Annotated in this window: 56 protein-coding genes and 2 tRNA genes (2 of these 58 only partly in view); 25 read left to right on the top strand and 33 right to left on the bottom strand. The window is 66.4% G+C overall.

What is annotated here, in order from left to right; genetic code table 11:
- Positions 1 to 540: the 3' end of a urate hydroxylase PuuD gene (locus BM353_RS10475; protein WP_092080436.1), read on the top strand. The gene continues 687 nt to the left of window position 1, outside the view; only the last 540 of its 1,227 coding nucleotides appear in the window; the start codon falls outside the window, past its left edge; it ends in the stop codon at positions 538 to 540.
- Here BM353_RS10475 and BM353_RS10470 read toward each other — a convergent pair.
- Together BM353_RS10470 and BM353_RS10465 are read right to left on the bottom strand one after the other, a co-directional pair.
- Positions 537 to 1,289 carry an EcsC family protein gene (locus BM353_RS10470; RefSeq protein ID WP_092080433.1) on the bottom strand — a complete coding sequence of 251 codons (753 nt, stop codon included), beginning with the start codon at positions 1,287 to 1,289 and terminating at the stop codon, positions 537 to 539. The two genes, BM353_RS10475 and BM353_RS10470, sit on opposite strands and share 4 nt — an antisense overlap.
- A 62-nt stretch (positions 1,290 to 1,351) precedes the next feature.
- Complete coding sequence (locus tag BM353_RS10465) at positions 1,352 to 1,837, bottom strand: GNAT family N-acetyltransferase (RefSeq protein WP_092080430.1); 486 nt, start codon at positions 1,835 to 1,837, stop codon at positions 1,352 to 1,354.
- An 81-nt stretch (positions 1,838 to 1,918) separates the two neighbouring features.
- Here BM353_RS10465 and BM353_RS10460 point away from each other — a divergent pair, with 81 nt between their 5' ends.
- On the top strand, positions 1,919 to 2,521 hold the full coding sequence (locus BM353_RS10460; protein ID WP_092080427.1) for a flavin reductase family protein: 603 nt from the start codon (positions 1,919 to 1,921) through the stop codon (positions 2,519 to 2,521).
- Between the two features lie 65 nt (positions 2,522 to 2,586).
- Here BM353_RS10460 and aspS read toward each other — a convergent pair whose 3' ends face one another.
- From aspS to BM353_RS10445, 3 genes are read right to left on the bottom strand one after another with little or no spacing between them, the layout of a single operon-like run.
- Positions 2,587 to 4,365 (bottom strand): aspartate--tRNA ligase, encoded by a 1,779-nt coding sequence (aspS, locus tag BM353_RS10455; protein ID WP_092080425.1) that lies wholly within the window; start codon positions 4,363 to 4,365, stop codon positions 2,587 to 2,589.
- Positions 4,366 to 4,424: 59 nt separating this feature from the next.
- Positions 4,425 to 5,066 (bottom strand): aminotransferase class IV family protein, encoded by a 642-nt coding sequence (locus BM353_RS10450; protein WP_092080654.1) that lies wholly within the window; start codon positions 5,064 to 5,066, stop codon positions 4,425 to 4,427.
- Positions 5,024 to 6,133 (bottom strand): aminodeoxychorismate synthase component I, encoded by a 1,110-nt coding sequence (locus BM353_RS10445; protein ID WP_425439408.1) that lies wholly within the window; start codon positions 6,131 to 6,133, stop codon positions 5,024 to 5,026. Before BM353_RS10445 ends, BM353_RS10450 begins: the two co-directional genes overlap by 43 nt.
- A 214-nt stretch (positions 6,134 to 6,347) precedes the next feature.
- Here BM353_RS10445 and carB point away from each other — a divergent pair, with 214 nt between their 5' ends.
- Positions 6,348 to 9,698: a carbamoyl-phosphate synthase large subunit gene (gene carB / locus BM353_RS10440; protein WP_092080419.1), complete on the top strand. Its 3,351-nt coding sequence runs from the start codon at positions 6,348 to 6,350 to the stop codon at positions 9,696 to 9,698.
- 146 nt (positions 9,699 to 9,844) lie between these two features.
- Here carB and BM353_RS10435 read toward each other — a convergent pair.
- A tRNA-Leu gene (locus BM353_RS10435) sits at positions 9,845 to 9,930 on the bottom strand.
- A gap of 433 nt (positions 9,931 to 10,363) precedes the next feature.
- Here BM353_RS10435 and legP point away from each other — a divergent pair.
- From legP to BM353_RS10415, 4 genes are all read left to right on the top strand, one after another.
- Positions 10,364 to 11,401: a Dot/Icm T4SS effector Zinc-dependent metalloprotease LegP gene (legP, locus tag BM353_RS10430; protein WP_092080416.1), complete on the top strand. Its 1,038-nt coding sequence runs from the start codon at positions 10,364 to 10,366 to the stop codon at positions 11,399 to 11,401.
- Positions 11,402 to 11,437: 36 nt separating this feature from the next.
- The gene (locus tag BM353_RS10425) at positions 11,438 to 11,659 is read left to right on the top strand and encodes a hypothetical protein (protein ID WP_092080413.1); all 222 of its coding nucleotides are present in this window, start codon (positions 11,438 to 11,440) and stop codon (positions 11,657 to 11,659) included.
- Positions 11,660 to 11,680: 21 nt separating this feature from the next.
- Entirely contained in the window at positions 11,681 to 11,980 is a 300-nt protein-coding gene (locus BM353_RS10420) for a hypothetical protein (protein WP_092080410.1), read from the top strand.
- Between the two features lie 79 nt (positions 11,981 to 12,059).
- Positions 12,060 to 12,389, top strand: a complete 330-nt coding sequence (locus tag BM353_RS10415; RefSeq protein WP_245759622.1) for a protein kinase family protein — start codon at positions 12,060 to 12,062, stop codon at positions 12,387 to 12,389.
- A 20-nt stretch (positions 12,390 to 12,409) separates the two neighbouring features.
- Here the strand turns inward: BM353_RS10415 and BM353_RS10410 are convergent, their stop codons facing one another.
- Together BM353_RS10410 and BM353_RS10405 are read right to left on the bottom strand one after the other, a co-directional pair.
- Positions 12,410 to 13,762, bottom strand: coding sequence for a TRAP transporter large permease (locus tag BM353_RS10410; RefSeq protein WP_218155477.1), 1,353 nt, complete (start codon positions 13,760 to 13,762; stop codon positions 12,410 to 12,412).
- Positions 13,759 to 14,343: a TRAP transporter small permease gene (locus BM353_RS10405; RefSeq protein ID WP_143104148.1), complete on the bottom strand. Its 585-nt coding sequence runs from the start codon at positions 14,341 to 14,343 to the stop codon at positions 13,759 to 13,761. The genes BM353_RS10410 and BM353_RS10405 overlap by 4 nt, the downstream gene beginning before the upstream one ends.
- A gap of 185 nt (positions 14,344 to 14,528) precedes the next feature.
- Between BM353_RS10405 and BM353_RS10400 the strand changes: the two genes are divergently transcribed.
- Together BM353_RS10400 and BM353_RS10395 are read left to right on the top strand one after the other, a co-directional pair.
- On the top strand, positions 14,529 to 15,107 hold the full coding sequence (locus BM353_RS10400) for a YqaA family protein (protein WP_092080407.1): 579 nt from the start codon (positions 14,529 to 14,531) through the stop codon (positions 15,105 to 15,107).
- The gene (locus BM353_RS10395) at positions 15,104 to 15,568 is read left to right on the top strand and encodes a disulfide bond formation protein B (RefSeq protein ID WP_092080404.1); all 465 of its coding nucleotides are present in this window, start codon (positions 15,104 to 15,106) and stop codon (positions 15,566 to 15,568) included. Before BM353_RS10400 ends, BM353_RS10395 begins: the two co-directional genes overlap by 4 nt.
- Here the strand turns inward: BM353_RS10395 and BM353_RS10390 are convergent, their stop codons facing one another.
- Genes BM353_RS10390 through yajC form a run of 10 tightly spaced genes read right to left on the bottom strand, consistent with a single transcriptional unit; the run spans position 15,569 to position 22,381 of the window.
- Entirely contained in the window at positions 15,569 to 16,123 is a 555-nt protein-coding gene (locus BM353_RS10390; protein WP_092080402.1) for a DsbE family thiol:disulfide interchange protein, read from the bottom strand.
- Complete coding sequence (gene ccmD, locus BM353_RS10385) at positions 16,113 to 16,277, bottom strand: heme exporter protein CcmD (RefSeq protein ID WP_092080399.1); 165 nt, start codon at positions 16,275 to 16,277, stop codon at positions 16,113 to 16,115. The genes BM353_RS10390 and ccmD overlap by 11 nt, the downstream gene beginning before the upstream one ends.
- A complete protein-coding gene (locus tag BM353_RS10380) occupies positions 16,274 to 17,005 on the bottom strand; it encodes a heme ABC transporter permease (RefSeq protein WP_177220528.1) in 732 nt (243 codons plus the stop codon). The genes ccmD and BM353_RS10380 overlap by 4 nt, the downstream gene beginning before the upstream one ends.
- Before the next feature lie 17 nt (positions 17,006 to 17,022).
- The gene (gene ccmB / locus BM353_RS10375; protein ID WP_092080396.1) at positions 17,023 to 17,679 is read right to left on the bottom strand and encodes a heme exporter protein CcmB; all 657 of its coding nucleotides are present in this window, start codon (positions 17,677 to 17,679) and stop codon (positions 17,023 to 17,025) included.
- Entirely contained in the window at positions 17,676 to 18,293 is a 618-nt protein-coding gene (gene ccmA / locus BM353_RS10370; RefSeq protein WP_092080393.1) for a heme ABC exporter ATP-binding protein CcmA, read from the bottom strand. Before ccmA ends, ccmB begins: the two co-directional genes overlap by 4 nt.
- A gap of 44 nt (positions 18,294 to 18,337) precedes the next feature.
- Entirely contained in the window at positions 18,338 to 18,691 is a 354-nt protein-coding gene (locus tag BM353_RS10365) for an Mth938-like domain-containing protein (protein ID WP_092080390.1), read from the bottom strand.
- A 4-nt stretch (positions 18,692 to 18,695) separates the two neighbouring features.
- Positions 18,696 to 19,451, bottom strand: coding sequence for a sulfite exporter TauE/SafE family protein (locus BM353_RS10360; RefSeq protein WP_092080388.1), 756 nt, complete (start codon positions 19,449 to 19,451; stop codon positions 18,696 to 18,698).
- Complete coding sequence (gene secF, locus BM353_RS10355; RefSeq protein ID WP_092080385.1) at positions 19,444 to 20,412, bottom strand: protein translocase subunit SecF; 969 nt, start codon at positions 20,410 to 20,412, stop codon at positions 19,444 to 19,446. Before secF ends, BM353_RS10360 begins: the two co-directional genes overlap by 8 nt.
- A 1-nt stretch (position 20,413) precedes the next feature.
- On the bottom strand, positions 20,414 to 22,069 hold the full coding sequence (secD, locus tag BM353_RS10350) for a protein translocase subunit SecD (protein WP_092080382.1): 1,656 nt from the start codon (positions 22,067 to 22,069) through the stop codon (positions 20,414 to 20,416).
- A 21-nt stretch (positions 22,070 to 22,090) separates the two neighbouring features.
- A complete protein-coding gene (gene yajC / locus BM353_RS10345) occupies positions 22,091 to 22,381 on the bottom strand; it encodes a preprotein translocase subunit YajC (protein ID WP_092080379.1) in 291 nt (96 codons plus the stop codon).
- A gap of 266 nt (positions 22,382 to 22,647) precedes the next feature.
- On the opposite strand from yajC, the gene BM353_RS10340 reads away from it, so the two are divergent.
- The 3 genes from BM353_RS10340 to ilvN all read left to right on the top strand — a co-directional run bounded on the left by BM353_RS10340 (position 22,648) and on the right by ilvN (position 26,140).
- Entirely contained in the window at positions 22,648 to 23,421 is a 774-nt protein-coding gene (locus BM353_RS10340; RefSeq protein WP_177220527.1) for a trypsin-like serine peptidase, read from the top strand.
- Positions 23,422 to 23,713: 292 nt separating this feature from the next.
- Entirely contained in the window at positions 23,714 to 25,474 is a 1,761-nt protein-coding gene (locus tag BM353_RS10335) for an acetolactate synthase 3 large subunit (RefSeq protein ID WP_092080376.1), read from the top strand.
- 102 nt (positions 25,475 to 25,576) lie between these two features.
- Positions 25,577 to 26,140, top strand: a complete 564-nt coding sequence (gene ilvN / locus BM353_RS10330) for an acetolactate synthase small subunit (RefSeq protein WP_092080373.1) — start codon at positions 25,577 to 25,579, stop codon at positions 26,138 to 26,140.
- Between the two features lie 100 nt (positions 26,141 to 26,240).
- On the opposite strand, the gene BM353_RS10325 is transcribed toward ilvN, so the two are convergent.
- The gene (locus BM353_RS10325) at positions 26,241 to 26,573 is read right to left on the bottom strand and encodes a hypothetical protein (RefSeq protein WP_092080370.1); all 333 of its coding nucleotides are present in this window, start codon (positions 26,571 to 26,573) and stop codon (positions 26,241 to 26,243) included.
- 258 nt (positions 26,574 to 26,831) lie between these two features.
- Here BM353_RS10325 and BM353_RS10320 point away from each other — a divergent pair, with 258 nt between their 5' ends.
- On the top strand, positions 26,832 to 27,635 hold the full coding sequence (locus BM353_RS10320) for a helix-turn-helix domain-containing protein (RefSeq protein ID WP_092080636.1): 804 nt from the start codon (positions 26,832 to 26,834) through the stop codon (positions 27,633 to 27,635).
- A 96-nt stretch (positions 27,636 to 27,731) separates the two neighbouring features.
- On the opposite strand, the gene ndk is transcribed toward BM353_RS10320, so the two are convergent.
- Complete coding sequence (gene ndk / locus BM353_RS10315; RefSeq protein WP_092080368.1) at positions 27,732 to 28,154, bottom strand: nucleoside-diphosphate kinase; 423 nt, start codon at positions 28,152 to 28,154, stop codon at positions 27,732 to 27,734.
- Between the two features lie 147 nt (positions 28,155 to 28,301).
- On the opposite strand from ndk, the gene BM353_RS10310 reads away from it, so the two are divergent.
- Genes BM353_RS10310 through BM353_RS10300 form a run of 3 tightly spaced genes read left to right on the top strand, consistent with a single transcriptional unit; the run spans position 28,302 to position 31,402 of the window.
- Positions 28,302 to 30,146: an ABC-F family ATP-binding cassette domain-containing protein gene (locus BM353_RS10310; RefSeq protein ID WP_092080365.1), complete on the top strand. Its 1,845-nt coding sequence runs from the start codon at positions 28,302 to 28,304 to the stop codon at positions 30,144 to 30,146.
- Positions 30,143 to 30,763, top strand: coding sequence for a MarC family protein (locus BM353_RS10305; RefSeq protein ID WP_092080362.1), 621 nt, complete (start codon positions 30,143 to 30,145; stop codon positions 30,761 to 30,763). The genes BM353_RS10310 and BM353_RS10305 overlap by 4 nt, the downstream gene beginning before the upstream one ends.
- 60 nt (positions 30,764 to 30,823) lie before the next feature.
- On the top strand, positions 30,824 to 31,402 hold the full coding sequence (locus BM353_RS10300) for a retropepsin-like aspartic protease family protein (RefSeq protein ID WP_092080359.1): 579 nt from the start codon (positions 30,824 to 30,826) through the stop codon (positions 31,400 to 31,402).
- A gap of 185 nt (positions 31,403 to 31,587) precedes the next feature.
- Here BM353_RS10300 and BM353_RS10295 read toward each other — a convergent pair whose 3' ends face one another.
- Both BM353_RS10295 and BM353_RS10290 read right to left on the bottom strand, forming a co-directional pair.
- The gene (locus tag BM353_RS10295; RefSeq protein ID WP_092080356.1) at positions 31,588 to 32,049 is read right to left on the bottom strand and encodes a DNA polymerase III subunit chi; all 462 of its coding nucleotides are present in this window, start codon (positions 32,047 to 32,049) and stop codon (positions 31,588 to 31,590) included.
- A 5-nt stretch (positions 32,050 to 32,054) separates the two neighbouring features.
- A complete protein-coding gene (locus BM353_RS10290) occupies positions 32,055 to 33,524 on the bottom strand; it encodes a leucyl aminopeptidase (protein WP_092080353.1) in 1,470 nt (489 codons plus the stop codon).
- A gap of 150 nt (positions 33,525 to 33,674) precedes the next feature.
- On the opposite strand from BM353_RS10290, the gene lptF reads away from it, so the two are divergent.
- The 6 genes from lptF to rsmA are packed head-to-tail and all read left to right on the top strand — an operon-like array spanning position 33,675 to position 41,139.
- On the top strand, positions 33,675 to 34,826 hold the full coding sequence (gene lptF, locus BM353_RS10285; RefSeq protein WP_092080350.1) for an LPS export ABC transporter permease LptF: 1,152 nt from the start codon (positions 33,675 to 33,677) through the stop codon (positions 34,824 to 34,826).
- Positions 34,823 to 35,920: an LPS export ABC transporter permease LptG gene (gene lptG / locus BM353_RS10280; RefSeq protein WP_092080346.1), complete on the top strand. Its 1,098-nt coding sequence runs from the start codon at positions 34,823 to 34,825 to the stop codon at positions 35,918 to 35,920. Before lptF ends, lptG begins: the two co-directional genes overlap by 4 nt.
- Positions 35,917 to 38,058 carry an LPS-assembly protein LptD gene (locus BM353_RS10275; protein WP_245759621.1) on the top strand — a complete coding sequence of 714 codons (2,142 nt, stop codon included), beginning with the start codon at positions 35,917 to 35,919 and terminating at the stop codon, positions 38,056 to 38,058. Before lptG ends, BM353_RS10275 begins: the two co-directional genes overlap by 4 nt.
- Positions 38,059 to 38,078: 20 nt before the next feature.
- Entirely contained in the window at positions 38,079 to 39,320 is a 1,242-nt protein-coding gene (locus tag BM353_RS10270) for a peptidylprolyl isomerase (RefSeq protein WP_092080343.1), read from the top strand.
- Positions 39,317 to 40,300 carry a 4-hydroxythreonine-4-phosphate dehydrogenase PdxA gene (gene pdxA, locus BM353_RS10265; RefSeq protein ID WP_092080340.1) on the top strand — a complete coding sequence of 328 codons (984 nt, stop codon included), beginning with the start codon at positions 39,317 to 39,319 and terminating at the stop codon, positions 40,298 to 40,300. The genes BM353_RS10270 and pdxA overlap by 4 nt, the downstream gene beginning before the upstream one ends.
- A complete protein-coding gene (gene rsmA, locus BM353_RS10260; RefSeq protein WP_092080337.1) occupies positions 40,297 to 41,139 on the top strand; it encodes a 16S rRNA (adenine(1518)-N(6)/adenine(1519)-N(6))-dimethyltransferase RsmA in 843 nt (280 codons plus the stop codon). The genes pdxA and rsmA overlap by 4 nt, the downstream gene beginning before the upstream one ends.
- A gap of 127 nt (positions 41,140 to 41,266) precedes the next feature.
- Here rsmA and BM353_RS10255 read toward each other — a convergent pair whose 3' ends face one another.
- The 7 genes from BM353_RS10255 to BM353_RS10225 form a co-directional block, all read right to left on the bottom strand.
- The gene (locus tag BM353_RS10255) at positions 41,267 to 42,064 is read right to left on the bottom strand and encodes a PEP-CTERM sorting domain-containing protein (protein WP_092080334.1); all 798 of its coding nucleotides are present in this window, start codon (positions 42,062 to 42,064) and stop codon (positions 41,267 to 41,269) included.
- A gap of 405 nt (positions 42,065 to 42,469) precedes the next feature.
- On the bottom strand, positions 42,470 to 43,069 hold the full coding sequence (locus BM353_RS10250) for a DUF4167 domain-containing protein (protein ID WP_092080331.1): 600 nt from the start codon (positions 43,067 to 43,069) through the stop codon (positions 42,470 to 42,472).
- Between the two features lie 177 nt (positions 43,070 to 43,246).
- On the bottom strand, positions 43,247 to 44,083 hold the full coding sequence (gene prmC / locus BM353_RS10245) for a peptide chain release factor N(5)-glutamine methyltransferase (protein WP_092080328.1): 837 nt from the start codon (positions 44,081 to 44,083) through the stop codon (positions 43,247 to 43,249).
- The gene (gene prfA / locus BM353_RS10240) at positions 44,080 to 45,132 is read right to left on the bottom strand and encodes a peptide chain release factor 1 (protein WP_092080325.1); all 1,053 of its coding nucleotides are present in this window, start codon (positions 45,130 to 45,132) and stop codon (positions 44,080 to 44,082) included. Before prfA ends, prmC begins: the two co-directional genes overlap by 4 nt.
- A 46-nt stretch (positions 45,133 to 45,178) precedes the next feature.
- Complete coding sequence (locus BM353_RS10235; RefSeq protein WP_092080321.1) at positions 45,179 to 45,595, bottom strand: DUF1499 domain-containing protein; 417 nt, start codon at positions 45,593 to 45,595, stop codon at positions 45,179 to 45,181.
- Positions 45,596 to 45,719: 124 nt separating this feature from the next.
- Positions 45,720 to 47,051 carry a trigger factor gene (gene tig, locus BM353_RS10230; protein ID WP_092080318.1) on the bottom strand — a complete coding sequence of 444 codons (1,332 nt, stop codon included), beginning with the start codon at positions 47,049 to 47,051 and terminating at the stop codon, positions 45,720 to 45,722.
- A 282-nt stretch (positions 47,052 to 47,333) separates the two neighbouring features.
- Positions 47,334 to 47,912: a YceI family protein gene (locus BM353_RS10225; RefSeq protein ID WP_092080314.1), complete on the bottom strand. Its 579-nt coding sequence runs from the start codon at positions 47,910 to 47,912 to the stop codon at positions 47,334 to 47,336.
- Positions 47,913 to 48,119: 207 nt separating this feature from the next.
- Between BM353_RS10225 and BM353_RS10220 the strand changes: the two genes are divergently transcribed.
- Positions 48,120 to 48,204 (top strand) — tRNA-Leu (locus BM353_RS10220).
- A gap of 42 nt (positions 48,205 to 48,246) precedes the next feature.
- Here BM353_RS10220 and BM353_RS10215 read toward each other — a convergent pair.
- Complete coding sequence (locus tag BM353_RS10215) at positions 48,247 to 49,770, bottom strand: NAD(P)H-hydrate dehydratase (protein ID WP_092080311.1); 1,524 nt, start codon at positions 49,768 to 49,770, stop codon at positions 48,247 to 48,249.
- A 173-nt stretch (positions 49,771 to 49,943) separates the two neighbouring features.
- Between BM353_RS10215 and BM353_RS10210 the strand changes: the two genes are divergently transcribed.
- The gene (locus BM353_RS10210) at positions 49,944 to 50,282 is read left to right on the top strand and encodes a P-II family nitrogen regulator (RefSeq protein WP_092080308.1); all 339 of its coding nucleotides are present in this window, start codon (positions 49,944 to 49,946) and stop codon (positions 50,280 to 50,282) included.
- Positions 50,283 to 50,317: 35 nt separating this feature from the next.
- A complete protein-coding gene (glnA, locus tag BM353_RS10205; RefSeq protein ID WP_092080306.1) occupies positions 50,318 to 51,724 on the top strand; it encodes a type I glutamate--ammonia ligase in 1,407 nt (468 codons plus the stop codon).
- Positions 51,725 to 51,854: 130 nt separating this feature from the next.
- On the opposite strand, the gene BM353_RS10200 is transcribed toward glnA, so the two are convergent.
- The 3 genes from BM353_RS10200 to queA all read right to left on the bottom strand — a co-directional run.
- Positions 51,855 to 52,439: a DUF924 family protein gene (locus tag BM353_RS10200; protein ID WP_092080303.1), complete on the bottom strand. Its 585-nt coding sequence runs from the start codon at positions 52,437 to 52,439 to the stop codon at positions 51,855 to 51,857.
- A gap of 106 nt (positions 52,440 to 52,545) precedes the next feature.
- Positions 52,546 to 53,844: an MFS transporter gene (locus tag BM353_RS10195; RefSeq protein WP_092080300.1), complete on the bottom strand. Its 1,299-nt coding sequence runs from the start codon at positions 53,842 to 53,844 to the stop codon at positions 52,546 to 52,548.
- 133 nt (positions 53,845 to 53,977) lie between these two features.
- Positions 53,978 to 54,844: the 3' portion of a tRNA preQ1(34) S-adenosylmethionine ribosyltransferase-isomerase QueA gene (gene queA, locus BM353_RS10190; RefSeq protein ID WP_092080298.1), read on the bottom strand. It continues 183 nt past the right edge of the window; only the last 867 of its 1,050 coding nucleotides appear in the window; its start codon lies off the right edge, out of view — the gene reads right to left on this strand; its stop codon occupies positions 53,978 to 53,980.

The raw sequence follows: 54,844 nt of genomic DNA, 5'->3' as shown, positions 1-54,844 counted from the left end.
TATCTGACCCTGCCGGTCATTTTCCTGATGCTTTCGAACCACTACCCGCTGAGTTTCGCAACCGAGTACAACTGGGCCATCGCCAGCCTTGTCTTCCTGATGGGCGTCACCATCCGGCATTTCTTCAACACCAAACACGCGCGCAAGGGCGCGCCCCATTGGACCTGGGCCGTCACGCTGATGCTCTTTCTCGCGATCATGTGGCTCTCGACCGCGCCCATGCTCCGCGATGGGACGCGCGAGGAGGTCTCGGGCGCGGCCCTGCGCTTTGCCGAGGCCGACGGCTTCGCGGAGGTGCAGGACATCGTCATGGGCCGCTGCTCGATGTGCCACGCGCGCGAGCCGGTGTTCGGCAACCTGCTCTGGGCGCCCAAGGGTGTCCGGCTCGACAGCGAGGCGGCCATCGCCGGCCACGCCCGCGCGATCTACCTGCAAGCTGGCCTGAGCCACGCCATGCCGCCCGCCAACCTCAGCAATATGGAAACAGGCGAGCGCGCGCGCATCGTCGCCTGGTACGAGGCCGCGATCCGCGCAGACTAACCCGCTCTGCGCTCGACGCCGCCGCGCACCCTGTCCTGCAGCGCGAGCACAAGCTCGTCATGCGGCCGGTCATGTTCGATCGCCATGCGCCGCAGCCCGAAATGCACCCGCGCGATCTCCTGATAATAGCTCGTGAAGGTGTAATTCGTTGCCGCCCCGGCCACCGCCCCGATCACGGGGACCGATTGCGCCGCGAGCTTTTGCCCGAGCACAGCCCCAAGCCGGGGCGCAACCATCGCCACCACGCGCTGCATCGTCGCCCCCGACAGGGCCATCCGCGCGGTAAGGAACCCCATATCCGCGCCATCATCCCGCGAGAGGGGCCCGGCCGCGCCGAACACCTCAAGGCAATCGAAGCGCACGTTCTCGGCCGTAGGATCAAACCCCTGCTCGGCGGCAATGCCCTGAATGCTGCGCAGCAAGATCGCGGTCGTGACCGGCAGTTCGGCCAGCGCCGTGGGAATGCCGCCAACGCCGCCCGCCGCTCCCATCGCCGAGGTCACCGCCTTGTTGAGCCAGTCCGGCTGATCCCCCACCACCCCGCGCGACTGCTCCGCCGCGTTGAGCGCCAGCAGCAGCGCCCGCTCTGTCGCGCCGTCAAGCTGCGCCCGGAGGGGGCGCGGCAACCGGTCCAGCAGCCCCTCGGCCTGCCCGCCCAGAAGCGTCAGAAGCTGCATGCCGGGCGAATTGGCCCGCCGGTACCGCTGCGCGAGATCCGCGATCTGCCCCTCAAGAGACTGTTCTGCCATGCCATCCTCCGCCCGTGCCCCGTTCCCCACATAAGGTTTGTGCAGCGGGCCGCGGTTTCAAGTCACGACCAGCGCGTCACCGCCCCCGACACCCCGTCCCAGCCCCCGGGCACCAGCGCGATCCCGAGCACGCGATCCGGGTTCGTCGGCGGCGGCATCACCACCTCGTCGAGCCGCGAAAATCCAAACCTGGAATAATACGGCGCATCGCCCACGAGCATCACCCTCTCCCACCCGAGATCCGCCGCCTTGCCGAGGCTCTCGCGCAGCAAGAGCGCGCCAAGCCCCTCGCCCTGCCGCGTCGGGTGCACCGCGATCGGCCCCAGCAAAAGCGCCGCTCGGTCCCCGACCCGCACGGGCCAGAACCGGACCGCCCCAGCAAGGATCCCCGCCCCGTCCCGCGCCAGAAGCGACAGCTCCCGCACCGGCGCAACATCATCGCGCAACCGATAGGACGACAGCGCCTCCCGCCCCGGCGCGAAACACAAATCATAAAGCGCCTCGATCTCCCACCAATCCTCCGGCGTCTCGTTCGTCACGGTATACAACTTCGCTCGGGCTCCTTAAGCGGGTGGATTTGCCCCTAGCACGGCGCTAGGTAGCGCGCAAACAGCCCCGGAGACCCCAACATGTTCTATCGCCCCGAAGATGGCCACGGCCTGCCCCACAATCCCTTCAACGCCATCGTGACCCCGCGCCCGATCGGCTGGATCTCCACCCGAGGCGCAGACGGCGCCGACAATCTCGCGCCCTACTCCTTCTTCAACGCCGTCGCCTACACCCCGCCGCAAGTGATGTTCGCCTCCACCTCCGCCAAACCGGACCGCGACAACACCAAGGACAGCGTCGCCAACATCCGCGAGACCGGCGTCTTCTGCGTCAACGTGGTGGAAGTCGCGATGAAGGACCAGATGAACATGACCTCCGGCGCCTGGGAAAAATCGGTCGATGAATTCGCCCTCGCCCGGATCGAAAAACAGGAGTGCGAGACAATCTCCTGCGCCTGCGTGGCCCGCGCCCCCGCCGCGCTGGAATGCCGCGTGACCCAAATTGTCCCGCTCGAAGGCCAATCGAACGTCGCCGTCTTCGGCGAGGTGATCGGCGTCCACATGCGGGATGACTGTCTCAAGGACGGCATCTTCGACGTGCTGAGCTACAACCCGCTGACCCGCATGGGCTATCAGGACTACTCGGTCATCCGCGAAAAGTTTTCGCTCACCCGCCCGGGCTGAGAGGCGCCGCGCGCCCCTCTTCTTCTCTTGAAAAATACTCCGGGGTGTCTGAGGGGCAGCGCCCCTCAGTCGTCCTGAGGGATCACCCGCAGCCCAAGCTCCATCAACTGATCCGACATCGGCTCCGACGGCGCCTGCATCATCAGGTCCTCGGCCCGCTGGTTCATCGGGAACATGATGACCTCGCGGATATTGGCTTCATCGGCCAGAAGCATGACGATCCGGTCGATGCCGGCCGCGCAGCCCCCGTGCGGCGGCGCGCCGAATTTGAACGCATTGACCATGCCGCCAAACCGCTTCTCGACCTCGTCCGCCGGATAACCCGCCAGTTCGAAAGCCTTGTACATGATCTCCAGCTTGTGGTTCCGGATCGCCCCGGAAATCAGCTCATAGCCGTTGCAGGCAAGGTCATACTGATAGCCCAGCACATCGAGCGGATCGCCCTCCAGCGCCTCCATCCCGCCTTGCGGCATCGAGAACGGGTTGTGCGAAAAGTCGATCTCGCCGCTTTCGTCGTCTTTCTCGTACATCGGGAAATCGACGATCCAGGCAAAGGCGAAGCGGTCCTTCTCCGTCAGCCCCAGCTCCTCGCCGATGACCACCCGCGCGCGCCCGGCGACACCCTCGAAGACCGATGGTTTGCCGCCAAGGAAGAACGCCGCGTCGCCCACATCAAGGCCCAGCTGCTGGCGGATCGCCTCAGTGCGCTCCGGCCCGATGTTCTTGGCCAGCGGCCCCGCCGCTTCCATGCCCTCGGCCCCCGCGCGCCAGAAGATATAGCCCATCCCCGGCAGGCCCTCTTTCTGGGCAAAGGCGTTCATCCGGTCGCAGAACTTCCGGCTGCCGCCCTTGGGCGCGGGGATGGCGCGGATCTCGGTCCCGTCCTGCTCCAGCAGCTTGGCGAAGATCGCAAAGCCCGAGCCGCGGAAATGCTCCGAGACGTTCTGCATCTTGATCGGGTTGCGCAGGTCGGGCTTGTCGGTGCCGTACCACATGGCCGCATCCGCATAGCTGATGCGCGGCCAGTCGCTGTCGACCTTGGCCCCGTTGCCGAACTCTTCGAAAATCCCCTGCACAACCGGCTGGATCGTGCCAAACACGTCCTCCTGCTCGACGAAGGACATCTCCATGTCGAGCTGGTAGAAATCGGTGGGCGAGCGGTCGGCGCGCGGGTCTTCATCGCGGAAACAGGGCGCGATCTGGAAATACTTGTCGAAGCCCGAGACCATGATCAGCTGTTTGAACTGCTGCGGCGCCTGCGGCAGGGCGTAGAACTTGCCCGGATGCAGGCGCGAGGGGACGAGGAAGTCGCGCGCGCCTTCGGGGCTGGAGGCGGTGATGATCGGCGTCTGGAACTCGCGGAACCCCTTGTCCCACATGCGTTTGCGGATCGAGGCCACCACGTCCGAGCGCAGCGTCATGTTGCGCTGCATCGCCTCGCGGCGCAGGTCGAGGTAGCGATAGCGCAGGCGCGTCTCCTCGGGGTATTCCTGATCGCCAAAGACGATGAGCGGCAGCTCGTCGGCCGCGCCGAGCACTTCCATGTCGCGGATATAGACCTCAACCTCGCCGGTGGGCAGCTTGGGGTTGATCAGGCTCTCGTCGCGCGCTTTCACCGTCCCGTCGATGCGGATGCACCATTCGGAGCGGACCTTCTCGACCTCGGCAAAGACCGGGCTGTCCCCGTCGCAAAGCACCTGCGTGATGCCATAATGATCGCGCAAATCGATGAAGAGCACCCCGCCGTGATCTCGGATCCGATGGACCCAGCCGGAAAGGCGCACGGTGTCGCCCACATTCGCTTTGGTCAGGTCGGCGCAGGTTTGGCTGCGGAAGGGGTGCATGGGTTGCTCCTTAAGGGGGTCGCTCAGTCGCGCCGATACACATGCTCGGGCGTCGGAAGTCAAGGCATTGGGGCGTCTCGCACCAGCGTAGCGCGGATGAGCCCGCGCAGGGAATTGCCGACATAGAGCGCCTCCGCGCTGGCGAGGTCCCCCGCCGTGAGGACCGTCTCGCTACATTCGCCGCTTTCCAGCAGGCTCTCGCGCAGGACGCCGGGCAAGAGCCCCGACGCGACCGGCGGGGTCAGCAGCTCTCCGTCGCGCTGGAGGAAGAGGTTGGTGATCGTCCCCTCGCAGAGCTCGCCGCGCTCGTTGAGAAAGAGTGCCTCGTCGATCCCGCCCGGCAGCGCGGCGCGGGTCTCGTCATACAGTGCGCGGCGGGTGGTTTTCATGCGCAACCACGGATCACCGGCGCGCAGGCGCGGCTCGGCGATCATCACGCGCCAATCGCCTGCGGGCGCGCCGAGCGGCGCGGTGGTGATCTCGGCCCGGCCCGCCCGATCGAGCGTCAGGCGGCAGCGCAGCTCCCCCTCGTCCGGCAGGAGCGCCCGAACCGCCGCCGCATCAAACGCGATCCCGAGCGCCCGCGCCGTCCGGCCCATGCGCGCCAAGTGCCGATCAAGGCGCGGAAACGCCCCGTCCCGCCGCGCGAAGGTTTCGATTATGCGGAAGCCGGGCTCATCCGGGCAAAGCGGCTTTTCCACAGGGCCTCCTCATATTCCGATGCGGCGTCGCTGTCATAGACCACGCCGCCGCCCACATTGAGCGTCACGTCCTGCCCCCGTACCGTCAGGGTCCGGATCGCCACGTTGAATTCCGACGCTCCGTCCGGCGCCATCCAGCCGATCGCCCCGCAATAGGCCCCGCGCGGGCCCTCTTCGAGATCGGCGATGATCTCCATCGCCCGGACCTTGGGCGCCCCGGTGATCGACCCGCAGGGAAAAAGCGCGCGCAGAATATCCGACAGCTCCGTGCCCGGCAGCATCCGCCCCTCCACGGTCGAGACCATCTGGTGCACGGTCTTGTATTGCTCGACCGCAAAGAGCTCGGGGACGCGCACCGAGCCGACCTCGCAGATGCGGCTGATGTCGTTGCGCAGCAGATCGACGATCATGAGGTTCTCGGCCCGGTTCTTCGGATCCGCCTGCAGGAACGCCGCGCGGGCGGCATCTTCGGCGGGGTTGGTCGCGCGCGGCTGGGTGCCTTTCATGGGCCGGGTCTCGATGCGCCCCGCGCCATCGGTGCGGAAGAAGAGCTCGGGCGAGAGCGACACGAGCGCGGGCAGTCCGGGCATCTCGGCAAGGGCGGAATGCTTCACCGGGTGCTTTGCCAGCAATGCGGAATAAAGCCCGAAGGCACTCCCCTCCAGTTCGGTCTTGAGCGGGAAGGTCAGGTTGGCCTGATAGATGTCGCCCGCGGCGATGTGCTCGTGCAGCGTCTCGAAGGCCCGGGCGTAGCGCTCCTTGCTCCACTGGGCATGCAGCGGGCCAAGCGCGCCCCCGGGCTCCAGCGGCTCCGGCGCCGAGGGGCCATCGAACACCCCGAAGATCAGCAGCGGCAGATCCTGCCCCCCCGGCATCAGCGGCGCGAGCCGCGGCTCCAGCGCATAGCCCAGCTCATAGGCGCAGAGCCCGGCGACCCAGCGCCCCGCCCGGCGCGCCCGGTCAAGCGCGGCCAGCGCGCGCGGCACATCCAGCGCCGAGGACGCGACGATCACCTCGCTCGGGGCGGTGAAATTCTTGGGCGCTGAGAAATCGAAGCGAAGGCGCAAGGGGCGGCTCCCGGCTGTCTTTGATCCCGATCCTATCCCCGATCCGCGCGCGGGTTTCCAGCCCCGTCGCCGAATTTCCCGCGCGCGCCGGGCAAAGCCGCGGGTTTGCTCTTGCGCGCACATCGCGCCTGTCTATAACGCCATCAATTTGCCCCCGCACCATGCCCCGCGTGATCCGCATCCGCCGGATCGCGCCACACGACCGGAGACGAAAATGCCCAAACGGACCGACCTATCCTCCATCATGATCATCGGCGCAGGGCCCATCGTGATCGGCCAGGCCTGCGAGTTCGACTATTCCGGGGCGCAGGCGTGCAAGGCGCTGCGCGAAGAGGGCTACCGCGTCATCCTCGTCAACTCCAACCCGGCCACGATCATGACCGATCCGGGCCTCGCGGATGCGACCTACATCGAGCCGATCACCGCCGAGGTGGTGGCCAAGATCATCGAGACGGAACGCCCCGACGCGCTGCTGCCGACGATGGGCGGGCAGACCGGGCTCAACACCGCGCTGGAGCTCGAAGAGATGGGCGTGCTGGAGAAATTCGGCGTCGAGATGATCGGGGCGCGGCGCGAGGCGATCGAGATGGCCGAGGACCGCGCGCTGTTCCGCGAGGCGATGGACCGGATCGGGCTGGAAAACCCGCGCGCGACCATCGTGACCGCGCCGAAACTGCCCAGCGGCAAGTCCGACCTCAAGGCCGGCGTCGCGCTGGCGATGGAGGCGCTGGAGGACATCGGCCTGCCCGCGATCATCCGCCCCGCCTTCACGCTTGGCGGCACCGGGGGCGGCGTGGCCTACAACCGCGAGGACTATGAGCGCTTCTGCCGGTCCGGCATGGACGCAAGCCCCGTGGGCCAGATCCTCGTGGATGAGAGCCTGCTGGGCTGGAAGGAATTCGAGATGGAGGTGGTCCGCGACCGCGCGGACAACGCGATCATCGTCTGCGCCATCGAAAACGTCGATCCCATGGGCGTGCATACCGGCGATTCCATCACCGTCGCGCCCGCGCTCACCCTCACCGACAAGGAATACCAGATCATGCGCAACGGCTCGATTGCCGTGTTGCGCGAAATCGGGGTCGAGACCGGCGGCTCCAACGTGCAATGGGCGGTGAACCCCGAAGACGGGCGGATGGTCGTCATCGAGATGAACCCGCGCGTGTCGCGCTCCTCGGCGCTGGCCTCCAAGGCCACCGGCTTTCCCATCGCCAAGATCGCCGCCAAGCTCGCCGTGGGCTACACGCTCGATGAGCTCGACAACGACATCACCAAGGTGACGCCGGCGAGCTTCGAGCCGACGATCGACTATGTCGTGACCAAGATCCCGCGCTTTGCCTTCGAGAAATTCCCCGGCGCCGAGCCCTACCTCACCACCGCGATGAAATCCGTGGGCGAGGCCATGGCCATCGGCCGCACCATCCACGAGAGCCTTCAAAAAGCGCTCGCCTCGATGGAAACCGGGCTCACCGGGTTTGACGAGGTCAAGGTCGCGGGGATGCCCGCGGAGGGCAAGATCGTGCAGGCCGAGGGCGAACAGCAGCTCGCCTTCATCCTCAAGGGCGCGGATGCAGACGCGCAGCAGGCGATCGACAAGGCCCTCACCCGCGCGCTCGCGCAGCAGACGCCCGACCGGCTGCGCACCATCGCCCATGCGATGCGCTTCGGCTTTTCCGACGAGGAAATTCACGAGATCACCCGCTTTGATCCGTGGTTCCTCGCCCGGATCCGCGAGATCATCGCCGAAGAAACCCGCGTGATCCAGGGCGGTCTGCCCTCCGAGACCGAGGCACTGCGCCGGCTCAAGATGCTCGGTTTTTCCGACGCGCGGCTCGCCATGCTCACCGGCAAGGACGAACGCGAGGTGCGCCAGGCGCGCACCAATGCCGGCGTGACGGCGGTGTTCAAACGCATCGACACCTGCGCCGCCGAGTTCGAGGCCCAGACGCCCTACATGTATTCCACCTACGAGGCCCCGATGATGGGCGAAGTGGAATGCGAGGCGCGCCCGTCGGACCGCAAGAAGATCGTCATCCTCGGGGGCGGGCCGAACCGGATCGGGCAAGGGATCGAGTTCGATTACTGCTGCTGCCACGCCTGTTTCGCCCTGACCGAGGCGGGCTTCGAGACGATCATGATCAACTGCAACCCCGAGACGGTCAGCACCGATTACGACACCTCCGACCGGCTCTATTTCGAGCCGCTCACCTTCGAGCACGTGATGGAGATCCTGCGCGTCGAGCTTCAGAACGGGACGCTGCACGGTGTCATCGTCCAGTTCGGCGGCCAGACCCCGCTCAAGCTCGCCAATGATCTGGAGGCCGAGGGCATCCCGATCCTCGGGACCACGCCCGACGCCATCGACCTCGCCGAGGATCGCGAGCGCTTTCAGGCGCTGGTCACCAAGCTCGGCCTGAAACAGCCGCACAACGGCATCGCCTCCACCGGCGCCCAAGCGATCGCCATCGCCGATGACATCGGCTTCCCGCTGGTGATCCGCCCGTCCTACGTGCTCGGCGGGCGCGCCATGGAGATCGTCCGCGATCAGGCCCAGCTGGAGCGCTATATCAACGAGGCCGTGGTTGTTTCCGGCAAGAGCCCCGTGCTGCTCGACAGCTACCTCTCGGGCGCGACCGAGCTCGACGTCGACGCGCTCTGCGATGGCGAGACGGTCCATGTGGCCGGCATCATGCAGCATATCGAAGAGGCGGGCGTCCACTCCGGCGACAGCGCCTGCTCGCTGCCCCCCTACTCGCTCGGGGCGGAGGTGATCGACGAGATCAAGCGCCAGACAGAGGCGCTCGCGCTGGCGCTCAACGTGGTCGGCCTGATGAATGTGCAATTCGCCGTCAAGGGCGACGATATCTACCTCATCGAGGTCAACCCCCGCGCCTCGCGGACCGTGCCCTTCGTCGCCAAGGCGGTCAATTCGCCCATCGCGACCATCGCCGCGCGGGTCATGGCGGGCGAAAAGCTGGGGGCTTTCGATCTGGTCGATCCGATGATCGACACCTTCGCCGTCAAGGAGGCCGTCCTGCCCTTCGCGCGCTTCCCCGGGGTCGATACGATCCTCGGGCCGGAGATGCGCTCCACCGGCGAGGTCATGGGCGCCGACCGGACCTTTGCCCGCGCCTTCATGAAATCCCAGCTCGGCGCCGGGACGATCCTGCCCACCGAGGGCCGCGTCTTCTTCTCGATCAAGAACGACGACAAGACGCCCGAGCTTGTGGAGACCGCACGAATCCTGTGCGATCTGGGCTTCGAGATCGTCGCCACCCGCGGGACCGCGGCCTTCCTTGAAGACCACGGGATCACCTGCGAGGTGGTCAACAAGGTCTATGAGGGCCGCCCCGACATCACCGACATGATGAAGGACGAACGCATCCACCTGGTGATGAACACCACCGAAGGCGCGCAGGCGGTGGACGACAGCCGCGGCATCCGCTCGCTCGCGCTCTATGACAAGATCCCCTACTACACCACCGCCGCCGCCGCCCACGCGGCCGCGCTCGCCATGCAGGCGCATCGCGAAGGTGGCATCGAGGTGTTCCGCCTTCAGCGCTGATCCAGACGTGGGGCTGCTCGGCCAAACTGGCCGGTCCGCCCCATGCGCCCAGCCCGCGCGGCCAACCCACGCGCCCAGATCGTGTGACCGGGGACACCGGGGGCGCAATCATCGCGCCGCACATCGCAAATCTCTGGCAAGGCCAGTGGTACCCAAGGCCGGACTCGAACCGGCACGCCCGCAAAGGCGGGGGATTTTGAATCCCCTGCGTCTACCATTCCGCCACTTGGGCCCGTGACCCCCGTGATTTATCCAAGCTGAGCCGGAGCGTCCAGCCCCTATCGCGCCCGATCCGGGACGCAGGGCCGATTCGGACGCGTTTCGCTCCGGCGCGATTCCGCGATCTCTCGCGGGCGGCGCGCCCTCTGGTGCGGGGTGGTTTCGCAGGGCGTTTCGGCTCGAATTCCGGCGCTTCGTGCCGTGGCACGAGAAATTTTCAGCGCGCAAGAAAGTTTCGTTTCCAAGCGCGCAACACACCGTTTTCATTGTCGGAATCACGCGAGCAGAGGCTTGCCAAAACCGGGGATCCGGGGCCCCAAAACCCCGCTGGTCAGGTTTTCCATACCCCGCGAGTCATTGAAAAATAACGGGTTTTCGTGGTACTTTCAATTTGTCGCAAATTATTTTCAGCGGCTTTTCTCGATTGCAATTATGGAGTTTTCATCATGTGTGAAAGCGATGAAGAGGACTGCTGCTGCGGCGGCCTCCTCACAAGCAACGACGTACGAACTGCGATCATTTCCGGCGAGACCTTCAAGAACAGGACGGTGACCTATGCCGCCGTGGATGGCCTCGCGGTGTTCGAAGGCTGCATCGTTCTGGGCAAGGTCGACGAGGTCGAAGCCCAGACCGCTGCCGCCAAGGACGCGCTCGATGCGGGCGACGATCCCGAGGGCGTCTCTCACGGGGTGGTGGTCACGGGTGCAAACAAGCGCTGGCCCAACGCGCTGATGCCCTACGTGATCGCTTCCAACCTGCCGGCGACCAACCGCCAGCGGGTGCTCGATGCGATCAAGCACTGGGAGGACAATACCTCGATGCGCTTTGTCGAGCGCACCTCCGCCAATGCCTCGCAATATCCCAACTACGTCAACTTCATGCCCGCGACCGGGTGCTGGAGCTATGTCGGGATGCAGGGGGGCAAGCAGGACATCGGCCTTGCCGGTGGCTGCGGCTTCGGTGCGACGGTCCACGAGATCGGCCATGCCTGGGGCCTCTGGCACGAGCAGAGCCGCGAAGATCGCGACAGCCATGTCCAGGTCAAGTGGCAGAACATCCAGGCCGGCAAGGAGCACAACTTCAACCAGCACATCAACGATGGCGATGACGTCGGCAATTACGACTACGGCTCGATCATGCACTACGGCGCGTTTGCGTTTTCCAAAAACGGCCAGCGCACGATCGAGACCATCCCGGCGGGCAAGACCATCGGCCAGCGCAACGGGCTCAGCCCCGGCGATATCGCCGCGGTGCATTCGATCTATCAGATCTGGACGACGGCGAACCTCTCGCGCGTCTTCAGCTCCGCAGGCTCCAAGAACGCCTGGGTCATGCCCGCCGGGCAAGGCTGGAAGAAGATCGATCCCAATGCCAAGGACGGGGTCGAGAACATCTTTGACCTGTGCTGCTTCGCGTTTGCGTTCGACAAGAAGGTCTCGCTCTTCATGGATGGCCAGACGGTCTTCCGTGCGCAACTTCTCTGATTTTTTCAAACCAACATTTATTCAAGGAGACGCCCCATGTGGCATAACAACAAAACCGTATCGCGCACCTTTGCAACCTCCGGCTCCCAGAATTGCTGGGCGATCGTGAGCGGCGTTCCCGGCTGGAAGAAGATCAAGACCGGCTCGACCGATGGTGTGGCCAATCTCTTCACCGCGCTCAATGCCGCCCGCGCCGGCGGCAAGAAGGTCGATGTCTACATCGTGAGCGACAAGATCGAACGCGTGGTGATGCACTGAGCGCCTCGAGGAGGATATGACATGACAGATCCGATCACAGTGACCGTTCAGGTCGGCGGGGGGGCGGCGGCGATTGCCAGCGCCGCGATCGCCGAGGACGCCCTGCCGCCGCCGCCCGTCTCGGGCGACATGGAGGACGAGGACGCGGCGCAGGCCGCACCGCCCGAGGTCTCGGGTGACGCGGCGAGCGGCGCGGAGGCCGATGCCGCCATGGCCCCGCCCCCGGTCGATGACGCGGGCGACGGCGATAGCGGCCCCGGGATTGACGAGGACGCAGGCGACGCCGAAGATGACGGCGAGCCGATGCCGCCCGAGGTCTAGGGCGCAGCACCCAAACCCAAATGCTCCGGGCCCGGCGATCGGGCCCGGAGCGTCACGAGACACATCAAGGAGCCCGCGCGTGATCCTTTCCGGCACATTGACCTTCACCGATCCGGACGCCGAGGCGCCCTATCGCGACATTCACCTTTATGTGGAGGACACCCGCCGTGTCGGGGCCGATGCGGTCCGCCGGGCCGAAGCGCGGATTCCGGTCCCCCAGGGGGATCTTGCCCAGACCGCCCTGCCCTTCGAGATCGAGGTCGAGGGAGACGCCTCGGGCCTCACCCTGCGCGCCCACATGCCCACTCACCCCGGCGCCGACATTCAGGAAGGCGACATGATCACCATGGGCAGCCATCCGATTTCCGGCGACGCGGCGCCCCGGGTCGAGCTCAAACGCGTCCGCTGAGCCCCATCAGAAGAGCCCCATCAGAAGAGCGCGCCCACCAGCCAGAGCGAAATCGCCGGGAAACTCACCAGCAGGATCACCCGCAGGATATCGGCGCAGATGAAGGGCAGCACGCCGCGATAGGTCCGCCCCATCGGGATATCGCCCGCGACCCCGTTGATGATGAAAAGGTTCATCCCCACCGGCGGCGTGATCAGCCCGACCTCCACCACGATAAGCGCGATGATCCCGAACCAGATCGCCGTCTGTTCGGGGGTGAGCCCGAAGTCGAGCACGGCGATGATCGGCAGGAAGATCGGCACAGTGAGCAGGATCATCGACAGGCTGTCCATCAGGCAGCCGAAGGCGAGATAGGCGAGCAGCATGATCAGGAGCACGGTGTAGGGCCCGAACCCCTCGGTGAGGACCCATTGCGCGAGCAAATCGGGCGTGCGGGTGAGCGCGAGGAAGCCTTTGAGCACCTCGGCGCCCAGGAGGATGAAGAAGATCATCGCCGTGGCCTTGGCCGTCTCCAGCACCGAGGCGAGGACGCCCGCGACCGTGAGCCGCCGGGCCGCGAGCCCGTAGAGCGCGGTGGCGACGGCGCCGAACGCGGCGGCCTCGTTGGGGGTAAAGAGCGCCTGCGCGCCCGGTTTGGCCCAGTTCCAGTCGCCCACGATCCCGCCCATGGTCAGGCCGAAAATGACGATCACCGGCCATGTGGCGATGAGCGTCCGCAGACGTGCGCGATAGGGTTTGCGCGGCTCGGCCCGCGCCGCATCGGGGCGGAGGCGGACGTAGACCGCGACGGTCAGCAGGTAGCCGAGCGCGGCCAGAAGGCCGGGAATGATCGCGGCCATGAACATCTTGACGATGTTCTGCTCGGCGATGATCGCGTAAATCACGAGGATGATCGACGGCGGTATGAGGATGCCCAGCGTGCCACCCGCGGCGAGAACGCCCGTGGAGAGCGCATCGGAATAGCCGCGGGCGCGCATCTCCGGCAAGGCCACCTGCCCCATGGTCGAAGCGGTCGCGAGCGAGGAGCCGCAGATCGCGCCGAACCCCGCGCAGGCCCCCACGCTCGCCATCGCCATGCCGCCCTTGCGATGCCCCAGCCAATCGGCGGCGGCGCGGAAGAGCGCGGCGCTCATGCCGGTGCGTGTCGCGAACTGGCCCATGAGCAGGAAGAGCGGGATGATCGACAGACTCGGGTTGGAGAAGGTGTCGTAGGGCAGCGCCTTGAGCTGGGCGAGCGGCGCATTGGCGCTCCCGAGCACGGCCCATGTGCCGAAAAAACCGGTGAGCCCCATCGCGATGGCAATCGGCACCCGAAGGAACACCGCGCCGAGCATCAGCCCGAGCGCCGTCAGGGCGAGCGCAAGCCCGGTCACAGCGCCGCCTCCTCGCCCGCGAGCACCCAGTTGATCCCGCGCCAGACGGTGTAGAGCGATACGAGGCAAAAGAGGGCGAGCCCGCCAAAGGCGGCAAGGTGCAGGATCCATACCGGGATCTGGAGCTCATAGGTCGTCTCGGGAAAAAACGGCCGGTAGCCCATGCCGAGCCACGCGCGTTGCGCGTCGCTGCCGTAGGGGAATTTCTGGGCGAACCCGAGCCAGAACTGGCGCAGCATCGCGAGGCTCGCGACGGCGATCAGCGCATCCCCCAGAAGGCCGAAGGCGGCGTTCCAGCGCGGCGGCAGGCGGCGGGTGAGGATATCGACGCTGACGTGCCCGCGGGTGAGCTGGCACCAGGGGAGGAAGGAAAAGATCGCGATGGCGGCGCCGTTGGCGACAAGCTCATAGTCGCCCGGGATCGGCCCGAGGCCGAGCCCATCGAGCCGCCGGCCGGTGATGGAGACAACCGTCATGAGGGCCAGCGCGCAGAGCAAAAGCCCCCCGCCCCAGGCCATCAGCCGCGCGAGAGCGAACATCGCCCGCCCCACCCGGCGCTCCGCCGCTACCGCCAGCCCCATCTCTCGCCTGCCCTCGTCCCGGCCGGGCGGGACCCGCCGCCCGCGCCCGGCGTCTTTACCCAAGGTGCGGGCCCAAACGCAAGCTGGGCCGAAAGGCGCGCTCGGGGCGTGTCATCCCGGCCCGCGCGCGCTATGAGCAAGGGAACGGGGCGATTCCCCCCAAGACCACCGGACAGGACGCCCGCATGATCCGAGCCCTTTACGATTGGACGCTGCGCCTCGCGCATCATCCCCGGAGCCTTTGGGCGCTCGCCGCCGTGGCCTTCATCGAAAGCTCCTTCTTTCCGATCCCGCCCGACATCATCATGATCCCGATGATCCTCGCCCGGCCCTCCAAGGCCTGGCTCATCGCCGGGGTGGCGCTGGTCGCCTCGGTGCTCGGCGGGCTCTTGGGCTACATGATCGGCGCGTTCTTTTACGAGGCGATCGGCGCGCCCATCCTGGAGGCGCTCGGCAAGGGCGACGCGATGGCGGCCTTCAACACCCGGTTCAACGATTTCGGCTTCTGGGCCGTGCTCGTCGCGGGCATCACGCCCTTCCCCTACAAGGTCATCACGATCATGTCCGGCTGGACCGGCATGCCGCTTCTGACATTCTTCGCCACATCGATCCTCGCGCGGGGCCTGCGGTTCTTCATCGTGGCGGGACTGTTGTGGAAATTCGGCGCGCCGATCCGGGACTTCATCGAAAAGCGGCTCGGCCTCATGTTCACACTCTTCGTCCTCGCCCTCCTGGGCGGCTTTTACGCGGTGAAAATGATATGACACGCACGACTTCGATCCTTCTGGCCGCCGGCGGCTCGGCCGCGCTATTGCTTGGCGCCCTCGCGTTTCAGCATCTGGGTGGGCTCGCGCCGTGCAAGCTCTGCCTCTGGCAACGCTGGCCGCATGGGGCCGCGATCCTGATTGCCCCGCTTGCGCTCCTCTTCGGCGGGCGACTGCTCCCGCTGGCGGGGATGGCTGCGGCGCTCGCCACTGCGGGCATCGGGCTCTATCACACCGGTGTCGAGCGTGGCTGGTGGGAAGGGCCGACCACCTGCACCGGGGCAAGCGATGTGGGCGCCTTGACGCCCGACGAGCTGTTCGACCGGATCACCGCCGCGCCCATTGTGCGCTGTGATGAGGTGCCGTGGGAGCTGTTCACCCTGTCGATGGCCAGCTGGAACATGCTCGCGAGCCTCGCCGTCGCCGCGCTCTGGGCCTATGCGGCCACGCGGCGCGGCTGATCAGCTTTCGCCGCCCCGCGCACTCGCCAGCGCCTTTTCAAGCTCCGGCAGGAACCGCTGCTCGTAATCGCTGCCCACCAGCGGGCCGATGAAGCGGTAGAGCACGGTGCCGTCCGGCCCGACGATGAAGGTCTCGGGCGGCGCGGTCACACCCCAGTCAATCGCCGTCCGGCCCGCCGGATCGAAGGCGATGCCGCGAAACGGGTTGCTGGCATCACGCAGGTAGGCCACGGCCTGATCGCTGGTGTCCTTGAAGTTCACGCCATAGAGCGCGATGCCCTGATCGGCGAGGCGCAGGAGCGTGGGGTGTTCGGCGCGGCAGGGCGGGCACCAGCTGGCCCAGAAGTTGATCACCGTGACCTCGCCCGCGCGCAGCGCAGCGGCTGGAAATCCGGGGTAGCCGGGCAATGTCGCCTCGGTCAGAGCGGGCGCCTCGGCGCCGACGAACATCGAGGGCAATGCACTGGGGTCCTCCCGCTGCATCCCGATGTAGAACATCGCGGCAAGCCCGGCAAAAATTGCGGGCGGCAGCAGGGTCAGGGGGCTAATCCGCATGGCGCGCTCTTTCCCGTTTCTCGACCTCATCCAGCGCCCGGCGCGCCCGGCGCGCTTGCCACAGGCTCGCCCCGACGAGCAGCGCGAGAAGCGCAAAACTCGCAGCGTAGGCCCCGAGGACGGTCTCAGCGTATTTTCCAAGCTCCGGCATCATGAGATCTGCTCCCGCATCACGAGCGCACGCATTCGCCGCAGGCGGATCTCGGTCCGGGTCCGCAGCAGGACGAGCGCGACGAACAGCAAGACGAACCCGGCGATGGCCACAAGCAGCGGGAAATAGAAGATGTCGGCCACGTTTTCCTCCTTGTCGAGGCTGAGCGACGCGCCCTGGTGCAAGCCCTGGTTCCAGAAGTTGACCGCATAGCGGCTCAGCACGGCGAAGACAGTCCCGACGAGGCAGAGCACGGAGGTCAGGTCCGCGGCGGTGTCATCGTTTTCGATGGCCGACCAGAGCGCCATGTAGCCGAGATAGAACAGAAACAGGATGAGGAAGGAGGTCAGCCGGGGATCCCAGGCCCACCACGTCCCCCACATCGGCTGCCCCCAGAAGGCGCCGGTTACCAGTGCGATCAGCGTCATGACGGCGCCCACGGGTGCGGCGGCCTTGGCGGCGAGCGCGCTTACATGATGCCGCCGGATGAGCCAGATCAGCGAGGCGACGAGCATCATGAACCAGGCGTTGATCGCCATGAGCGCCGAGGGGACGTGCAGGTAGATGATCTTGACGGTAGAACCCTGACGGTAGTCATCGGGGGTAAAGAAGAAGCCCCAGACGAGTCCCACCACGAGGCAAAGCGCCGCGCCCGCCGAGACCCAAGGCAGGAGCCCCCCGGACAGCGCCATGAACTTGCGCGGATTTGCATATTCCCAGAGCGACGCCATCACCCACCCCACATGGTTCAGCGCAGGTTGATACGCAAGACCGCGGCGGAAGCAAATGGCAAAAGCGCGATCGTGCCGCAGGAGAGGGCGGCGAGCAGGAGAAGCGGCGTGGTGGGATCGAGGCCTTGGGCGCCCCGGCGGACGGTCTCTGCGCCTAAGATGAGGACGGGGACGTAGAAGGGCAGGACCAGCAGCGACAGCAACAACCCGCCCCGGCGCAGGCCAACCGTAAGCGCGGCGCCGAAGGCCCCGATCATGCTGAGCGCCGGCGTGCCCAGAAGGAGCGAGAGCAGCAGCCAGAGATAGGCGGACGCGGGAAGCGCGAGGAGCGGCGCGAGCAGCAGCGCCGCGAGCGACAGGGCGAGGCCGGTGGTGATCCAGTGGGCGAGCGCCTTGATCGCCACGAGCCCTTCGAGCGGGAGCGGGGCGGTGGCCAGAAGGTCGAGCGAGCCATCGTCGAAATCAAGCGCGAAGATGCGGTCGAGCGACAGGAGCGAGGCAAGGAGTGCGGCGATCCAGAGGATGCCGGGCGCGATCTCTTCCAGGAGGCCCGAGGCCGGGCCGACGCCGAGCGGCACCAGCGTCACCACGATCAGGAAAAAGGCGATGGCAAGGCCGAAGCCCCCGCCCGCGCGCACCGCGAGGCGCAAATCCCGCAGCAGCAGCGCGATCATGCGAAGGCCTCGTCAAAGCCCGGATCGATGCGCGGGCGCGCCGGCCGGAACGGGGTGATATCGAGCGTCTCGGCGTCGAGGCCGAGGTCCACGTGGGTCGCGATCACCGCGAGCCCGCCTTGCGAGAGATGCTGGCGCACGGACTCGGCGAAGAGCGCGACGGCGTCGCGGTCGAGCGAGACGGTGGGCTCGTCGAGCACCCAGACGGGCCGGTTGGTCACCAGCAGGCGGGCGAGCCCCAGCCGCCGTTTCTGCCCCGCCGAGAGATAGGCCGCGGGGCGGGACGCGAGCGGGGCCAGCGCGTAGGCCTCCAGCGCGGTGGAGATGTCGGGGCCGCCGAAGACGCGGGCCCAGAAGCGCAGGTTCTCGGCGACGGTGAGGCTCGGCTTGATGCCATCGGCATGGGCGGCATAGGCGATCGCGTCCGGCCCGGGATCGACCCGGCCCGTCCGCGGCGGCTGCAACCCGGCCAAAACGCGCAGCAGCGAGGTCTTGCCGATCCCGTTGGGCCCGCGCAGGGCAAGCGCCCGGCCCGCCGCGACGCGAAACCCGACCGTCTCGAGCAGGGTGCGGCCGCCGCGCGCGACCGAAAGATCCGAAACCTTGAGGTCCATGCCGTCCCGCCTAGCCGATTCCGCCGGACCCGAAAAGCGCCATCTCAGACCGGGAGCGCGGCGAGCGCGACGCGCCGGCCCTCTGCCAGCAGGACGTTGTAGGTCCGGCAGGCGGGCGGCGTGGCCATGTCTTCCACGCCGAGGCCAGTGGCCTCCAGCGCGTCTTGCAACGCCCGCGGCGGCGGGCCGCTCTCGGCGCCGATCCCGAGGAGCAGGATGTCGGCTTCCGCCGCGAGTGCGAGCAGCGGCGCATGATCGGCCAGGCCGGACCAGGCGCGCGGGCCCGAGGGCCCCAGCAGGAGCGGCCCGGAGATCACCGCGCCGCCCACGCGAAAGGCGCCCGGGGCGTAGCCGTCCACCGGCTGGCCCTGGGGGAAATGCGTTTCGGACAGGCGCATGGGCTCAACCCTCCCAGATCGGCAGGCCCGACAGCACCGCGAGTGCGATCAGGCCATAGGCCAGAGCACGGTAGGCCCGTTCGCGCGCCGGGTCAAAGAGGCGCTTGCCGACAAGTGTTCCGATCAGATAGGGGCCGGCCAGAAGGGCCGAGAGCCAGAGCGTCTCGCCCCGCATCTGCCCCGCGACGAAGAGCCCGCTGGCGACGACGAGATCGAGAACCGCGAGAAAGAGCACGGTGTTGGCGCGGACCTTGGCGGCGGCGGCGGTACCCGCCAGGTAGAAGAAGATGACCACCGGCCCGGTGAGCCCGGTCATCCCGCCGATGAGCCCCGCCGCAAAGCCAACGCCGGCGAGGCCCGGCCCGGTTACGCGGCCCCGGTAGCGCCAGCCCGACACGAGGCCGAGGAGCGTCAGCCCGGCGACGAGGGCGACGGCCCAGCGGACGGTCTCGGGGTTGAGCGAGGTGAGGAGCCAGAGGCCGGCGGGGATGGCGAGGCTGGCGGCGATGGCGAGGCTGAAGACCTCGGCCCGATCCGCGCGGCCCCAGGCCTCCGGCAGGAGCGTTATCGTCGAGCCGAGGCCGGTCAGCGCCATGATCAACACGCAGTCGGCGGGCGGCAGGAACAGCCCCGCGATGGGAACGAAGATCAGCCCGGTGCCGAACCCGGTGAAGCCGCGCACGATGCCCGCCACGAAAATGACAAGCCCGAGCCAGCCGAGCCCCGGCGCCGCGAGGGCGGCGCCGAGCCCGTCAGGCATCCACGTTGGCGAACTGGTTGCCCTCGTTGGCGTCCGGCTTGGACCAGTCGCGCTTGACGCCCAGACGCAACAGGATGGCGGAGGCGACGAAGACGGTTGAATAGGTGCCGACGATGACGCCCCAGGTCATCGCGAAGACGAAGCCGCGGATCACGTCGCCGCCCAGAACGATGAGCGAGATGAGCGCAATCAGCGTGGTGACGGAGGTCATGATGGTGCGGCTCAGCGTCTCGTTGATCGCAAGGTTGAGCACGTCCCGCAGGGCGAGGCTCTTGTATTTGCGCAGATTCTCGCGAACCCGGTCAAAGATCACCACGGTGTCGTTGAGCGAGTAGCCGACGATGGTCAGGAGCGCCGCGATGATGGCCAGATCGAAGCGGATCTGAAGCACCGAAAACACCCCGATCGTCAGGAGCACGTCATGGACGAGCGCAACGACGGCGCCAACGGCAAACTGCCATTCGAAGCGGAGCCAGATGTAGACCAGCACCGCCCCCATCGCCAACAGCACCGCGATGGCCGCGGTCTTGATGAGCTCGCCCGAAACCTTGGGGCCGACCGATTCCACGGCCGTGAAGCGGATATCCTCGACCACGCTCTGAAGCGCGGTGCGGACCTCCTCGATACGGCCCTCGCCGACGCTTTCCTCGCCCGACTGGGCCTGAATGCGAATCATGGCGACGTGTTTGTCGGGCCCGAAGCTGGGATCGAAAACCTCGGTGATCGAGATGTCGCCAAGCTCAAGCGCGGCGAGCGCGTCGCGATAGGCGCCGATATCAAGATCCTGCGCGCTTTCTGTGCGGATCGTTGTGCCGCCCTGAAAGTCGATCCCGTAATTCAGCCCGCGGGTGGCGAAACTCGCGGCCGACAGGATCAGGAGCAGGACCGAAAAGCCGACCCACAGCCGGATCCGGGAAAAGAAATCCCAGCTGGTTTCCTCGGGGACAAGACGCAGGCGCATGTCAGACCTCCAGCGTTCTGGGGCGGCGTCGCTCGAACCACATGATGACGAGCAGCCGGGTGACGAAGATGGCCGTGAAGACCGAGGTGACGATGCCGAGCCCGAGGGTGATGGCAAAGCCGCGCACCGGGCCGGAGCCTATGGCGAAGAGGATCACGGCGGTGATGAAGGTGGTGATGTTGGCATCCACGATCGCCGAAAGCGCGCGCTCGTAGCCGAGCTCGATGGCGCGGGCGGGGCCGCGCGCGGTCTTGAGCTCTTCGCGGATGCGCTCGAAGATCAGCACGTTTGCATCGACCGCCATGCCGATGGTCAGCACGATCCCGGCGATGCCGGGCAGGGTCAGCGTCGCGCCCAACAGCGACAGCAGGCCGAAGAGGAGGCCAACGTTCACGATCAGCGCGATGTTGGCGAAGATGCCGAAGAGACCATAGCTCAGCGCCATGAAGATCAGCACGGCGACGAAAGCGACGATGCAGGCGATCTTGCCGGCCTCGATGCTGTCGGCGCCAAGCTCGGGCCCGATGGTCCGCTCTTCGAGGAACTCCAGCCCGGCGGGCAGCGCGCCGGCGCGCAGCAGGACGGCGAGGTTGGTGCTTTCCTCGACGGTGAAATTGCCGGTTATGATGCCCGAGCCGCCGGGGATGTGGCTCTGGATGACGGGCGCCGAGATCACCTCGTCATCGAGCACGATGGCGAAGGGGGCGCCGATGTTTGCCGCCGTATAATCACCGAATTTGCGCGCGCCCGAGGGGTTGAAACGGAAACTTACGGCGGGCCGGTTGTTCTGGTCGAAGCTCGGCTGGCTGTCGGTCAGCTCCTCGCCGGTCACGACGGGGGCCTGTTCCAGAATGTAGAAGACGCCCTCCTCATCGAGGCTCGGGATCAGCTCCTCGCCGCTCGCCACGCGGTAGTCGGGATCGGAGGTCTGGGTGACGACGGGCTGGAAGGTGAGCTGTGCGGTGGTGCCGATGATCGCCTTGAGCTCCTCGGCCGAGCCGATACCGGGCACCTGGATGAGGATCCGGTCCGCGCCCTGGCGCTGGATCGTCGGCTCGCGCGTGCCGACCTCGTCGATGCGGCGGCGGATGATCTCGAGGCTCTGGCGCAAGGTGCGCTCGTCGGTGGCGATTCGTTCGGCCTCGCTCAGGGTCACGATGACATCCTGCCCCTGCGAGCGGACCTCGATATCGCTGGCGCCGACCCCGGTGAGCGAGACGACCGGCTGGGCCAGATCGCGCACGAGGCCGGCGGCGGTGGCCGCGCCGCCCTCATTGCCGACGCGGACGACGAGTTCATCGGGGGCGCTCTCCTGAAGCCGGATCGTGCCGACCTCGTCGCGGGCCGCGCGCAGCAAATCGCGCACCTCGGGCCAGAGCGATTCCATACGCGCCTGATAGACGTCCTCGACCTGCACCTCGACCAGCAGATGCGCGCCGCCGCGAAGATCGAGTCCGAGGTTGACGAGGCCGGAGGGCAGCCAGCTCGGCCAGCCGGAGGCCGCGCTTTCATCGACGGGCGCGCCCGCCGCGAGGGCCGCGCGCGTGTCGTTGACGGTCTCGACCCGGCTGTAAAACGCATTGGGAAGCGCCAGCAACAACCCGGCCGCCACAAGCAGCCAGATCATCACGCGCTTCCAGAGATCAATCTGAAGCATCGATCCCCCTCCCGGGGAAGATTAGGAGTCCTTGGCGGGCTCGGTTTTATTGAGCACTTGCGCGACGGTCGACTGCACGACCCGCACCTGAACCCCGTCTGCGATATCGACCAGCAATTCGCCGTCTTCCTTGACCTTGGAAACCTTGCCGATGAGCCCGCCCTGGGTCACGATCTGATCCCCGCGGCGCAGGCTCGAGACCATCCGCTGATGCTCTTTCATCTTCTTCTGCTGCGGCCGGATCAGCAGGAAATACATGATCGCGAAGATCAGGATAAGCGGGACGAACTGCGCGATTGCGTTGCCTTCCATGGGGTACCTCAAATCAGGGTGGCGAAGGGCAGGCCCCCCGCGAATTCCGCCGGAACCTATGTGCCCGCGCGGGGCTTTGCAAGCGCTAGCGGGACGCAACCGCGTGAAGCCTCTGCCGCGCGCGCGATTTCACATGGCGGCGCGGCGCTGCCCCCGTGTCGCTGGGCGGCGATGGCGGAGCGTTTGCGGCGCGGGGCCGTCAAATGGCTTGGCAGCGGCGGGTCTTCTGGCGATGCTCGGGCGTGATCCCATCGCAGGAGCCTTGCGTGCCGCCCCCTCGCCCCCGTCTTTGTCTGTCCGTCCTCTCGCTTGGGTTGCTGCTCGCCCTGCCCGGCTTTTCTCGGGCGGACGACCAAAGCCCCACCGCCACCGAGCTGCCCCTCCTGGCCGAGGCCGAGCGCGCCGCCTTCCGCGCCGTGGGCCGGGTCAATACCGGCGGGTACAATTCGCGCGGGCTCTGCACCGGGACTCTGGTCGCACCGGACCTCGTGCTCACCGCCGCCCATTGCACCGGCGCGGCGCAGGACACGCCCGGACACAAGATCGAGACCGTCTTCGTCGCGGGCTGGGAGCGCGGGGAGTATGTCGCCACCCGGGGCGTGCGCGCGATCGAGTTTCACCCGCTCGGGCGGCCCTTGGGGAACCTCGATTTCCGCTATGACGTGGCCCTGCTCACGCTGGAGCGCCCGATCACCGAACTCGCCCCGCTGCCGACTCGCCCTGCCCCGCGCGCCGGCCCCGAGGACCGGTCGCCGCTCCACCTTGGCGTCGTGGGGTATCAACGCAGCCGACCGCAGCTCCTCACCGGCGCCTTCGATTGCCCGCTCACCGGCGCGGGGGACGGGCTGATCCAGTTCGGCTGCCCCGTCCGCTCAGGCCATTCCGGCGCCCCGGTGCTGCACCGCGACAGCCCGCGCGCGGGTTGGGCCGTCGTGGGCGTGACCGTGGCGAGACAGGGCGATGACCGCGCGATGGCGGTCCCGATGAGCGCCTGGCTTGAGGGGCGGATTCGCCGGAGCCTGACCGAAGAGCCAGAGTAGCCCGACGTCAATTTAACGAAAAAGACCGGTGAGCGCTAACCGGCGCAATTTAAGTGCGTCCAAACCCCGGGTTTTGGTATTTTTCGTATAAATTCCCTGTTGACGGGTCCACTGCGGCCCCATATTGATGCCGGCACGCGAATGAAGGAGCCTTTGGCATGACTGCACTAGTCGTCATCGTAGGAGATTGGCGCATGGGCCGGTAACGGAACCCTGATAAGGACCCATGCGCCCCCGAGTAACACCGGGGGCTTTTTTATGCGCAAGACAACGTGTTGAGATGGAGAGACCTATGGCACGCCCCATGACCGGAGCTCAGATTGTTGTTCAGGCCCTGAAGGATCAGGGTGTGGACACCGTATTCGGCTACCCGGGCGGCGCCGTGCTACCCATCTATGACGAGATTTTCCAGCAGTCGGACATCCGCCATATCCTCGTGCGCCACGAACAGGGCGCGGTCCACGCGGCCGAGGGCTATGCCCGCTCGACGGGCAAGCCGGGGGTTGTGCTGGTGACCTCCGGGCCGGGGGCCACCAACGCGGTGACCGGCCTGACCGACGCGCTGATGGATTCGATCCCGCTGGTGGTGCTCACCGGCCAGGTGCCGACCTTCATGATCGGCTCGGACGCCTTTCAGGAAGCGGACACGATCGGCATCACCCGGCCCTGCACCAAGATGAACTGGCTGGTGAAGGAAACCGACCAGCTCGGCCCGCGCATCCATGAGGCCTTCCACGTGGCAACCTCGGGCCGCCCCGGGCCGGTGCTCATCGATATCCCCAAGGACGTGCAATTTGCCGACGGGATGTATGAGGATCGCGCCGAGACCGACAAGGGCCACTACCACCCCCGCGTGGAGGGCGACAGCGACGCGATCGATGCGCTCGTGACGGCGATGGAAACGGCGCAGAAGCCAGTCTTCTACACCGGTGGCGGCGTGATCAACTCGGGCGACGAGGCGAGCCAGCTGCTGCGCGAGCTTGTGGCGGCGACGGGCTTTCCGATCACCTCGACGCTGATGGGGCTCGGGGCCTATCCCGCATCGGGCGAGCACTGGCTCGGGATGCTGGGGATGCACGGGCTTTATGAGGCCAACCTCGCGATGCATGACTGCGATCTGATGATCAACATCGGCGCGCGGTTCGATGACCGGATCACCGGCCGCATCGACGCCTTCAGCCCGCATTCGATCAAGGCCCATATCGACATCGACCCCTCCTCGATCAACAAGGTCATCCGCGTGGATATCCCGATCCTCGGCGATGTGACCCATGTTCTGCGCGAGGTGCTCGCACGCTGGACGGCCCGCGGCGGCAAGACCGAAACGGCGGCGCTCAAGGCCTGGTGGGAGCAGATCAGCGAGTGGCAGTCCGTGCGCTGCCTGTCTTATCGCCGCTCTAAGAAAACCATCAAGCCGCAGCACGCGCTGGAACGGCTCGAGGCTCTCACCCAGCACCGCAAGGACGACCGCTACATCTGCACCGAGGTGGGCCAACACCAGATGTGGGCCGCGCAGTATCTCGGCTTCGAGCATCCCAATCTCTGGATGACCTCGGGCGGGCTCGGTACGATGGGCTACGGGCTGCCGGCCTCCGTGGGCGCGCAGATCGCGCACCCCGATGCGCTTGTGATCAACGTGGCGGGCGAGGCGTCGTGGCTCATGAACATGCAGGAGATGGGCACGGCGGTGCAATACCGGCTGCCGATCAAGCAGTTCATCCTCAACAACGAGCGGCTGGGCATGGTGCGCCAGTGGCAGGAGCTGCTGCACGGCGAGCGCTACTCGCACAGCTGGTCCGAGGCGCTGCCCGACTTCGTGAAACTCGCCGAGGCCTTCGGCTGCAAGGGTATCCGCGTGTCGGATCCCGCGGATCTCGACGATGCGATCCAGGAGATGCTGGACTACGACGGGCCGGTGATCATGGATTGCCTGGTGGAGAAACACGAGAATTGCTTCCCGATGATCCCCTCGGGCAAGGCGCATAACGAGATGCTCCTTGGCGAAGCCGACACTCAGGGTGTGATCGACTCCAAAGGGTCGGTGCTCGTCTGACGGCCGCCCCCGTGGTGGAAGAGTGTTCCGCCACGGAAAATTGCCCGGAAAATGATCAATCATTTTCCGGCGCCCAGACCACCCCAATGTGAAAGGCAAGACATGTCGGCGCTACATATCAAACAGGGGGCCACGAGCCATTCGGCCTATAATCTGCGGCCCAATTTTTCCGATACGGTCGAGACCCACACGCTGACCGTTCTGGTGGACAACGAACCGGGCGTTCTGGCGCGTGTCATCGGGCTGTTTTCGGGTCGTGGCTATAACATCGAAAGCCTGACAGTGGCCGAGGTCGATCACACCGGCCACCACAGCCGCATCACCATCGTCACCACCGGCACGCCACAGGTGATCGAGCAGATCAAGGCGCAGCTGTCGCGGATTGTCCCGGTGCACCGTGTCAACGATCTGACCGTCGAGGGCCCGTCCGTCGAGCGGGAGTTGGCGCTGCTGAAGGTCGAAGGCAAGGGCGAGCACCGGGTCGAGGCGCTGCGGCTGGCCGATATCTTTCGTGCCAAGGTGGTCGACAGCACGCTCACAAGCTTTGTGTTCGAGATCACCGGTACGCCGGAAAAGATCGATGCTTTTTCCGAGCTGATGCGGCCGCTCGGGCTGGTTGAACTGGCGCGCACGGGCGTCGCGGCTCTGGCACGCAGCGGGGAGTGATCCCCGCGCGGGCTTTGTCTCGAGCTATCTTCTGAACGCAAAAAAGAGCAGGTGATCACTCACCTGCTCTCTTTTCATGGCACACTGACTGGGGGAAAGGTCAGGCTGTACGCGCCATGGGGAGGCCTTGATGGTGCAGTTGGACCACGTTGCCCATCATGGCCTGTTCGATCACAGGATCCATATCTCCATTTGCCTTCAACGCGCCGGAGAGATCCGAATACGCCTCGCTTTCGACGACAGCCACGTCACGGGCCAGGCGCATGCTCTTGCGTTCCGTCAGGCGAAACTGGACCAGATCGCCTTCTTCAAGTTCCGGGGTTTCATCGATCGGCGCACCCTCGTTTGTGAGGTATGCGAGATTTCCATGGTCTTCGCACCAGATGACAGCCTTGCGGTCAGCCCGGTCGCTCCAGATAACAACACCGATCATTTGTAACCCCCAGAAGTGATAACGTAGCAGTTTCGATATCTGTAGTTTTGCCCACAACACATTGTCCGGCCATGTTTATTAGAGCGTCTTGACGTTTTAAATTGTGTCGTCATGTTAGCGACGTGAAGCTAATTCGCATCACGCCCGACGCTAAATGGCGTCAGTTCATGGTAAACGTGTCGATTTTTGACGAAAACCCGCTGAAACGCGGTTAAAAATTGTAAATTGGGGGAGACAGTACGATTCATGCCGGACCGGATGCGACACAGCAAACCGCCAACGCCGACGGAACTGCGCAATATCTTCGGAGAAAATCTGAGGAAACTTGCGACGCGGCATGCCTCCGTCGCGGCGCTTTGCCGCGATCTTGGGATCAATCGGACACAGTTCAACCGCTACCTCGCCGGCGAAAGCTTTCCGCGGCCCGATGTGCTCTATCGGATCTGCGATTTCTTTGAGGTCGACGCGCGCGTGCTGCTGGAGCCGGTCGAGGAGATCGAGGAGAGCGAGGACAACGTCTTCGCCCACCCGGAGATCGCCGAGTTCATTGGACGCAACGCCACACACATCGAAGAGCAGACCTTCCCCGACGGGTTCTATCGCTTCACCCGCCCCAGCTTCGTCGAGACGGGGGCCTATCTGCAGGGGCTGGTCTATGTCTTCCGGCAGGACGGGCTGACCTTCATGCGCGGCTACGAGGCGCGCGAGGCGATCGCGCTGCAGGGGCTGCGCCCGGATGGGGCGACGCGCGAATTCCGCGGCCTGCTGCTGGCACAGAACGACGGCGTGTCGATTCTGCTGTCGCGGCGCAACATCCTCTCGACGACCTTCACCTATCTCAACCGCGTGACCTCCTTCGAGAACAACTTCTGGGTCGGGTACACCACCCGAACCGCGCCCGAGGCGCTCGACAGCCGGCGCGCAGCGCGCGTGGTGTTCGAGCATTTGCCGCGAAAAGCCGAGCAGGTTTTGGCGGCGGCGCGGGCATCGGGGCTGTGCAAGGTCGAGGATCTGGTGCCGTTTCACAAGATGCACCTGCGGGTCGACGCGCCGTTCCAGTAAGCCGCGAAACGGGATGCCGAGCAAACCGGCCCCAGGCATAAAAAAAGAGCCGCCCGGGCGCACCGGGCGGCTCTTTGAGGTCTATCGCTCGCGGGCTTAGCCGACCAGTTCGAGACCGGAGAAGAAATAGGCGATCTCGACGGCCGCTGTGTCGGGCGCATCGGAGCCATGGACCGAGTTCTCACCCACGGATTCGGCGAATTCCGCGCGGATCGTGCCCGGCGCGGCATCGGCGGGGTTGGTTGCGCCCATGACTTCGCGGTTCTTGGCGATCGCGCCTTCCCCTTCGAGCACCTGTACCACAACCGGGCCGGAGGCCATGAAGTCACACAGCTCGCCGTAGAAGGGGCGCTCCTTGTGGACCTCGTAGAAGACGCCCGCCTGCTCGGGGGTCAGCTGGATGCGTTTTTGCGCAATGATGCGCAGGCCCGCGTCCTCGAATTTCGCGTTGATCTTGCCGGTCAGGTTGCGCTTGGTCGCGTCCGGCTTGATGATGCTCAGCGTACGTTCCGTCGCCATGGTATTGCTCCTGTAGTGGCGGGCGGTCTTTCGGCGTCCGCGTGCTTGAAATCGCGGCTCGGATACCATGGGGCCGGGCTGGTGAAAAGCGGTGATTAACATGTCTTGATTGACGGGGCCCGCCGCTTGGGCCACACGGGGCCCACCATGCTAGAGCTTCGAGATATTTCCTTCGCCATGGCGGGCCGCCCCCTTCTGAGCGAGGCCAGCGCCGTGATCCCCGATGGCCACAAAGTCGGCCTCGTCGGGCCCAATGGGGCGGGCAAGACCACGCTCTTCCGGCTTATCCGCGGCGAGCTCGCGCTCGATGACGGGGAGATTCGCCTGCCCTCCGGAGCGCGGATCGGCGGGGTGGCGCAGGAGGTCCCCTCCTCCGAGGTGTCGTTGATCGACACGGTGATGGCGGCCGATACCGAACGCGCCAGCCTGCTGGCCGAATCCGACCGCGCCGAGGGGGCGCGGATCGCCGAGATCCAGACCCGGCTGGCCGATATCGACGCCTGGTCCGCCGAGGCGCGCGCGGCCTCCATCCTCAAGGGGCTCGGCTTTGATGACGCCGATCAGCGCATGCCCTGCTCGGCCTTTTCCGGCGGCTGGCGGATGCGCGTGGCGCTCGCGGCGGTGCTGTTTTCCAAGCCCGACCTGCTGCTCCTCGACGAGCCGACCAACTATCTCGACCTCGAAGGCGCGCTCTGGCTGGAAGCCTATCTCGCGCGCTACCCCCACACCGTTCTGATCATCAGCCACGACCGCGGGCTGCTCAACCGCGCGGTGGGCGGCATCCTGCATATCGAAGAGCGCAAGCTGAACTTCTATCAGGGGAACTACGACCTCTTCGCCAAGGAGCGGGCCGAAAAACGCGCCATCGCCACGGCCACGGCCCGCAAACAGGCGGCGCGCGTGGCGCATCTGCAGAGCTTCGTCGACCGGTTTCGCTACAAGGCGAGCAAGGCCAAACAGGCGCAATCGCGGCTCAAGATGATCGAGAAGATGGACATGGTCACGCCGCCCGAAGAGGCCGCGCGGCACGTCTTCACCTTCCCCCAGCCCGATGAGCTCAACCCGCCGATCATCCGCATCGAGGGCGGCGCTGTGGGCTATGACGGGCGTGCGGTGCTGCAGCGGCTGGACCTGCGGATCGATCAGGATGACCGGATCGCGCTGCTGGGCAAGAACGGCCAGGGCAAATCGACGCTGGCCAAGCTCCTGTCGGACCGGCTTGCGCTGATGGAGGGGCAGATGTCGCGCGCGAGCAAGCTCCGCATCGGCTTCTTTGCCCAGCATCAGGTCGATGAGCTGCACGTCGATGAGACCCCGATCGACCACCTCCGCCGCCATTTCCCCGACGACGCGCCCGCGCGGTTGCGCGCCCGGCTCGCGGGCTTCGGGCTTCAGGCGGCGCAGGCCGAGACGGAGGTCGGGCGGCTCTCGGGCGGGCAGAAAGCGCGGCTCTCGCTGCTGTTGGCCACGCTCGACGCGCCGCATCTGCTGATCCTCGACGAACCCACCAACCACCTCGACATCGAGAGCCGCGAGGCGCTGGTCGAGGCGCTCACCGCCTATTCCGGCGCGGTGATTCTCGTGAGCCACGACATGCACCTGCTGAGCCTCGTGGCCGACCGGCTCTGGCTCGTGAAGGACGGCCGCGTCGCGCCCTATGACGAGGATCTCGAGGCCTACCGGAAGATGCTGCTCACGCCAGACAAGCCCGCGCGCCCCGAAAAACCCAAGGTCGAGAAACCCAAACCCTCGCGCGATGCGGTCAAGGCGCTCCGGCAGGACGTGCGCCGCTGTGAGGAGCGGGTCGAGAAGCTCAACGTGATGCGCGACCGGCTCGCCGCCAAGCTCGCCAATCCGGCGCTCTACGAGGGCGAGAAGATCGGCGAGATGGCGGTCTGGCAAAAGAAATACGCCGAGGTCATGGACGGGCTCGCGCGGGCCGAGGCACTGTGGATGAGCGCTTTGGAGAAGCTGGAGGCGGCGGAGACATGATGGACCTGGCCTTTTTCATCGGCGCCTTCGCAACGCTGTTCGTAGTGATCGATCCCGTGGGCCTCGCCCCGGTCTTCGTCGCCCTCACCCGAGACACCGACGCCGCCCACCGCCGCCGCGTGGCGCTGCGCGCCTGCGCGGTGGCGGCGGTCGTGCTTTCGGCCTTCGCGCTGGCGGGCGAGGCGATCCTCGAATTCATCGGCATCTCGATGCCCGCCTTCCAGATCGCCGGCGGAATCCTGCTGTTCATTACCGCGCTCGACATGCTCTTCGAGCGGCGCACCAAGCGGCGCGAGGACCGCGCGGATGATGACGATTTCCCCGACCCGTCGGTCTTCCCGCTGGCCATCCCGCTCATCGCCGGGCCCGGCGCCATCGCCTCGATCATCCTGCTCGCGGGTCAGACCGACGGCGCGCTCAACTTCATTCTGGTGTTGCTGGTCATGCTTGCGGTGATCGGCCTCGCGCTGGCCTTTTTCATCGCGGCAGGGCTGTTGGAACGGCTTCTGGGCCATGTGGGGATCACCGTGATCACCCGCGTGCTGGGGATGCTGCTGGCCGCGCTTTCGGTCCAGTTCGTGCTCGACGGGCTCGCCGGCGTCGGGCTCATGGGGTGACAGGGGCGCCTTGCGTGCCTATCTGACGGAGTGTCCCCAGTCAGGAGCCCGCTTCCGCCCGTGTCGCCCGATCAAACCGCCAATTTCATCTACCTGAGCCTGCTGCTGATCGTGATCGGCGGCTCCTACCTCGTCGCCAGCCGCCGCAACCTGGGGCGCCTGTTGCAACAGGCGGTGGTCTGGGGGCTGATCTTCATGGGCGGGCTCGCGGTGTTCGGTCTGTGGGATGACATCCGCGGCGCGGTGGTACCGGTGCAGCGGACCATCGCCAGCAACGTGATCGAGGTGCCCCGCGCCGCGGACAGCCATTTTTACCTCACGCTGGAGGTGGACGGCACGCCGATCCGCTTCGTGGTCGACACCGGCGCGACCGAGATCGTCCTGAGCCAGCGGGACGCGGAGCGGGCGGGGATCGATACAGAAACGCTCGCCTATCTCGGCCGCGCGAGTACCGCCAACGGCATGGTGCGCACCGCGCGGGTCACATTGGATGAGCTGACCCTCGGGCCGGTGACGGACCGCCGCGTTCCGGTCTGGGTCAACGAAGGCGCGATGGAGGGATCGCTGCTGGGCATGAGCTATCTCAACCGGTTCGCCAGCGTGGAGCTCACCCAAGGAAAGCTGGTGCTGACGCGCTAGTGAGATCATGGCGCGGGGCGACCAGCCCCGAGCCGCGCCCGTCCCTGCCCCCGGGAGGGCGCAGCGTCAGGAGCCGCACCGACCCAAGTCCGACGCTTTGAAGACAACACACAGACCACACGCCGATCACAGCGCCACCCAGGCGAGGGCGCGGCTCTTGGCACCGGCTTGAACCAAGGCGATCCTCAGCCCCCAGACTCCGCCTTCTTCTCCCAGCGGCCACTTTCCTCGGACCAGTAAACCGCCGCGCAGCCCGCATCGACCAGCGTCTTCCACTGGCCCCGCGCCCGGTTCAGCGCCGCGTCATCATGCCCGTCAAAGAGAATGAAGGTCCGCTCCGCGCCGGCGATCTCGGCCACGTCCGGCGCCGCCCCGTCGATCAGCATCCAACAGGCCGGATCGTTCCCCGCCGCCCCGGTGGTGAGCAAGACCGGCTGCTGCGCGTCATATTCGCCCCCCGCGAGCCCATGCGGCAGGAACCCGTCTTCCGGCCCGCGCCAGAGCTGTTCGTCGAGCCCGCGCAACCGCGCCTCATCGCCCCCGCGTACCGCCACCCGCCAGCCCGCGCCCAGGGCGCGCTCCAGAAGCTGCGATACGGCCCGCTCCAGCGGGCTCCGCGTCAGGTGATAGAAATAGACCGCGCCCACCGCGCTCAGCTCTCGTAGTGATCGGCCACCAACCGGTTGAGCGCCAGAACCCCCCAGCCCGTGGCCCCCTTGGGCGCAAGCGCCGTGTCGGTCTTGACCGAGGCCACCCCGGCGATGTCGAGATGGATCCAGGGCGTGCCATCCTTGATGAACCGCTGGAGGAACTGCGCCGCGGTGATCGAGCCCGCCGCGCGGCCGCCCACGTTCTTCATATCGGCGATGCGGCTCTTGAGCAGATCGTCGTAGCACTTGCCCAGCGGCAGGCGCCACGCCCCCTCGCCCTCGGACTGCGCCGCCTTGAGGAAGCGCCCGGCAAAGCCGTCATCGTTGGAAAAGACACCGGCGTTGTCATGGCCGAGCCCGATGATGATCGCCCCGGTGAGCGTCGCGAGATCGACAATCGCATCGGGCTGGAACGTCTCCTGCGCGTACCAGAGCACATCGCACAGCACGAGCCGCCCCTCGGCATCGGTGTTGATGACCTCGATCGTGTCGCCTTTCATCGAGGTGACCACATCGCCCGGCCGCGTCGCGCGATCGGAGGGCATGTTTTCCACCAGCCCCACGAGGCCGATGACATTCGCCCGCGCCTTGCGCAGCGCCAGCGCGCGCATCACGCCCGAAACCACGCCCGCGCCGCCCATGTCCATGGTCATGTCTTCCATGCCGGCGGCGGGTTTGAGACTGATCCCGCCGGTGTCGAAGACAACGCCCTTGCCGACCAGCGCCAGCGGCGCCGCGCCGGCCTCGCCGCCCATCCATTTCATCACCACCATCTTCGACGGGCTCGCGCTGCCATGCCCGACCGACAGGAGCGACCCCATGCCGAGCTTTTCCATGTCGGCCTCTTCGAGCACCTCGACCTCGAGCCCCAGCTCTTTCATCGCCACGAGCCGCTCGGCGAACTCGGTCGTGGTGAGCACGTTGGCCGGCTCGTTGACCAGATCGCGGGTGAAGAACATCGCCTCGGCCAGCGCCAGAGAGGTGGCCGAGGCCGCCTCGAGCTCCTCATGCCTGGAGGCCATCACGGTCACACCGCCCTGCGCCTCCGCATCGGCCGTCTTGTGCGCGCGGAATTCATAGGCCCGCGCCGCGAGGCCGAGCACCACATCGGCCCCGCGCTGCACGGTGCCGAGCGCCAGCCGCAGCGGCGATGCGCCCTTGGCCTTCGCCAGATTGGCCCCCGCCTTGCGCGCCACATCCTGCGGCGCGCGGCGTTCGAGCTTGACCACATCCACCGCTTCGGCCGCCATGCCCGAGGGCCAGGCCAGCGTGATGACATCGCCCGGCGCGGCCTTCTCGAACCGCGCGCTTTCCGACAGGCGCAGCACCGCGCCCTTGGTCAGCCGGTTCACCCGCCGCCCGACCGTATCGAGCTTGCCCGGCGCCTCGACGAAAACCGCGATGCGCCCTTCGGCCTCTGCGACGCCCTCCAGTGTCGTCTCCTCGAAGCTGAAGCTCAACAGGTCAGTCATGGGTCGTATCCTTTCCCCGGCGGGTCATCTGCGTTTCTTCGCCCAGAGGTAGACCGCCGCGCGGAGAATGACCAGAATGCAGTTTTCCCCCGCCGCGCTTTCCACTAACGTCCCGCCGCAGGACGAAACCCGCGAAAGGCGAAGGGCGGCGTGAGCAGAACCGACAAATACCTGTTGTCTCAGCTGCTGGTGCTGTTTGGATTCTTCGCGCTCGTGCTGGTGGCGATCTACTGGATCAACCGCGCGGTGAAGCTCTTCGACCAGCTCATCGGCGACGGGCAGTCGGCGGCAGTCTTCATCGAATTCTCGCTGCTCTCGGTGCCGGCGGTGATCGCCCAGATCCTGCCGCTCGCGGCGTTCGCGGCGACGGTCTATGTCATCAACCGGCTGTCTTCGGAATCCGAGCTCACGATCCTTCAGGCCACCGGTAGCTCACCGGCGCGCCTTGCCCGCCCGGTGGTGGCCTTCGGGCTTCTGGTCGCGCTGATGATGTCGAGCCTGACCCATTTCCTCGTGCCGCTGAGCGCCGCGCGCCTCGCCGAGCGCGAGGCCGAGATCGCCCAGAACATCACCGCCAAGCTGCTCACCGAAGGCACCTTCCTGCACCCCGCGCGCGGCATCACCTTCTACATCCGCGAGATCACCCCCGAAAGCATCCTGCGCGATGTGTTTCTTTCCGACCGGCGCGATCCGGATCAGAACGTGATCTATTCGGCGACCGAGGCCTATCTGGTGAAGGCCGACGGCGGCAGCAAGCTGGTGATGGTCGAGGGGATCGCCCAGCGTCTCGACCGCGACGGACTGCGCCTTTCGACCACGAATTTCGAAGACCTGACCTATGACATCAGCGGGCTCATGGGCGATGCCGCCCCCGCCCGGCTCCGGTTCGACTACCTGACAACGCCGCAGTTGCTGCAGGATCCGGCCAGTGCGGTGACGCTCGCGCGCAGCACCGAGGGGCGCTTTTCCGAAACGCTCCACACCCGGTTCCACCAACCCGCGCTCTGCCTCGTGGCCGCGCTCATCGGCTTCGCCACGCTCATGGCCGGCGGGTTCACGCGCTTCGGGCTCGGGGTCTGGATCGTCCTGTCGATCTTCTTTCTCATCGTGGTGATGATGGTGCAAAGCGCCGTGACTGACCCGGTGCGCGAAAACGCCGCGCTCTGGCCGCTGACCTACCTGCCCGCGCTGTGCGGTCTCGGAATCGCACTCACGCTGCTCGGCATCGCGCAGTCGGGCGGCATCCACCGCCGTGCGCGCGCGGCCGCCCTGCCCGCCGCCCCCGCGGAGACGCGCGCATGATCCTGCACCGTTATTTCGCCCGCAAGTTCCTGCTGACCTTCCTCGCGGTCTTTGCCATTTTCGCGGCCTTCCTCGCCCTGCTCGACCTCGTCGAACAAATCCGCCGCTTCGACAGCGACGAGGTCGGCTTCCGCCAGGCCCTCGGGCTGACCGCGCTCAAGATACCCGAGACGCTCTATGAATTCCTGCCGCTGATCATGATCCTGTCGGGGCTCTCGCTCTTTCTGGGCGTCGCGCGCTCCTCGGAGCTTGTTGTGACCCGCGCGGCGGGCCGCTCGGCGATGCGCGCGCTCATCGCGCCCTTCCTCGTGGCGCTGGTGATCGGCGGGGTCGCCATCGCCGTGGTCAACCCACTGATCGCCGCCACGATCAAGCGCTACGACGTGCTGAGCGCCCAGTATCGCGACGGAATCGAGAGCGTCTTTTCCATCAGCCGCGAAGGCGTCTGGCTCCGGCAGGGCTCGGCCGAAGGACAGACCGTGATCCGCGCCAATTCGGCGAATGCCGACGGAACCCAGCTCTTCGGCGTCTCCTTCGTCGCCTTCGATCCCGGCGGCACGCCGGTGCGCCGGATCGAGGCCGGACAGGCCAGCCTCTCCGATGGCTACTGGCTCCTCGACGACGCGAAATCCTGGCCCCTCGCGGCGGGCAGCAACGCCGAAGTCAACGCCGAGCGGAGCGCCGAGATCCGCGTGGCCTCCACGCTCACCCGCGAGCGCATCGCCGCCTCGGTCGGCAGCCCCGCGACGATCCCCTTCTGGGACCTGCGCGCCTATATCCGCCAGCTCGACGCCGCCGGCTTCTCCACCCGGCGCCACAATGTCTGGTTCCAGACCGAGCTCGCGCGCCCGCTTTTCCTCGCCTCGATGGTGCTCATCGCCGCCGCCTTCACCATGCGCCACACGCGCTTCGGCAGCACCGGGCTCATGGTCCTGCTCGCGGTGCTCCTGGCCTTCACGTTCTATTTCATCCGCAATTTCGCGCTCATCCTCGGGGAAAACGGCCAGATTCCGGTCCTGCTGGCCGCCTGGGCCCCGCCCCTCGCGGCGATCTTCCTCTCGCTCGGGCTGATCCTGCATCTGGAGGACGGATGATGCGGCCGATCCATCTTGGCTGGTTGCTGCTTCTGCCCCTGCTCGCCACGGCGCTCTGGCCCGCCGCGCTTCAGGCCCAGAGCCCCGGGACGGCTGTGCTCGTGGCCGACCGGGTTTTCGTTGACGCGGGCGAGCGACTGGTGGCCGAGGGCAATGTCGAGGCGTTCCACGAGGGCACGCGCCTCCGCGCCGAGCGGATCATCTACGACCAGACCACCGAGCGCCTCGAGATCACAGGGCCGATGCGCATCGACGATGCAAGCGGCGCGACCCTGCTGGCCGACAGCGCCACGATGGACCCCGATTTCCGCGACGGGCTGATGCGCGGCGCGCGGCTGGTGCTGGACCAGCAGCTCCAGCTCGCCGCCGTCGAACTCAACCGCGTGGACGGGCGCTACACCCAGCTCAGCAAGGTGACGGCCTCGTCCTGCCGCATCTGCGCCGGGGCCGGGCCGCCGATCTGGGAAATCCGCGCCACGCGCGTGATCCACGATCAGACCGAGCGCCAGATCTTCTTCGACAACGCCCGCCTGCGGCTGCTCGGCGTGCCCATCGTCTGGCTGCCGCGCCTGCGCCTGCCGGACCCGACGCTCACCCGCGCATCGGGCTTCCTGGTCCCGTCGATCCGCTCCAGCTCGACCATAGGCACCGGGCTGCGCCTGCCCTATTTCTTCCGGCTGGGGGACCATGCCGACCTGACGCTCACGCCGTTCCTCACCCATGAGACGCGCACGCTCGAATGGCGCTTCCGGCAGGCGTTCGTCCATGGCGACATCACTCTGGAGGGCGCGGTGTCGCGCGATGACATCCAGCCGGGCAAGCCGCGCGCCTACCTCTTCGGCGAGGGGCAGTTCGACCTGCCACGCGACTTCACGCTGAGCTTCGACATGGAGACCACGACCGACGACACCTACCTGCTCGACCACGGCTATTCCTCCCGCGACCGGCTCGACAGCTCGCTCACGCTCACCCGCACGCGCAACCTCGATCACGTCGACGCGACGTTGATCCACTACCAGACCCTGCGCGATGACGAGGCCAACGCGACCCAGCCCACCATGGTCGGGGATCTGCTCTATGACCGGCTCTTCTACCCGGACCGCATCGGCGGGCAGGCGCGGCTCCAGCTCGGGCTGCACAGCCATTACCGCTATTCGGACGAGGACATCATCGGCCGCGACGTGAGCCGGGCCAATGCCGAGCTTGGCTGGCAAAGGCGCTGGACGGGCCCGGCCGGGCTGCGCTTCGGCCTCACCGGCCAGCTCAACATCGACCTCTTCTCCATCACCGAGGACAGCAGCAGCGACGACCGCGCCAACACCACCCAGCCCGCGCTGGCGGCCGAGCTGCGCTGGCCGCTGGTGGCGCGTGGGGGCGACGGGGTGGTGCATTTCCTCGAGCCCTTCGCCAATCTGGTCTGGTCCGAAACGCTGGGCAGCCGCCTGCCGAACGAGGAGAGCACGCGCGCCGAATTCGACGAGGGCAACCTGCTGAGCTTCAGCCGCTTTCCCGCTCCCGATCGCCGCGATCAGGGGCTGCGCGGAGCGGCGGGCCTGAGCTGGCAACGGCTGTCGACCGAAACCGGCACGACCAGCAAGCTCAGCCTCGGTCGGCTCTACCGCGAAAGCGCCGATGATCGGTATTCCGACAGCTCGGGGCTCAGCGGAATCGCCTCCGACTGGCTCGTCTCGGCCCAGCTCGAAACCGCCGAGGGCCTCTCGGTGGCGAGCCGCGCCGTCTTCGACAACGCCTTCGATTTCGCCAAGGCCGAAACCCGCATCGCCCATGTGTCAGAGCGCTACAGCCTCGCCGCGACCCACGTGCTCCTGCCCCGCGACGCGGATGAAGACCGCGACGAGACCATCTCCGAACTTTCGCTCACCAGCGCCTGGTCGCTCGGGCGGCACTGGACCGCGGAACTCGATTGGCGCTATGACGTCTCCAGCGAACGCACCGCGCGCGCGAGTGGCGGTCTGACCTATGAAAACGAGTGCATTGCCATGACCCTCTCGACCTCGCGCCGCTACACCTCGACCGACACGCTCGATCCCTCGACCGAGTTCGATTTCCTGATCGAACTGCGGGGCTTCGGCGGCCGCACGAGCAACCGCAACCATCTGCGCAGCTGCTCGAACTGATGAAAGACCAAGGAGGCCTTATGCGCCGGTTTTCCCCTCTCGCCGCGATCCTCGCCCTGCCGCTCTGTCTCGGCCTCGGGCTGCTGTCCGCCCTGCCGGCCAGCCTCTCCGCCCAGGCGCTGTTTTCCCCGGTGATCCGCGTCAACGATCAGGTCATCACGGCCTATGAGTTGCGCCAACGCGAGCGGCTGCTGCAGGCGCTGCGCAATCCCGGCGATCTGGGCGCGCTCGCCCGCGAGGGGCTGATCGAGGATCGGCTCCGGCGCGAGGCCGCGCGCGCCGCCGGGCTTGCCTTGACGGACGAACAGATCCGCGAGGGCATGACCGAGTTTGCCGGCCGCGCCAATCTGAGCCTCGAGCAGTTCCTTCAGGTGCTGGCCTCGCAAGGCGTTGACGCCGCGACCCTGCGCGATTTCGTCGAAGCGGGGATGGGCTGGCGCGAGCTGGTGCGGGCACGGTTTTCCGCCCGCGCGCAAGTGAGCGAGGACGAGATCGACCGCGCGCTCGCCGGCGGCAGCGGCGATGCCTCGGGCGTCCGGGTGCTGCTCTCCGAGATCATCCTGCCCGCCCCCCCGGGCGAAGCCGCCGCGGCCCAGGCGACCGCCGAGCGGATCAGCCGCCTGACCTCGATCGGCGCCTTCGCCGCCGAGGCCCGCGCGCTCTCCTACGCGCCGACCCGTGATCAGGGCGGGCGGATCAACTGGATGCCGCTGAGCCAGCTTCCCCCGGCGCTGCGCGGCATCGTGCTCGGCCTCACACCCGGCGAGGTGAGCGATCCGCTGCCGCTGGAAAACGCCATCGCGCTGTTCCAGCTCCGCGCCATCGAAGAGACGGGCGCGCCGGAGCAGAGCTTTGCCGCGATCGACTATGCGAGCTTCTACCTTGCCGGGGGCCGCAGCGAAGAGACCCTGGCTCAGGCCGCGCGCATCGCCGCGCGGGCCGACAGTTGCGACGATCTCTACGGCGCGGCCAAGGGCCTGCCGGAAGAGCAGCTGGAGCGCAGCGTGCTGCCGCCCGATCAGGTCCCCCAGGACGTGGCCATCGAGCTGGCCAAGCTCGATCCGGGCGAAACCTCGACCATGCTCACGCGCAACGAGGGGCAAACGCTGGTCCTGCTGATGCTCTGCGGGCGCACGGCCGAGGCCGCCGAGGGCGCGGATCGCGGTACGGTGGCAACCCAGCTGCGCAACGCCAAGCTCGCCGCCTTTGCCGACAGCTACATGGCCGAGCTCAAGGCCGACGCGCTCATCGTCGAGGAATGAGCACCGCGGCGCCCCGCCCTCCCGTCATCGTGACCTGCGGCGAGCCTGCGGGCGTCGGGCCCGAGCTTGCCCCGCGCGCGCGGGCACAGCTCGGGGCGGAGGTCCCTTTCGTCTGGCTCGGCGATCCGGCGCATCTGCCCAAGGGCACCGCGCTGCGCGAGATCGCCGCCCCCGAGGACGCGCAGGGGATCGCGCCGGGCATCCTGCCCGTCCTGCCTCATGCCTTTCCCGCCCCCGCCACACCGGGCACACCGACGCCCGAAAACGCCCAGAGCGTCATCGACGTCATCGCCCGCGCGGTCGATCTGGTGCGCTCCGGCGCGGCCTCGGCGCTCTGCACGGCGCCGATCAACAAGAAGGCGCTGCAGGACGGCGCGGGTTTCGCCTACCCGGGGCATACCGAGTTTCTCGCCGCTCTCGCTGGCGTTCCCCGCGTCGTGATGATGCTGGCCTGCGACGCGCTGCGCGTGGTGCCCACGACGATCCACATCCCGCTGCGCGACGTGCCCTCGGCCCTGACCGCCGAGCTGCTGGAGCAGACGATCCGCATCACCCACGCCGCCCTCCAGCGCGATTTCGGCATCCCCGCACCGCGCCTTGCCGTGGCCGGGCTCAACCCCCACGCGGGCGAAGGCGGCGCGATGGGGCGCGAAGAGATCGAGCGGATCACGCCGGTGCTCGATGCGCTCCGCGCCGAGGGGATGACCCTCGCCGGGCCGCTCTCGGCCGACACGATGTTCCACGCCGAAGCCCTGCCCCGCTATGACGCGGCGATCGCGATGTATCACGATCAGGCGCTCATTCCGATCAAGACTCTCGATTTCGCCCAAGGGGTCAACGTCACGCTCGGCCTGCCCTTCGTGCGCACCTCGCCCGATCACGGGACCGCCTTCGACATCGCGGGCCGCGGCATCGCCGATCCGCGCTCGACGATCGCCGCCCTGCGGCTCGCCGCGCGCATGGCAGAGGCCCGCGCATGAGCGGAATAGATGCCCTCCCCCCCCTGCGCGACGTGATCACCACCCACGGACTTTCGGCCAAGAAATCGCTGGGCCAGAACTTTTTGCTCGATCTCAACCTCACGGCCAAGATCGCGCGACAGGCGGGCGATCTGAGCGGCTCGGACGTGCTCGAAGTGGGCCCCGGCCCGGGCGGATTGACGCGCGGGCTGCTGGCCGAAGGCGCGCGCAAGGTGCTGGCCGTCGAGAAGGACGCCCGCTGCCTGCCCGCCCTCGCCGAGATCGCCGCGGCCTATCCCGGGCGGCTGGAGGTGATCAACGCCGATGCGCTCAGCCTCGATCCGCTCGCGCATCTCACCCCGCCGATCCGCATCGTCGCCAACCTGCCCTACAACGTGGGGACGGAGCTGCTGGTGCGCTGGCTCACGCCGCCCGAATGGCCGCCCGTCTGGTCAAGCCTGACGCTCATGTTCCAGCGGGAGGTGGCTGAGAGGATCGTGGCCCGGCCGGGCAGCAAGGCCTACGGCCGCCTCGCGATCCTCGCGCAATGGCGGTGCGAGGCGCGGATCGTCATGCAACTCCCGCCCGAAGCTTTCACCCCGCCGCCCAAGGTCAGCTCGTCGGTGGTCCACCTGACCGCGCTGGAAACTCCGAAGTTCGAGGCGGATCAGAAGGTTCTGGAACGGGTGGTCGCGGCCGCCTTCAACCAGCGTCGCAAGATGCTCCGCGCCGCGCTCAAAGGGCTTGCGCCGGACATCGAAGACCGGCTGCTTGCAGCGGGCCTCAAACCCACCGCACGGGCCGAAGAGATCCCGCTCGAAGGGTTCTGTGCATTGGCCCGGGAATTGAAACGCAGCTGACACCCGGGATTGCCGAGGCCCATTCGCCCGAGGCTCAAATCCAACACCGGCGCGCGACGTTCAGCGTGACACCCGCCCGCGAAGGACCTGCCCGTCTGGTGGACCCAGCCTCGACTACAGCCTGAGTTTACCGACGGCGCATACGCATCGATACGCCGAACACGCCGATCGAAAGCAGCATGAACGGCATGGTGGCCGGCAATGGCACGGGGGTCACGCCAAACCGGATCGGATCATCCGGGTAGCCACAGCCACGCGGCGCGGTCTCACCAGGCGGAATGCAGATAAAGGACTGTTCTTCCGTGACCTGATGGAGGTTTGACGACGTCGAGCCAGGTGGAAGAGTGGAGAATTGAAGAGGGCTCCCCGAGATATTTTTGAACACCGCGCCGAACATGTTGACCGACGGTGTTTCGCCAATGATGCCATCGGGCTCGGCGGACCAGGTCACAGTCACTCGACCCGCCTCAACGATCGGCGTCTCCACGAGCAGATCCGGGTTCGGCCCTTGATTTGTGAGTAGAACAGGATCAGCGGTAAAGCCGGACCCTTGCACCGGGTCGACGGCAACGGGCCCGCTGTCACTGGAGGACATATCAGAGAATGGGCCAAACCAAACCAATCCCTCGAACTCCAACAACTCTTCGGGATACGCGAAGACGCTCGTTCCACTCAAAAATGTTGCGGGATCAGGATCGGCTACGACGATAACGCCCGACAGGAAACCTATGATCCTGCGATTCCAGAGGCTTCTTTGATCATTTACCCCCGATTCAGTCGCACCGGCGGCCCCGACGACGACGGATGATATAGCAACGCCGGCGGTGATGGGGGTAACTGTGACGGCATGCGCGCGCTCTACGCCAACGATGCTTGCGGATATGGCGATAGCTGCTGCGGTAATCTTTGCAATTCCTGGCAACATATCTAGTTCCTCTCGGACACTATAAGGCTAATCCATAGCCTAAAAACGCCCAAAAACCAAGAACTCTGAATGTGTCTAAGCTCGTCGCAAGCCAGTGGCGCGCGTCTTCACATCAAGGAAAGAACGGTTCCCCGCAGTATCCTGATCAATCGGAAGACCCAGTATCAACGCTGCGGGCATAGAGAGTATGACCGCACCAAAACGTCCAGCTGCGAGCCTCGGAGCGTTTCGTCATTCAACCGCGTTGGCGGGCGCATTGGGCCGTTTCAGATAGAAACGGCGGCTGACGCGTCGCGCAGGATACAGCATCATTGCCCTGAGAAGACCGGGCAATAGGCCTATCACGGCTCAAAGGCGCGAGATCGATCAGCAAGCGAGCGGCTGACCGACACGCTACCGAGAGATTTACTCAGCCGCGTCGGGCGTCTTGGCTTCCGCTGACGGCTCCGCTTTGGCGGGCTTTTCCGCCTTGGGCTCTGCCGGCGTCTCCGCTGGAGTCTCCGCCTTCGCCTCTGTGGGCTGCGATTCCGGCTTGGGCTTGCGCGCGCGCGGCTTGCGGGCCCGCGGTTTGGCCGCCTCCGGCGTCTCCACCAGCCCGCTGTCGCCGTCGCTATCGCCGGTGTCGATCACATCGGGCTGCGGCGCGGTGGCCGGATCGGGCGCGGAGGTGTTGTCGCGGTCCTGCCGCCCGGAGCGCTCGCGGTCGCGTTCGGCTTGCCGCTCGCGGTTGTGGCGCTCCTGCTCCTCGCGGCGGGTGTCCTGCTCGCGGGTCGCTTCGGCCAGCATCCGCAGATAATGCTCCGCGTGCTGCTGAAAGTTCTCGGCGGCAACGCGGTCATTGGACAGCTGGGCATCCCGCGCGAGCTGGTTGTACTTTTCGATGATTTGCTGCGGCGTACCGCGCACCTTCCCTTCCGGGCCGGAGCTGTCAAACACACGGTTGACGATATTGCCCATGGACCGGTTGCGGTTCTTATTCCGCGAACGTGATTTCGAAGATCTCATTAGTTACTGATCTAGCCTGTGTTTTGTCCTGGTCCCGTTCCGCGCCCCGTGCGTGGAAGCTCATATAAGAACCATCATGTTCGGCTTAGGGTTGCACCGGGCCTTTCAGGCCCTGTCTCATGTGCAGACGTCTTTTCTAACCATGACTTGCCCCCCGTGACAAGGCCAATGTGCGATTCATTGCGCCAATTGCGCGCCGATCACCACCCTGTCGCGCCCATCGAGATCCCGGAGCACCTCAACCCGCGCGAAGCCGGCCTGAACGAATATCTCGCGGACGGGTGCGCCCTGGGTCGGGCCGATCTCCACAAGAAGCCGCCCGCCCGGCGCCAGATGCCCCCCCACGCCCGCGGCAATCGCGCGATAGGCGCTCAGCCCGTCGGCCCCGTCGGTCAGCGCAAGGTGTGGCTCGTGATCGCGCACATCGGGCTCCAGCCCGGCCATTTCGGCCTCGGCGATATAGGGCGGGTTCGCCACGATGAGATCAAACCGCCCAGTGACGGCCCCGAACCAGTCCGACAGCAGGATCTCCGCCCGGTCGGCGACCTCGTGCCGCACCGCGTTGGTCGCAGCGACAAGGCAGGCCGCTTCGGAGATATCGACCCCCACGCCCACCGCGCCCGCGCGCTCGGCCAGCAGCGTCACGAGGATGCAGCCCGACCCGGTCCCCAGATCGAGCACCTCGGCGAAAGGCTCGGCGAGGGCCGCCTCCACAAGGATTTCCGTCTCGGGACGCGGGTCAAGCACATGACGCGAGACGGTGAATTGCCGGCCGTAGAACGCCCGCTCGCCCACCAGATGCGACACCGGCACGCGGGCCTCGCGCCGCATCACCAGCGTTTCGAAATTGCGGGCGATGTCGGGGGCGAGGTCCTCGGGCGCAATCAGCGTCACCCTGCTCGCCTCAATCCGGGCGGCATGGGCCAGAAGCCGGCGCGCATCGCGGGCCGGATCGGCGACACCGGCCGCGCGCAGACGGGCCACCGCCTCGGCCAGCGCCTTGCCCGCGGTCATTGCCCCATCTCGGCCAAGAGCCGCGCCTGATGGTCGGCGATGAGCGCGTCGATCGCCTCGTCCAGATCGCCCTGCATCACCTGATCGAGCTTGTAGAGCGTGAGGTTGATGCGGTGGTCGGTCATGCGCCCTTGCGGGAAATTATAGGTCCGGATGCGCTCGGACCGGTCGCCACTGCCGACCTGCGCCTTGCGGTTCGCGCTGCGCGCATCCGCGGCCCGCTGCCGCTCCAGATCGAACAGTCGCGTCTTGAGCACCTGCATCGCGATCTCGCGGTTCCGGTGCTGCGATTTCTCCGAGGAGGTGACGACGATCCCGCTCGGGATATGGGTGATCCGCACCGCGCTGTCGGTGGTGTTGACGTGTTGCCCGCCCGCGCCGGACGCGCGCATCGTGTCGATGCGGATCTCCTGCGGATCGATGTGGATATCGACATCCTCGGCCTCCGGCAGCACTGCCACCGTCGCCGCCGAGGTGTGGATCCGCCCGCCGCTCTCGGTCTCCGGCACGCGCTGCACCCGGTGCACGCCGCTTTCGAACTTGAGCCGGGCAAAGACGTTCTCGCCGGCGATCCGCGCGACAACCTCCTTGATCCCGCCAAGCTCGGTCACCTGCTCTTCGAGCAGCTCCACCTTCCAGCCGCGCGCCTCGGCGTAGCGCTGGTACATGCGCAGCAGATCGGACGCGAAGAGCGCGGCCTCGTCGCCCCCGGTCCCGGGCCGGATCTCGAGGATCGCGGGCCGGGCATCCGCCGCATCGCGCGGCAGGAGCGACAGTTGCAAGGCGTGCTCCGCCTCCGGCAATCGCGCCCGCAGGCCGGGCAATTCCTCGCGCGCAAGCTCGCCCATGTCGGGATCATCGAGCAGGGCGTCGGCCTCGGCGATATCGCGGACAAGGCGCCGGTACTCGGCGATCTGTTCGACCACGGGGCGCAATTCGGCATACTCGCGCGAAAGCTGCGCGAAATCCGCGCCGCCGCCCTCGGCCAGTTGCGCTTCGAGAAACTCGAACCGCCCGACAATCTGATCCAATCTCTCTGCGGGAACCATGCGCCCGTCCTTCGCTCAAGCGCCGCGCGCGGTCAAGCCGTTTGGCTCAACCCTCAAGCGCGGCGAGCCAACCCTCGACCCGCTTGCGATTGACGCCCATGTCCGAGCTGCCGAACCGGAGCCGGGCGAGGATCGCGATCCGGTCCGGCGCGACGCGCGCGATGGTGGTGTAATCGGGAAAGCCCCAAAGGCGTGAGCGGGTGAGAAAGGTCACGCGCGCGCCTTCGGCCGATCCGGCGAGCCGCTCGGTCCGGGGCGTTGCCTCGATGATGGCGATAAGCCGCGCGAAGGTCTCCTCGCCGCCCGCGATATTGCGCGTCACGCCGCCGGCCATGTCCGCGTCCGGGCCGAACTCGGCGCCCGCGTGCCAGCGCGCCGGTTCAGAGGGCGAGAGCCGCACCAGCGCGGCCACAACGCCGATCACGGCGATCAGCGCGATGATCATGATCAGGGTTGCACTCATCCGTCTGGCCATTCCTCTACCAGTGATTGCCCGGGCCGCGCGGGGCGGCGACATGCGCAATTCATCAAATGAAAACGGGGGCCCGAAAAGCCCCCGATCTCGGTTTCCATCGCAAAAGGCGCGATCACTCCTCGTCGAGCGCTTCCACGGCTTTCTGAAGATCGTCCTTGGACATTTCCGTCTCGGTGACGGTGGCCTGATCGATCACGTGATCGACAACCTTGTCCTCGAAAATCGGCGCGCGGAGCTGTTGCTGCATCTGCTGGTTCTGTTGCACGAACTCGAAGAACTGCCGCTCCTGGCCCGGGTACTGACGCGCCTGGTTCATGATCGCCTGGGTCATCTCGGCGTCGGTCACGGTGATCTCCGCCTTCTGGCCCATCTCGGCCAGCAACAGGCCAAGGCGCACGCGGCGCTCGGCAAGCTTGCTGTGCTCCTCGGTGGTCTCGATCTCGGGGTGATCGTGGCCCTGAACGTCGGGGTTTTCCTCGTGCCAGAGCTGATGCGCGATCTGCTTGGCTTCGGCCTCCACGAGGCTCGGCGGCAGATCGAACTGGACGAGCTCGTCGAGCTTGTCGAGCAGCGCGCGTTTGACCACGGCGCGGGCGGCCTGAGCGTATTCGGCCTCGAGCCGCTCGGCGATCTGGGCTTTGAGCGCGGCGAGATCTTCGGCACCAAACTTCTTGGCAAGCTCGTCATCGACCTCGGCGGCCACCGGTTCCTTGACCTCTTTCACGGTGCAGTCGAAGACCGCCGCTTTCCCGGCCAGGTTCGGGGCCTGATACTCCTCGGGGAAGCTCACTTCCACGGCTTTCTCTTCCCCGGCCTTGACGCCGACGAGCTGCTCTTCGAAGCCCGGGATGAAGGAGTTGGAGCCGAGCACGAGCGGGTAATCTTCCGCCGAGCCGCCTTCGAAAGCCTCGCCATCGACCTTGCCGACGAAGTCGATCACGACCTGATCGCCGTCCTTGGCCTTGGAGCCCTTGCGGCGGGCTTTGAAGTCCTGCGCTGTTTCGGCGAGATTGGCCAGCGCCTCGTCCACGGCCGCGTCATCGGCCTTGACGACGGGGCGGTCGAGCGAGATCTGGCTGAGGTCAACCTCGGGGATTTCCGGCAGCGCCTCGTAGGACATCGCGACTTGCACGTCGTCGCCCTCTTTCCAGTCCTCGTTGGTCATCTTGACCTCGGGCTGGAGGGCCGGGCGCTCGCCGCTGTCCTCGAAATGCTTGCTCATCGCGCCGTCGATGGTTTCCTGCATCGCTTCGCCAAGCAGGCGCTCGCCAAACTGTTTCTTGAGCAGCGGAAGCGGGACCTTGCCCTTGCGGAAGCCCTTCATCTCGATTTCGGGCTGGGCCTCGACGAGTTTCTCCGTCACCTTGGCATCCAGCTCGTCCGCCGTCACGACAATATCGTAGGCGCGTTTCAGACCTTCGTTCAGGGTCTCGGTGACTTGCATCGTGTCACATCCTCACAGTGTTTCTCGCGGGGTTTTCGCGGGTTCGTGCCCCGCTCTCTCGCGTGGCTTTTCGGAATCCGGGCCCTTCTAGTGATCTCCCCTGCCCTGCGCAAGGCTGCATTCGCAGCAATCGGGCGAAAGACCGTTGGGGCTAAGGGCCCCAGAGCCCCGCGCAGACGTAAAACGGGCCGCCCTAAGAGGACGGCCCGGCAGCAGTGATCCGGCAGTGGTCTGGTCGTGATCCGGCATCCCCCGCTCAGGCGTGGGACGGGCGGCGGTCGATCACTCGGCCTTCATCGCCTCGACGGAGATCTGGATCTCGACCTCGTCGCTGATGAAGGGCGCGAAGCCGCCCACGCCGAAATCGGAGCGCAGCACGGTCGTCGTTGCAGAGAACCCGGCCCAGGGTTTCTTGGCCATCGGGTGCTCGCCCGCCTGGTTCAGCGTGGCGGCGAGCGTGACGGGTTTGGTGATGCCGTTGATGGTCAGATCGCCGGTGATGTCGGCGGTGGTCTCGCCGGTCACTTCGATGCCGGTGGAGGTGAAGCTCACCATCTCGTCATCAGTCGCGTCGAAAAAGTCGCCCGACATCAGGTGCTCGAACCGCGCTTCCCAGCCGGTCAGCATCGATTTCACCGGGAAGGAGACGGTCACGGAGGAGTTTTCCGGGCTCTCCTGGTCAAAGCTGATGTCGCCTTCAAAGCCCGAGAACATGCCCCAGGAGGTCGAATAGCCGAGGTGGTTGTAGCTGAAGACGATCTGGCTGTGGCTTGCGTCGAGCACATAGGCTTCCGGCTCGGCAACGGCGGGGCTGGCGAAGGGCAGAGCGGCAAGGGTTGCCGCGGCGAGGAACTTTTTCATTCGGTAAACTCCAATGGATGTGTGTCTTGCGGCAACACATGGGCTGATTTCGCGCGCGCAGCAATTCCCAGAATGATCACAGGGTCTGTGCATTTTCCAACAGACATCTGTGCGTTTGCTCCGGGAGCGCAGGGCGGCGCGGACCTCGCTTGCGCGCAAAAATCCCCCTCGCATCCCGGCTTTGGCTTTGCTATTGAGCCTCGCGATGCGGGTGTGGCGAAATTGGTAGACGCACCAGATTTAGGTTCTGGCGCCGCAAGGCGTGGGGGTTCAAGTCCCTCCACCCGCACCATCTCTCCCCTGCCAGAACGTCCACGCCGCTGGCGCCCAACAGCTAGAGCGTTCGGAACACCGCCGGCAATTGCTCGGGGAGATCCTCCGCGATCAGCCCCGGCCCGAAGTTGCGGGCGCAGGCGGTGTGGAGCCAGACGGCGTTGGATGCGGCATCGAGCGGCGCAAACCCGCGCGCGAGCAGCCCGGTGATGAAGCCCGAGAGCACGTCCCCCGCCCCCGCCGTCGCAAGCCAGGGCGCGGCCTCGTCATAGAGCGCGGAGTGCAGGCGGCAGTCGCCCCCGGGACTGGCGATCAGCGTGGCCGGCCCCTTGAGCAGCACGGTGCAGCCGGCGCGATCGGCCGCTTTGCGGAGCGCATCGGCGCGGGAGGTCTCGGTTGCCGCATCGCGCATCTCCTCGGCCAGATCGGGAAAGAGCCGGGCGAATTCGCCTTCGTGGGGTGTCAGGACGCAGTCGGGGTGCGCCATGTCGAACAGCCGCTCCGCCTCGCGCGAAAATCGCGTCAGCGCATCGGCATCCAGAACGGTCGGGCGGCCCGCCTCCAGCGCGACGCGGACAAGCTGGGCGGTGATCGCGCCGAGGCCCAGACCGGGGCCGAGACACAGCGCCGAGAGCCGCGCGTCCTCCAGAAGCTCTTCGAAGCCGGAGGGCCCGTCGATCCCCCGCAGCATGATCGCGTCCAGTTGCGCGGCGTTCTCATAGACCGCGCGCTGCGGGCAGGCCACGGTGACGAGCCCCGCGCCGATCCGAAGCGCGCCCCGCGCTGCCATCCGGGCCGCGCCGCCCTGGCCCGGCGGACCGGCGAGGATCAGCGCGTGGCCATAATCGTATTTGTGGCCCGAGGTCTTGAGCAGATCGGCGGCCGTGGGAGGCGCGATTCGCATCACCGCATCGGCGCACGGATCATCCGGCAGCCCGATCGGGCAGTCCCGGAGCGCGCCAGCGGCGGCTGGGCCGTCCGCGAGATAGTGGCCGAGCTTGGCACGATGAAAGCTGACCGTGAGATCCGCGGCGACCGCGCCGCCGGGGGCCTTGCCGCTGTCCGCCGAGACGCCGGAGGGCAGATCGACGGCAACGATCTTGAGCGCGCCCTCCGCCGCCGCGAGGACGTTGAGCCGGTCCACCCACGCCGCCAGATCGCCCGAAAGCGCCCGCGCGCCCGTGCCAAACAGCGCATCGATGCACAGCGCGGCCCCCGGCAGCGCCTCCTCAAGCGCCCCGCCATCAAGCGCGCGCGATGCGCCGCCCATGTCGTGCCAACGCGCGGCATTGCGCGCCGCGTCCGCCGCGCCGTCCCCCGGCGCGCCGAAGGCGAGAACCTCGACCTCCCAGCCCCACTCGCGCAACAGCCTCGCGATCACATATCCATCGCCACCATTGTTGCCCGGCCCGCACAGCACGACCGCGCGTTGCGGCGCCGCGTGAAGCTCTGGCCAGGTCTCGAAAATCGTGTCGAACACCGCGCGGCCCGCGGCGTCCATCAGCACGCCGGATTCGGCCGCGCCGCGCGCCATCGCCGCCCTTTCGAGCGCCATCATTTGCCCGCCAGTAAGGATTTCAGCCATGCACCTGCCTCGGATCGATTCAATTTTGCTCATTAAGCTTGCAAACCGCCTAAATCTTGATCACGTAAAACACCACACATCCCGGCCCACCATGGCGCATACCCTATCCAATTGTGGCCGGTAAATGAAAGTGATCTGCACGTGGCGCAGCAGGTATGGCGGGGAGGACTCCCATGAAGAAAATCGAAGCGATCATCAAACCCTTCAAACTCGACGAGGTGAAGGAAGCGCTTCAGGACGTCGGCGTGCAAGGGCTGTCGGTTGTCGAAGTCAAAGGTTTCGGGCGCCAAAAGGGCCACACCGAACTCTATCGGGGCGCGGAATATGTCGTCGACTTCCTTCCCAAGGTGAAGATCGAAGTCGTGCTCGACGATGAACAGGTCGATGCCGCGATCGAAGCGATCATCTCCTCTGCGAAAACCGAGAAAATCGGCGACGGCAAGATCTTTGTCTCCACCGTCGAGCAGGCCATCCGCATTCGGACCGGTGAATCCGGGTCGGACGCCCTCTAACACACGTTTTTCGCAAGTAAGAAAGGGAAGAGAGAATGAGCAAGGACGCAGTTCTCAAGACGATCTCGGACGAGGACGTCGAATATGTCGACATCCGGTTCACCGATCCGCGCGGCAAACTCCAGCACGTGACCGTCATGGCCGATCAGGTCGACGAGGATTTCCTCGAAGAGGGATTCATGTTCGACGGCTCCTCCATCGCCGGCTGGAAATCGATCGAAGCCTCCGACATGAAACTCATGCCGGATACCGAGAGCGCCTATATCGATCCGTTCTACGCGGAAAAAACGCTCTGCCTGCACTGCTCCGTGGTCGAGCCCGACACCGGCGAAGCCTATGACCGCGACCCGCGCGGCACGGCGGAAAAGGCCGAGGCTTACCTCAAGTCCTCCGGCATCGGCGACGTGTCCTACTGGGGCCCCGAAGCGGAATTCTTCCTCTTCGACGACGTGCGCTTCTCCAACACCATGAACAAGGTGTCCTACGAGGTCGACGCGACTGACGCGTCCTGGAACACCGACACCGAGTACGAGATGGGCAACATGGGCCACCGGCCCGGCGTCAAAGGCGGCTACTTCCCGGTCAACCCGACCGACGAGGCGCAGGATCTTCGCTCCGAGATGCTCTCCACGATGAAGCGCATCGGCATGAAGGTCGACAAGCACCACCACGAGGTGGCGTCCTGCCAGCATGAGCTTGGCCTCATCTTCGGCTCGCTCACCAAACAGGCCGATGAGCTGCAGAAATACAAATACGTGATCCACAACGTGGCCCACGCCTATGGCAAATCCGCCACCTTCATGCCCAAGCCGATCTACGGCGACAACGGCACCGGCATGCACTGCAACATGTCGATCTGGAAAGACGGCAAGCCGCTCTTCGCAGGCGACAAATATGCCGATCTCAGCCAGGAGGCGCTCTACTTCATCGGCGGGATCCTGACGCACGCGAAAGCGCTCAACGCCTTCACCAACCCCTCGACCAACTCCTACAAGCGCCTGATCCCGGGCTTCGAGGCGCCGGTTCTGCGGGCCTACTCCGCGCGCAACCGCTCCGGCTGCGTCCGGATTCCGTGGACCGAAAGCCCCAAGGCCAAGCGCGTCGAGGCCCGCTTCCCCGATCCTTCGGCCAACCCCTACCTGTGCTTTGCCGCGCTCCTGATGGCCGGTCTCGACGGCATCAAGAACAAGATCGATCCGGGCGAAGCCATGGACAAGAACCTCTACGATCTGCCCGCCGAAGAGCTCGAAGGCATCCCGACTGTCTGCGGGAGCTTGCGTGAGGCGATCACCGAGCTTCAGGCCGACTACGAGTTCCTGCTGGCCGGCGACGTCTTCACCAAGGACCAGATCGACGGCTACATCGACCTCAAGATGGAAGAGATCGAGCTCTTCGAGCACACGCCGCACCCGGTGGAATTCCAGCTCTACTACAGCTGCTGATCCAACCGCTCAGACTTCGAAACGCCCGGCCATTGGTCGGGCGTTTTGCTTTGGGGGCGTCTTGCGTCGAGGGCGTCTTTAGTCGCGGGCGGGCGGGTTGGTCGCGCGGGGGGCCGCGCCCCCGGCGGCCTCAGCCTGCGACGGTCGCTTCCAGCGCGCGCAGGGTGCTGGCGTAGCCGCCCTCGCCCAGATAGCGCTCTTCCTGCGGCGTCGTCTTGCGGCCGAGCGCCGCGTTGCGATAGGGGAAGCGGCCAAACCGGCGGATGACCTCGCGATGCGCGCGCGCGTGCAATAGCTGGTTCGGCCCGCCGATGGGCATCCGCTCCATGATGAGGCGCACGCAGCGATCCTGATCGCTCTGGCTTTCGGAGTGCATGAGCGGCAGGTAGAAGAACTGCCGCGCGGGCTCGTCGATCTTGAGATCCCAGCCGCGCGAGATGGCGATCTTGGCCGCCGCCAGCGCGTATTTGTCCGTCTCGAAGGACCGCGCCGTGCCGCGAAACATGTTGCGCGGAAACTGGTCGAGCAGAATGATGTAGGCCAGCGCGCCGCTGGGATAGGTCAGCCACATCCCGTATGCCCCGTCGCAGGCCTCGGCCCAGGTATCGGCGAAGCGCGTTCGCACGGTCTCGTCAAACCCCTCGGGCGGGATATACCAGTCCTTCGGCTCGATCTCGTCGAGCCAGAATTTCAGGACCTCTTCCGGCTTGGCCACGCGTCTCTCCCACAGGTCATTGCGGTGCAACTCCAGCTAAAACCAGCGCGCGCCCCGGCGCCAATCACAAAATGCGTCCGATTGCGTCAAAGGGCCGAAGGCGTCGCTAATTTGCAACCGCCGCGCCCTCCTGTTCCAGTCGGAGCGCGTCCTGTTCGTTGGCATGTTCGATGGCTTCCTCGATCGCATAGTCCTGCGCCGCTTCGACCGCAACCGGCGAGACGCCGGGCGAGAGCGCGGGGAAAGAGCCGGTCTCGTCGGCCGAAAGCCCCGGGCGTTGGGTCATCCGGTAAACGCCGTACCCGCCGAGCACGAGCATCAGCGCGGCAAGGAAGAGAAAGAACCCCTGCGGGCCGGCCACGCCCATGAGCCAGCCGGTGATGATCGGCCCCGCGATCGCGCCCAACCCGTTGATGAACAGCAGCCCCGCCGAGGCGCTCGGCATGTCTTCGGCTTCGAGGAAGTCGTTGGAATGGGCGATGAGCATCGAATAGAGCGGGTTGGAACAGCCGCCGATGATGAAGGCCGCCCCGATGAGCGCGTAGAAATACGCGCCGTTGAGCGCCGCGACGATCGAGGCCACCCCGCCCACCAGCGCGATGATCGCGATCAGGCGGCGGCGGTCCATCCGATCCGAGAGCCAGCCGAGCGGGTATTGCAGCACCATCGCGCCGACGTAGAAGGACGCAACGAACATCGACAGCTGCGCCAGCGTCAGCCCCGCCGAGCTGGCATAGACCGCCGACATGCCGAATTGCGCGGAAAACACCCCGCCGAGCAGGAACATCCCGACGCAACCCAGCGGCGAGTTGTGAAACAGGTCCGGCAGGCTCATCGGCTTGGTGGTCTCGAAGGCGGGCGTCGGGCTGATCGAGAGCAGGATCGGCGCGAAGGCGATGGAGACGAGCACCGAGGGGATGACAAAGAGCAGGAAGCCCGAGGCATCGGGCACAAGGACGATGGCCTGCGCGATGATGATCCCGAGCGTCTGGACGATCATGTAGACCGAGAGCGCCTGCCCGCGGGTCTCGTTGGTTGCGGCGTCGTTGAGCCAGCTTTCGGCCGTCACGTAGACGCCGCAAAAGCAAAAGCCGATGACCATCCGCCCGGCCATCCAGGCATAGGGATTCTGCACCGTCGGGTAGAGGATCAGTACCGCCGAGATGAGCGAGCCGAGGGCCGCGAAGACGCGCACGTGGCCCACGCGGCGGATCATCCCCGGGGTCAGCCGGCTCGCCACGAGGAAGCCGGCGAAATAGGCCGACATGACGAGCGACATCTCGAAGGTGCCGAAGCCCGCCTGGCCGCCGCGCACGCCCAGAAGCGTACTCTGGATCCCGTTGCCGAGCATGAGAAGCAGCATGCCGAGCAAGAGCGGCCAGGAATTTGAAATAACACTGAACATCGCGCGTCTCCGGTCATGGGCTGAGGTTTTCGGGGCGTCATTAGGCGGGCGTCTGCGGCGTCTTCGGGGGCTGTCTATCTGACGAGTCGGCGCGCCACACTTCCTTCACCGACGTCTATATGACGTTTTCAGGCTATGGGATCAGCAGAGAGGCATCGCCGTAGGAAAAGAAGCGGTAGCGCGCCTCTATCGCGTGGGCGTAGACGGCGCGGATCGTATCGGCCCCGAGGAAAGCGGAGACGAGCATCATCAGCGTCGATTTCGGCAGATGGAAATTGGTCATCAGCGCGCTCGCGACGTGAAACTCGAAGCCGGGGTAGATGAAGATATCGGTCTCGCCCTCCCAGGGGGCGATTTCGCCGCTTTCCCGCGCGGCCGTCTCGATCAGGCGCAGCGCCGTGGTGCCCACCGGGATGATGCGCCCGCCCGCCGCCATGGTCACGGCGATCTCCTGCGCCGCGGCGGCGCTCACCTGCCCCCACTCGGCGTGCATCTTGTGCTGGGTCACGTCCTCGACCTTGACCGGCAGGAAGGTGCCCGCGCCGACGTGGAGCGTCACGTGGGTGAAGGCGACGCCCTGCGCCTCCAGCTCCGCCAGCAGCGGCGCATCGAAATGCAGCGAGGCGGTGGGGGCGGCGACGGCGCCGCGGCGGGCGGCCCAGACGGTCTGGTAATCCTCGTGGTCCTGCGCATCGGCGGGGCGTTTGGCGGCGATGTAGGGCGGCAGCGGCATGGCACCCGCGGCATTGAGCGCGGCGTCGAAATCGCTGCCCGAAAGGTTGAACCGCAGCCGGACGCCCTCGCCCGCGCGGCCTTCGAACGTGGCGGTGAGCGCGTCGGAGAAGACGATTTCCTCGCCCTCGCGGATCTTCTTCAAAGGCTTGATCAGCGCGAGCCAGACCCCATCGGCCTGCGGCTCAAGCAGGGTCGCTTCGATGCGTGCGCGGGTGGCCGTGGGCCCGCTGCCACGGCTGCGAAACCCCGTGAGCCGCGCCGGGAT

The sequence above is a fragment of the Poseidonocella sedimentorum genome (genome assembly GCF_900116005.1).
GTDB classification, from domain to species: Bacteria; Pseudomonadota; Alphaproteobacteria; order Rhodobacterales; family Rhodobacteraceae; genus Poseidonocella; species Poseidonocella sedimentorum.
This window is presented reverse-complemented; position numbering and strand designations above follow the sequence as displayed.

What these genes read in the sequence shown, in the direction of transcription:
- BM353_RS10470 (WP_092080433.1), bottom strand. Translation starts at nt 1,289, where the DNA reads ATGGCAGAACAGTCTCTTGAGGGGCAGATCGCGGATCTCGCGCAGCGG.
- BM353_RS10460 (WP_092080427.1), top strand. Translation starts at nt 1,919, where the DNA reads ATGTTCTATCGCCCCGAAGATGGCCACGGCCTGCCCCACAATCCCTTC.
- aspS (WP_092080425.1), bottom strand. Translation starts at nt 4,365, where the DNA reads ATGCACCCCTTCCGCAGCCAAACCTGCGCCGACCTGACCAAAGCGAAT.
- carB (WP_092080419.1), top strand. Translation starts at nt 6,348, where the DNA reads ATGCCCAAACGGACCGACCTATCCTCCATCATGATCATCGGCGCAGGG.
- legP (WP_092080416.1), top strand. Translation starts at nt 10,364, where the DNA reads ATGTGTGAAAGCGATGAAGAGGACTGCTGCTGCGGCGGCCTCCTCACA.
- BM353_RS10425 (WP_092080413.1), top strand. Translation starts at nt 11,438, where the DNA reads ATGTGGCATAACAACAAAACCGTATCGCGCACCTTTGCAACCTCCGGC.
- BM353_RS10420 (WP_092080410.1), top strand. Translation starts at nt 11,681, where the DNA reads ATGACAGATCCGATCACAGTGACCGTTCAGGTCGGCGGGGGGGCGGCG.
- BM353_RS10405 (WP_143104148.1), bottom strand. Translation starts at nt 14,343, where the DNA reads ATGGGGCTGGCGGTAGCGGCGGAGCGCCGGGTGGGGCGGGCGATGTTC.
- BM353_RS10400 (WP_092080407.1), top strand. Translation starts at nt 14,529, where the DNA reads ATGATCCGAGCCCTTTACGATTGGACGCTGCGCCTCGCGCATCATCCC.
- BM353_RS10395 (WP_092080404.1), top strand. Translation starts at nt 15,104, where the DNA reads ATGACACGCACGACTTCGATCCTTCTGGCCGCCGGCGGCTCGGCCGCG.
- BM353_RS10390 (WP_092080402.1), bottom strand. Translation starts at nt 16,123, where the DNA reads ATGCGGATTAGCCCCCTGACCCTGCTGCCGCCCGCAATTTTTGCCGGG.
- ccmD (WP_092080399.1), bottom strand. Translation starts at nt 16,277, where the DNA reads ATGATGCCGGAGCTTGGAAAATACGCTGAGACCGTCCTCGGGGCCTAC.
- BM353_RS10380 (WP_177220528.1), bottom strand. Translation starts at nt 17,005, where the DNA reads ATGGCGTCGCTCTGGGAATATGCAAATCCGCGCAAGTTCATGGCGCTG.
- ccmB (WP_092080396.1), bottom strand. Translation starts at nt 17,679, where the DNA reads ATGATCGCGCTGCTGCTGCGGGATTTGCGCCTCGCGGTGCGCGCGGGC.
- ccmA (WP_092080393.1), bottom strand. Translation starts at nt 18,293, where the DNA reads ATGGACCTCAAGGTTTCGGATCTTTCGGTCGCGCGCGGCGGCCGCACC.
- BM353_RS10365 (WP_092080390.1), bottom strand. Translation starts at nt 18,691, where the DNA reads ATGCGCCTGTCCGAAACGCATTTCCCCCAGGGCCAGCCGGTGGACGGC.
- BM353_RS10360 (WP_092080388.1), bottom strand. Translation starts at nt 19,451, where the DNA reads ATGCCTGACGGGCTCGGCGCCGCCCTCGCGGCGCCGGGGCTCGGCTGG.
- secF (WP_092080385.1), bottom strand. Translation starts at nt 20,412, where the DNA reads ATGCGCCTGCGTCTTGTCCCCGAGGAAACCAGCTGGGATTTCTTTTCC.
- secD (WP_092080382.1), bottom strand. Translation starts at nt 22,069, where the DNA reads ATGCTTCAGATTGATCTCTGGAAGCGCGTGATGATCTGGCTGCTTGTG.
- yajC (WP_092080379.1), bottom strand. Translation starts at nt 22,381, where the DNA reads ATGGAAGGCAACGCAATCGCGCAGTTCGTCCCGCTTATCCTGATCTTC.
- BM353_RS10335 (WP_092080376.1), top strand. Translation starts at nt 23,714, where the DNA reads ATGGCACGCCCCATGACCGGAGCTCAGATTGTTGTTCAGGCCCTGAAG.
- ilvN (WP_092080373.1), top strand. Translation starts at nt 25,577, where the DNA reads ATGTCGGCGCTACATATCAAACAGGGGGCCACGAGCCATTCGGCCTAT.
- BM353_RS10325 (WP_092080370.1), bottom strand. Translation starts at nt 26,573, where the DNA reads ATGATCGGTGTTGTTATCTGGAGCGACCGGGCTGACCGCAAGGCTGTC.
- BM353_RS10320 (WP_092080636.1), top strand. Translation starts at nt 26,832, where the DNA reads ATGCGACACAGCAAACCGCCAACGCCGACGGAACTGCGCAATATCTTC.
- ndk (WP_092080368.1), bottom strand. Translation starts at nt 28,154, where the DNA reads ATGGCGACGGAACGTACGCTGAGCATCATCAAGCCGGACGCGACCAAG.
- BM353_RS10310 (WP_092080365.1), top strand. Translation starts at nt 28,302, where the DNA reads ATGCTAGAGCTTCGAGATATTTCCTTCGCCATGGCGGGCCGCCCCCTT.
- BM353_RS10305 (WP_092080362.1), top strand. Translation starts at nt 30,143, where the DNA reads ATGATGGACCTGGCCTTTTTCATCGGCGCCTTCGCAACGCTGTTCGTA.
- BM353_RS10290 (WP_092080353.1), bottom strand. Translation starts at nt 33,524, where the DNA reads ATGACTGACCTGTTGAGCTTCAGCTTCGAGGAGACGACACTGGAGGGC.
- lptG (WP_092080346.1), top strand. Translation starts at nt 34,823, where the DNA reads ATGATCCTGCACCGTTATTTCGCCCGCAAGTTCCTGCTGACCTTCCTC.
- BM353_RS10275 (WP_245759621.1), top strand. Translation starts at nt 35,917, where the DNA reads ATGATGCGGCCGATCCATCTTGGCTGGTTGCTGCTTCTGCCCCTGCTC.
- BM353_RS10270 (WP_092080343.1), top strand. Translation starts at nt 38,079, where the DNA reads ATGCGCCGGTTTTCCCCTCTCGCCGCGATCCTCGCCCTGCCGCTCTGT.
- pdxA (WP_092080340.1), top strand. Translation starts at nt 39,317, where the DNA reads ATGAGCACCGCGGCGCCCCGCCCTCCCGTCATCGTGACCTGCGGCGAG.
- rsmA (WP_092080337.1), top strand. Translation starts at nt 40,297, where the DNA reads ATGAGCGGAATAGATGCCCTCCCCCCCCTGCGCGACGTGATCACCACC.
- BM353_RS10255 (WP_092080334.1), bottom strand. Translation starts at nt 42,064, where the DNA reads ATGTTGCCAGGAATTGCAAAGATTACCGCAGCAGCTATCGCCATATCC.
- BM353_RS10250 (WP_092080331.1), bottom strand. Translation starts at nt 43,069, where the DNA reads ATGAGATCTTCGAAATCACGTTCGCGGAATAAGAACCGCAACCGGTCC.
- prmC (WP_092080328.1), bottom strand. Translation starts at nt 44,083, where the DNA reads ATGACCGCGGGCAAGGCGCTGGCCGAGGCGGTGGCCCGTCTGCGCGCG.
- prfA (WP_092080325.1), bottom strand. Translation starts at nt 45,132, where the DNA reads ATGGTTCCCGCAGAGAGATTGGATCAGATTGTCGGGCGGTTCGAGTTT.
- BM353_RS10235 (WP_092080321.1), bottom strand. Translation starts at nt 45,595, where the DNA reads ATGAGTGCAACCCTGATCATGATCATCGCGCTGATCGCCGTGATCGGC.
- tig (WP_092080318.1), bottom strand. Translation starts at nt 47,051, where the DNA reads ATGCAAGTCACCGAGACCCTGAACGAAGGTCTGAAACGCGCCTACGAT.
- BM353_RS10225 (WP_092080314.1), bottom strand. Translation starts at nt 47,912, where the DNA reads ATGAAAAAGTTCCTCGCCGCGGCAACCCTTGCCGCTCTGCCCTTCGCC.
- BM353_RS10215 (WP_092080311.1), bottom strand. Translation starts at nt 49,770, where the DNA reads ATGGCTGAAATCCTTACTGGCGGGCAAATGATGGCGCTCGAAAGGGCG.
- BM353_RS10210 (WP_092080308.1), top strand. Translation starts at nt 49,944, where the DNA reads ATGAAGAAAATCGAAGCGATCATCAAACCCTTCAAACTCGACGAGGTG.
- glnA (WP_092080306.1), top strand. Translation starts at nt 50,318, where the DNA reads ATGAGCAAGGACGCAGTTCTCAAGACGATCTCGGACGAGGACGTCGAA.
- BM353_RS10195 (WP_092080300.1), bottom strand. Translation starts at nt 53,844, where the DNA reads ATGTTCAGTGTTATTTCAAATTCCTGGCCGCTCTTGCTCGGCATGCTG.